The 55,378-nt window shown below is 72.0% G+C and carries 47 protein-coding genes and 3 pseudogenes; 27 read left to right on the forward strand and 23 right to left on the reverse strand.

Features of this window, described 5'->3' with window-relative positions:
- The 5 genes from ACO1BR_RS35870 to ACO1BR_RS35890 form a co-directional block, all read left to right on the forward strand.
- A partial coding sequence (locus tag ACO1BR_RS35870) for a divalent metal cation transporter (RefSeq protein WP_426799298.1) occupies positions 1-770 on the forward strand: 770 nt, incomplete at its 5' end.
- A gap of 80 nt (positions 771-850) precedes the next feature.
- The gene (locus ACO1BR_RS35875; protein WP_426799299.1) at positions 851-1,219 is read left to right on the forward strand and encodes a glyoxalase; all 369 of its coding nucleotides are present in this window, start codon (positions 851-853) and stop codon (positions 1,217-1,219) included.
- 124 nt (positions 1,220-1,343) lie between these two features.
- A complete protein-coding gene (locus ACO1BR_RS35880; protein WP_426799300.1) occupies positions 1,344-1,610 on the forward strand; it encodes a hypothetical protein in 267 nt (88 codons plus the stop codon).
- A 45-nt stretch (positions 1,611-1,655) separates the two neighbouring features.
- Positions 1,656-2,021, forward strand: a complete 366-nt coding sequence (locus ACO1BR_RS35885) for a VOC family protein (protein WP_426799301.1) — start codon at positions 1,656-1,658, stop codon at positions 2,019-2,021.
- Positions 2,022-2,201: 180 nt separating this feature from the next.
- Complete coding sequence (locus ACO1BR_RS35890) at positions 2,202-2,588, forward strand: hypothetical protein (protein ID WP_426799302.1); 387 nt, start codon at positions 2,202-2,204, stop codon at positions 2,586-2,588.
- Here the strand turns inward: ACO1BR_RS35890 and ACO1BR_RS35895 are convergent.
- The 3 genes from ACO1BR_RS35895 to ACO1BR_RS35905 all read right to left on the reverse strand — a co-directional run bounded on the left by ACO1BR_RS35895 (position 2,585) and on the right by ACO1BR_RS35905 (position 5,552).
- Positions 2,585-2,812, reverse strand: coding sequence for a hypothetical protein (locus ACO1BR_RS35895; RefSeq protein ID WP_426799303.1), 228 nt, complete (start codon positions 2,810-2,812; stop codon positions 2,585-2,587). The two genes, ACO1BR_RS35890 and ACO1BR_RS35895, sit on opposite strands and share 4 nt — an antisense overlap.
- 137 nt (positions 2,813-2,949) lie before the next feature.
- Positions 2,950-4,797 carry an ABC transporter ATP-binding protein/permease gene (locus ACO1BR_RS35900; protein WP_426799304.1) on the reverse strand — a complete coding sequence of 616 codons (1,848 nt, stop codon included), beginning with the start codon at positions 4,795-4,797 and terminating at the stop codon, positions 2,950-2,952.
- Between the two features lie 62 nt (positions 4,798-4,859).
- Positions 4,860-5,552, reverse strand: coding sequence for a DUF2993 domain-containing protein (locus ACO1BR_RS35905; RefSeq protein WP_426799305.1), 693 nt, complete (start codon positions 5,550-5,552; stop codon positions 4,860-4,862).
- A gap of 378 nt (positions 5,553-5,930) precedes the next feature.
- Here ACO1BR_RS35905 and ACO1BR_RS35910 point away from each other — a divergent pair.
- Positions 5,931-6,263: pseudogene (locus ACO1BR_RS35910) on the forward strand (SAM-dependent methyltransferase); the annotation flags it as partial.
- 414 nt (positions 6,264-6,677) lie between these two features.
- On the opposite strand, the gene ACO1BR_RS35915 reads toward ACO1BR_RS35910, so the two are convergent.
- On the reverse strand, positions 6,678-7,169 hold the full coding sequence (locus ACO1BR_RS35915) for a hypothetical protein (protein ID WP_426799306.1): 492 nt from the start codon (positions 7,167-7,169) through the stop codon (positions 6,678-6,680).
- Positions 7,170-9,130: 1,961 nt separating this feature from the next.
- Here ACO1BR_RS35915 and ACO1BR_RS35920 point away from each other — a divergent pair.
- From ACO1BR_RS35920 to rsgA, 5 genes are all read left to right on the forward strand, one after another.
- Positions 9,131-9,796, forward strand: a complete 666-nt coding sequence (locus tag ACO1BR_RS35920) for a cytochrome P450 (protein WP_426799307.1) — start codon at positions 9,131-9,133, stop codon at positions 9,794-9,796.
- Complete coding sequence (locus ACO1BR_RS35925; protein WP_426799308.1) at positions 9,793-10,644, forward strand: class I SAM-dependent methyltransferase; 852 nt, start codon at positions 9,793-9,795, stop codon at positions 10,642-10,644. The genes ACO1BR_RS35920 and ACO1BR_RS35925 overlap by 4 nt, the downstream gene beginning before the upstream one ends.
- Positions 10,645-10,855: 211 nt before the next feature.
- Complete coding sequence (locus ACO1BR_RS35930; RefSeq protein ID WP_426799309.1) at positions 10,856-11,176, forward strand: PadR family transcriptional regulator; 321 nt, start codon at positions 10,856-10,858, stop codon at positions 11,174-11,176.
- Entirely contained in the window at positions 11,173-12,033 is an 861-nt protein-coding gene (locus tag ACO1BR_RS35935) for a hypothetical protein (protein ID WP_426799310.1), read from the forward strand. The genes ACO1BR_RS35930 and ACO1BR_RS35935 overlap by 4 nt, the downstream gene beginning before the upstream one ends.
- 328 nt (positions 12,034-12,361) lie before the next feature.
- Positions 12,362-13,537, forward strand: a complete 1,176-nt coding sequence (gene rsgA, locus ACO1BR_RS35940; RefSeq protein ID WP_426799311.1) for a ribosome small subunit-dependent GTPase A — start codon at positions 12,362-12,364, stop codon at positions 13,535-13,537.
- Between the two features lie 111 nt (positions 13,538-13,648).
- Here rsgA and ACO1BR_RS35945 read toward each other — a convergent pair whose 3' ends face one another.
- Both ACO1BR_RS35945 and ACO1BR_RS35950 read right to left on the reverse strand, forming a co-directional pair.
- Positions 13,649-14,221 (reverse strand): hypothetical protein, encoded by a 573-nt coding sequence (locus ACO1BR_RS35945; protein ID WP_426799312.1) that lies wholly within the window; start codon positions 14,219-14,221, stop codon positions 13,649-13,651.
- Between the two features lie 171 nt (positions 14,222-14,392).
- The gene (locus ACO1BR_RS35950; protein WP_426799313.1) at positions 14,393-14,875 is read right to left on the reverse strand and encodes a DUF456 domain-containing protein; all 483 of its coding nucleotides are present in this window, start codon (positions 14,873-14,875) and stop codon (positions 14,393-14,395) included.
- A gap of 1,316 nt (positions 14,876-16,191) precedes the next feature.
- Here ACO1BR_RS35950 and ACO1BR_RS35955 point away from each other — a divergent pair.
- Together ACO1BR_RS35955 and ACO1BR_RS35960 are read left to right on the forward strand one after the other, a co-directional pair.
- A complete protein-coding gene (locus ACO1BR_RS35955) occupies positions 16,192-17,124 on the forward strand; it encodes a protein phosphatase 2C domain-containing protein (RefSeq protein ID WP_426799314.1) in 933 nt (310 codons plus the stop codon).
- Between the two features lie 58 nt (positions 17,125-17,182).
- Positions 17,183-18,925, forward strand: a complete 1,743-nt coding sequence (locus ACO1BR_RS35960) for a pyruvate dehydrogenase (protein ID WP_426799315.1) — start codon at positions 17,183-17,185, stop codon at positions 18,923-18,925.
- Positions 18,926-18,979: 54 nt separating this feature from the next.
- On the opposite strand, the gene ACO1BR_RS35965 is transcribed toward ACO1BR_RS35960, so the two are convergent.
- Positions 18,980-22,099, reverse strand: coding sequence for an alpha-mannosidase (locus ACO1BR_RS35965; protein ID WP_426799316.1), 3,120 nt, complete (start codon positions 22,097-22,099; stop codon positions 18,980-18,982).
- Positions 22,100-22,466: 367 nt separating this feature from the next.
- On the opposite strand from ACO1BR_RS35965, the gene ACO1BR_RS35970 reads away from it, so the two are divergent.
- The gene (locus ACO1BR_RS35970; RefSeq protein WP_426799317.1) at positions 22,467-22,853 is read left to right on the forward strand and encodes an ATP-binding protein; all 387 of its coding nucleotides are present in this window, start codon (positions 22,467-22,469) and stop codon (positions 22,851-22,853) included.
- Positions 22,854-22,893: 40 nt separating this feature from the next.
- Here ACO1BR_RS35970 and ACO1BR_RS35975 read toward each other — a convergent pair whose 3' ends face one another.
- Positions 22,894-24,024 (reverse strand): DUF2637 domain-containing protein, encoded by a 1,131-nt coding sequence (locus tag ACO1BR_RS35975; RefSeq protein ID WP_426799318.1) that lies wholly within the window; start codon positions 24,022-24,024, stop codon positions 22,894-22,896.
- A gap of 205 nt (positions 24,025-24,229) precedes the next feature.
- Positions 24,230-25,069: a (2Fe-2S)-binding protein gene (locus ACO1BR_RS35980; RefSeq protein ID WP_426799319.1), complete on the reverse strand. Its 840-nt coding sequence runs from the start codon at positions 25,067-25,069 to the stop codon at positions 24,230-24,232.
- Between the two features lie 131 nt (positions 25,070-25,200).
- Here ACO1BR_RS35980 and ACO1BR_RS35985 point away from each other — a divergent pair, with 131 nt between their 5' ends.
- Entirely contained in the window at positions 25,201-25,947 is a 747-nt protein-coding gene (locus ACO1BR_RS35985) for a GntR family transcriptional regulator (RefSeq protein WP_426799320.1), read from the forward strand.
- Between the two features lie 167 nt (positions 25,948-26,114).
- Here ACO1BR_RS35985 and ACO1BR_RS35990 read toward each other — a convergent pair whose 3' ends face one another.
- The 3 genes from ACO1BR_RS35990 to ACO1BR_RS36000 all read right to left on the reverse strand — a co-directional run bounded on the left by ACO1BR_RS35990 (position 26,115) and on the right by ACO1BR_RS36000 (position 30,332).
- Complete coding sequence (locus ACO1BR_RS35990) at positions 26,115-26,993, reverse strand: hypothetical protein (protein ID WP_426799321.1); 879 nt, start codon at positions 26,991-26,993, stop codon at positions 26,115-26,117.
- Positions 26,994-27,473: 480 nt separating this feature from the next.
- Positions 27,474-28,331 (reverse strand): hypothetical protein, encoded by an 858-nt coding sequence (locus tag ACO1BR_RS35995; protein WP_426799322.1) that lies wholly within the window; start codon positions 28,329-28,331, stop codon positions 27,474-27,476.
- Positions 28,332-28,664: 333 nt separating this feature from the next.
- Positions 28,665-30,332, reverse strand: coding sequence for a PucR family transcriptional regulator (locus ACO1BR_RS36000; protein ID WP_426799323.1), 1,668 nt, complete (start codon positions 30,330-30,332; stop codon positions 28,665-28,667).
- Between the two features lie 272 nt (positions 30,333-30,604).
- On the opposite strand from ACO1BR_RS36000, the gene ACO1BR_RS36005 reads away from it, so the two are divergent.
- The 6 genes from ACO1BR_RS36005 to ACO1BR_RS36030 all read left to right on the forward strand — a co-directional run bounded on the left by ACO1BR_RS36005 (position 30,605) and on the right by ACO1BR_RS36030 (position 38,133).
- The gene (locus ACO1BR_RS36005) at positions 30,605-31,492 is read left to right on the forward strand and encodes an FAD binding domain-containing protein (RefSeq protein WP_426799324.1); all 888 of its coding nucleotides are present in this window, start codon (positions 30,605-30,607) and stop codon (positions 31,490-31,492) included.
- Positions 31,483-32,082 (forward strand): (2Fe-2S)-binding protein, encoded by a 600-nt coding sequence (locus tag ACO1BR_RS36010; RefSeq protein ID WP_159507433.1) that lies wholly within the window; start codon positions 31,483-31,485, stop codon positions 32,080-32,082. Before ACO1BR_RS36005 ends, ACO1BR_RS36010 begins: the two co-directional genes overlap by 10 nt.
- A gap of 2 nt (positions 32,083-32,084) precedes the next feature.
- Complete coding sequence (locus tag ACO1BR_RS36015) at positions 32,085-34,472, forward strand: xanthine dehydrogenase family protein molybdopterin-binding subunit (protein ID WP_426799325.1); 2,388 nt, start codon at positions 32,085-32,087, stop codon at positions 34,470-34,472.
- Positions 34,473-34,727: 255 nt separating this feature from the next.
- A complete protein-coding gene (locus ACO1BR_RS36020) occupies positions 34,728-36,188 on the forward strand; it encodes an NCS2 family permease (RefSeq protein ID WP_426799326.1) in 1,461 nt (486 codons plus the stop codon).
- 34 nt (positions 36,189-36,222) lie between these two features.
- Positions 36,223-37,416 carry an XdhC family protein gene (locus tag ACO1BR_RS36025; RefSeq protein ID WP_426799327.1) on the forward strand — a complete coding sequence of 398 codons (1,194 nt, stop codon included), beginning with the start codon at positions 36,223-36,225 and terminating at the stop codon, positions 37,414-37,416.
- Positions 37,417-37,677: 261 nt separating this feature from the next.
- Positions 37,678-38,133, forward strand: coding sequence for a cation transporting ATPase C-terminal domain-containing protein (locus ACO1BR_RS36030; RefSeq protein ID WP_426799328.1), 456 nt, complete (start codon positions 37,678-37,680; stop codon positions 38,131-38,133).
- A gap of 66 nt (positions 38,134-38,199) precedes the next feature.
- On the opposite strand, the gene ACO1BR_RS36035 is transcribed toward ACO1BR_RS36030, so the two are convergent.
- The gene (locus tag ACO1BR_RS36035; RefSeq protein ID WP_426799329.1) at positions 38,200-39,450 is read right to left on the reverse strand and encodes an MFS transporter; all 1,251 of its coding nucleotides are present in this window, start codon (positions 39,448-39,450) and stop codon (positions 38,200-38,202) included.
- A gap of 91 nt (positions 39,451-39,541) precedes the next feature.
- On the opposite strand from ACO1BR_RS36035, the gene ACO1BR_RS36040 reads away from it, so the two are divergent.
- Positions 39,542-40,522, forward strand: a complete 981-nt coding sequence (locus tag ACO1BR_RS36040) for a transcriptional regulator (RefSeq protein WP_426799330.1) — start codon at positions 39,542-39,544, stop codon at positions 40,520-40,522.
- A 572-nt stretch (positions 40,523-41,094) separates the two neighbouring features.
- Here ACO1BR_RS36040 and ACO1BR_RS36045 read toward each other — a convergent pair.
- Positions 41,095-41,805 (reverse strand): GNAT family N-acetyltransferase, encoded by a 711-nt coding sequence (locus tag ACO1BR_RS36045; RefSeq protein WP_426799331.1) that lies wholly within the window; start codon positions 41,803-41,805, stop codon positions 41,095-41,097.
- On the opposite strand from ACO1BR_RS36045, the pseudogene ACO1BR_RS36050 reads away from it, so the two are divergent.
- From ACO1BR_RS36050 to ACO1BR_RS36070, 5 genes and pseudogenes are all read left to right on the forward strand, one after another.
- Positions 41,755-42,787, forward strand: a pseudogene (locus ACO1BR_RS36050) (LysR substrate-binding domain-containing protein). The gene ACO1BR_RS36045 and the pseudogene ACO1BR_RS36050 overlap by 51 nt on opposite strands.
- 45 nt (positions 42,788-42,832) lie before the next feature.
- Complete coding sequence (gene dmpI / locus ACO1BR_RS36055; RefSeq protein ID WP_426799332.1) at positions 42,833-43,108, forward strand: 4-oxalocrotonate tautomerase DmpI; 276 nt, start codon at positions 42,833-42,835, stop codon at positions 43,106-43,108.
- A gap of 263 nt (positions 43,109-43,371) precedes the next feature.
- Positions 43,372-44,913, forward strand: a complete 1,542-nt coding sequence (locus ACO1BR_RS36060) for an AMP-binding protein (RefSeq protein WP_426799333.1) — start codon at positions 43,372-43,374, stop codon at positions 44,911-44,913.
- A 375-nt stretch (positions 44,914-45,288) separates the two neighbouring features.
- Complete coding sequence (locus tag ACO1BR_RS36065; RefSeq protein ID WP_426799334.1) at positions 45,289-46,992, forward strand: AMP-binding protein; 1,704 nt, start codon at positions 45,289-45,291, stop codon at positions 46,990-46,992.
- A gap of 293 nt (positions 46,993-47,285) precedes the next feature.
- On the forward strand, positions 47,286-47,963 hold the full coding sequence (locus ACO1BR_RS36070) for a hypothetical protein (protein ID WP_426799335.1): 678 nt from the start codon (positions 47,286-47,288) through the stop codon (positions 47,961-47,963).
- 7 nt (positions 47,964-47,970) lie between these two features.
- Here the strand turns inward: ACO1BR_RS36070 and ACO1BR_RS36075 are convergent, their stop codons facing one another.
- The 9 genes and pseudogenes from ACO1BR_RS36075 to ACO1BR_RS36115 all read right to left on the reverse strand — a co-directional run.
- The gene (locus tag ACO1BR_RS36075) at positions 47,971-48,111 is read right to left on the reverse strand and encodes a hypothetical protein (RefSeq protein ID WP_426799336.1); all 141 of its coding nucleotides are present in this window, start codon (positions 48,109-48,111) and stop codon (positions 47,971-47,973) included.
- 185 nt (positions 48,112-48,296) lie between these two features.
- Entirely contained in the window at positions 48,297-48,674 is a 378-nt protein-coding gene (locus ACO1BR_RS36080; RefSeq protein WP_426799337.1) for an MmcQ/YjbR family DNA-binding protein, read from the reverse strand.
- A gap of 7 nt (positions 48,675-48,681) precedes the next feature.
- Positions 48,682-49,270 (reverse strand): annotated as a pseudogene (locus ACO1BR_RS36085) (GNAT family N-acetyltransferase).
- A 41-nt stretch (positions 49,271-49,311) separates the two neighbouring features.
- Complete coding sequence (locus tag ACO1BR_RS36090; RefSeq protein WP_426799338.1) at positions 49,312-49,890, reverse strand: NAD(P)H-dependent oxidoreductase; 579 nt, start codon at positions 49,888-49,890, stop codon at positions 49,312-49,314.
- 31 nt (positions 49,891-49,921) lie between these two features.
- The gene (locus ACO1BR_RS36095) at positions 49,922-50,518 is read right to left on the reverse strand and encodes a short chain dehydrogenase (RefSeq protein WP_426799339.1); all 597 of its coding nucleotides are present in this window, start codon (positions 50,516-50,518) and stop codon (positions 49,922-49,924) included.
- A 118-nt stretch (positions 50,519-50,636) separates the two neighbouring features.
- On the reverse strand, positions 50,637-51,383 hold the full coding sequence (locus ACO1BR_RS36100; RefSeq protein ID WP_426799340.1) for a hypothetical protein: 747 nt from the start codon (positions 51,381-51,383) through the stop codon (positions 50,637-50,639).
- A 516-nt stretch (positions 51,384-51,899) separates the two neighbouring features.
- Entirely contained in the window at positions 51,900-53,372 is a 1,473-nt protein-coding gene (locus ACO1BR_RS36105; RefSeq protein ID WP_426799341.1) for a catalase, read from the reverse strand.
- Positions 53,373-53,577: 205 nt separating this feature from the next.
- On the reverse strand, positions 53,578-54,813 hold the full coding sequence (locus ACO1BR_RS36110; protein ID WP_426799342.1) for a thiamine pyrophosphate-binding protein: 1,236 nt from the start codon (positions 54,811-54,813) through the stop codon (positions 53,578-53,580).
- An 8-nt stretch (positions 54,814-54,821) separates the two neighbouring features.
- On the reverse strand, positions 54,822-55,378 hold a 557-nt coding region (locus tag ACO1BR_RS36115; RefSeq protein WP_426799343.1), incomplete at its 5' end, for an NAD-binding protein.

Raw genomic sequence — 55,378 nt, forward strand, 5'->3', positions numbered from 1 at the left:
CCTTCGCGGGGACCAAGGGCTTCGGCAACTTCACCGACGCGGCAGGGGTCGCCGCGGGTCTTGAGGCCCACGCCGGCAAGTTCGCCGGAGTCCTCTTCGCCATCGCCCTGCTCGACGCCTCGATCATCGGCGCCTTCGCTGTCTCCCTGTCCACCGCCTACGCCATCGGCGACGTCTTCGGCATCAAGCACTCCCTGCACCGCGGCATCAAGGGCGCCAAGGGCTTCTACGCCATCTACGCCGGAGTGGTGGCCGTGGCCGCCGTGATCGTGCTGATCCCCGGCTCTCCGCTCGGCCTGCTCACCCAGGGGGTGCAGACCCTGGCCGGTGTCCTGCTGCCGTCGGCATCCGTCTTCCTGCTGCTGCTGTGCAACGACAAGGCCGTCCTGGGCCCCTGGGTGAACGGCCCGAAGACCAACGCCTTCACCACGGCGGTGGTCGGCGTCCTGGTCACCCTCTCCATCATCCTGACCGCCTCCGTCCTCTTCCCCGACATCAGCTCCCAGACGATCATCGACATCATGGCCGCCTGCGGCGTCCTGGGTGTGCTGGCCGCCGGGTACTCCTTCACCCGCCGCCGCACCGCGACCAACGAAGACCCCGTCGACCGCACCGGCCGTGACGCCTGGCGGATGCCACCACTGGACACCCTCACCAAGCCCGCCATATCCACCACCCGCAAAATCGGCATGGGCGCCCTGCGCACCTACCTGCTCATCGCGATGATCCTGGTCGTCATCAAGATCGTCCAGGTCGCACTCGGGCAGTGAACGCCGTGCGCCCGTGGCGAGTTGACACCGCCACGGGAGGGCACCGCAAGCCCCGATTCCCGCTCGAACGGAGGTTCACCATGCTCGCAGCCCTCGACCACGTCCAGCTGGCCGCTCCGGCCGGCTCCGAGGACGTCCTGCGCGGCTTCTACGTCACCGCCCTGCAGATGACGGAGGTTCCCAAGCCTGCCGGGCTGGCCCACAAGGGCGGCTGCTGGTTCGCCGCCGACGGCGGCCGGATGCAGATCCACGTCGGGATCGAGCACGACTTCCGCCCACCCCGCAAGGCCCACCCGGCGGTGCGCGTCACCGACCTCGACCGACTCGCCACCCGCCTGGAACAGTACGGCGCGCCGGTCATGTGGAACGTCAGCCTGCCGAGCCACCGCCGCTTCCACACCCAGGACCCGGTCGGCAACCGCCTGGAATTCCTCCAGCCACTGCCCTGAGCCAACCCGCCCGCCTTCCCACGGCTCCGGGCCGGCGCCGCCGTCGCCCCCTGTCCGGCGGCCCTTCCCAGGCACGGGAGGCGTCCGATGGCCTACACCACATCAGCCCACGGAGGTGATCCGCATGCCCGCACTCACCCACCACCGCACCCGTTACGCCGACGCACCCGCCCGGCCCTTCGGCCGACTGCTCACCGGCTTCACCCGGATCGTTCGGCGGTTGACCTACAGCCCGCTCGACCAGACCGTGCTGCACGCGGCCTTCACCCGCACACCAGCACCCCCGCCGGCCGGCATCTCCGCCCCCGCACGGCCGCACGCCCACTGGCACACCGTGACCGGCGACGACGTCTGCCGCCACCTTGAGGCCAGCTGGCACACCGGCGCCTGATACCTCAACTCCAGCTGTTCAGAGCTGATTTGGAAGTGACCCCCCATGTTTGTCACGCTCGACGACATACGGCTCACCGCCCCCGCCGGATGCGGGGCGATGCTGCGCACCTTCTACGCCGATCTACTCGGCATGCGGGAAGTCACCGGGCCGCCGGTGCTCGCGGTCCGCGGCGGCTGCTGGCTCACCGGCGAACACGGCAGCGCCCAACTGCATCTCGGCATCGAGACCCCCGGACCCGGCACCCGCACCCACCCCGCACTCCGTGTGCGGGACATCGACGCCCTCGCCGACCGCCTCAGAAGCCACCGCGCGCCCGTCGTCTGGGACGGCAAACACCCCGGACAGCGCCGCTTCTACAGCCTGGACCCGGCCGGCAACCGCCTGGAATTCCTCACCCCCACCGACTGACCAGCCCTCTATGGGCCCGCGGACCGGACAGCGCCAGACGCCGGTCCGCGGGGCTCGGCCCCGTCGCCCTCAGCCCTGGTTTCCGCCGCCGTCACGAACCCTGCCCGGCCGACACCGCCCCGAAGGCCGTAGCCGCCAACCGACCATATGCACCCGGCTGATCAGCTCAGGACGTGTCCCATGAAACTTCCGTTTCGCCCCTTCTTCCGACGCCCCGAAACCCCCACACCCATCCCTCCCGCACCAACCCGCTGCACACTCCAGGCCGTGTGCGATCCCTCGAGAGAGCGCATGGTGAGAGCTCTGTGCCTCGTCGCGTTCGCCAACACCGATGTCCGCCCGAAGCTCCACCACACCCTTGAACCGGACGGCAATGCCCACCTCACCATCCACGTGACACTCACCTCGGACGGCCCGTCAACCGCTGCCCTGGAAAGGCTGGTCGTCCAATTGACACGCATACCCCGGGTACGTCACCTGCGCTGGGCCATGCACACCGGGGAAACCGCTGACCCCAACCCACCGGCCTTCCTGCCCGGCAGAGACAGAGTCGGCACCTGCCGCTAGGAGGTGGTGGTCTCGTTCGGCGAGCGTCGGTGCCCCAGTCCCTGGCGGACGTCGGGGCGCAGAATGCGGTACCGAACCCACGACTTCATCGGCACCGCACTCCCCACGGTCTCCCGCAGCGCGAGACACCATCCGGCGACCTCCTCGTACCTGCCACCGCCGTTCTCGGCACCGCTGCCGTCTTCCGGCAGGCCGAACCACCCGCGGCGGGTGCAGCGCAGCAACACTCATCGGCTACCGCCGACTGATCAGTGAAACGACCTCTCCGAGGGCTCGTCCGCAGGTGAGTGGCGGGGAGCGTGTGGGGTGACGCTCCCCGCAGGCGCCTCGGCTGCGACGTGAACGACGGGAGTTCGATCCGTCAGCGCCGGCGCATGACCGCTGGTTCGTGGCGGCGCAGCAGCAGGGTGACGACGAGGACACCGACCACGGCGAGGCCGGCCAACACGCCCACGTCCCGACCCCATTGGGCCGAAGTGTGTGTCCACAGTGAGTCCGTGAGGCGCGGGTGCTTGGCGACCGCCGGTGGGCCGATGTGGGAGAGGTTGATGGTGGCGGCCTGTGCCGCGACGGCCCAGCGGGAGGGGGCCAGCCAGGACATCTGGGCCAGGCCCGGCTGGTTGAACAGCGGGAAGACGGCGCCGGTGGACATCACCTGGACGAGCGTGGCCGCGACGAGCAGCGGCATGGTCTTCTCGGCGGTGCGGACGAAGCCGGAGACGATCAGGCCGAGCATCATCGAAGTGAAGGCCAGCAGCACCACGGTGAGCACCAGCTCGGACTCGGACGACTTCAGCAGGAGGCCGTTGGCCGGCATTCGGCGTCCGGCCAGGCCGATTGCAGCCACGACGAGGCCCTGCACGGCGGTGATGACGCCGAGCACGGTGACCTTGGAGACCACGTACGCCGACCGGGACAGTCCGGTGGCGCGTTCTCGCTGGTAGATGACACGTTCGGAGACCAGTTCGCGTACGGAGTTCGCGGTGCCGGTCAGGCAGGCCCCTATCGCGAGGACCAGCAGGACGCACTGCGCATCGACGTTGTAGTTCGGCGGGTAGCCGGTCAGGTGACCCCCGGCCTGGGTTGCCCGCAGGAAGCCGTACTGGGCGGGGACGGCCATGCTCAGCATGCCCATGATGATCGGCAGGGCCACCAGCAGCCAAACGTGCCCGCGATCGGCGGCGAGTACCGAGCAGTTCCGCCGTATCAGTGTCACCAACTGCGAGGCCCAACGCTGCGGATTGTGCGGCACGTGGGAGTCGCCGTCCTTCCCGGCCGGCGAGGCGAGGAGAGTCCGGCCCGCCGAGCCGTGCCGGTCTGCCCGCGCGGCGCGATACTCTCCCGGCCAGTCGCGGTCGGGCTGTTGGTGGAAGTCGGAGAAGACGTCCGCCCAGTCTCGGCGCCCGAAGAAGTCCAGTGCCTCCTGCGGCGGACCGAAGTACGCCGTCCGGCCGCCCGGCGCCAGCACCAGCAGCTGGTCGCACAGTTCCAGGTTGGCCACGCTGTGGGTGGACACCATGACGGTGCGCCCGTCATCGGCCAAGTCCCTAAGCATTTGCATGACTTGGCGGTCCAGGCCGGGGTCGAGTCCGGATGTCGGCTCGTCGAGGAAGAGCAGCGAGGGCTTGGTGAGGAGTTCGAGAGCGACGGATACACGTTTGCGTTGGCCACCGGAGAGCGCGGAGATGCGGGTCTCGGCGCGGTGGGTCAGGCCCAGCTCGTCGAGTACCTCGCCGACTCGGCGGTCCCGTTCGGCCTGGTCGGTCTCGCGCGGGAAGCGCAGCCTGGCGGCGTAGCGAAGGGCGGTGCGCACGGTCAGCTGGGTGTGCAGGATGTCGTCCTGCGGCACCAGGCTGATGCGATGGCGAAGTTCGGGGAAGTCCTCGTACAGGTCCCGGCCTTGGCAGAGCACCTCGCCCTCGTTGGCAGGCTGATACCCCGTCAACGCGCGCAGCAGCGTCGACTTCCCCGCCCCTGACGGCCCGATCACCGCGACCAGCGAGTTGGCTTCCAGGGTGAGGCTGACGTCCTCCAGCAGGGTCTTGGTCTTCCCCTTGTGCCTGACCCAGGTCGTCAGCCCGGTCGCGGTGAGGGAAACTTCGCCGGGTGCGTGGGTTTCCTCCGGACAGTCACGGGGATGGCCTGTCCCTGGCTCGTCTGTGACCTGCCCCTCGGGCCTCGTCAGTTGGCAGCCGTTGACGTCGGTCATGTGTTTCTTCCTGGTTGGCTTGGAGCAGCTGCGTGCCGCGGGGTGGGACCTGGGCTTCCTGGTTACCCGGTCATGTGTATGTCCTTGCCGCTCAGCGACGCCCGCAGCCCGTCCGACGTGGCCCGCACGCCGCTCAGTCTGATGCCGGTGGGCAGACCGGAGAGCGGCCACTGCGGGGCGGCTGCCTGGCCGATCAGTTGCTGCGCGCCGTCGGGCAGCGTGATCCCCAGGGTGTTGCCCCTCCCGAGCGTGATGTTGGCCAAGGTGCTGATCTGCTGGCTGCCGAGCAGCGGGATCTGGATGCTGCCGGCCAGCTTGACCTGGTTGTTTCCGCCATAGGAGACGTCGACGCCGGAGGCGATACCGGACAGCTGGTGCGAGACGGTCTTGGTGACGGCGGCGTACGAGACCAGGGCGGTGCCGGTGGCCGAGTCGGCGACGGCGCCGTTGAAGCTGCTGTTGATGCGCACGTGGTGGAGTTCGGCGGTGAAGCGGTCGATGCTCAACGGGTCGGAGCCGTCCGTGCCCGGGTCGCCGGTGGGTGCTTTGAGGTTGTTCGCGCTGACCGTGACCTCGTCCAGGTCACCGCTGAGCGCCTGGGTGAGGAACGGGAAGTGTTTGATGGAGACGCTCGGCTTGGCCGCGAGTCCCAGCGCACTCTGGATCTCGTTCGCCACCCTTGACTGGGCATACGTCACTGCGACTTGGTCGGTGGCCACGAAGAGTCCCCCGAGTGCCACGACCAATATCAGCACTATTCGTATCCTTCGCCCGCGCATGCGCTCTCTCTCCCGGATTACGTGACGGCCCGATACAGCGAAATTTCGCGAACCCCCCACCTGCGCCCCGAGTTCCCCCAGCTGCGCCCAGGGGTGGGAGATTACCTCGTTCGGATGAGAGGTCCGTGACGGGCAGGCAAAGGTACTTTTGATGTGGGATGAGACGCAGCGTCAGCGTCGAAGGTTGCCCATCAGTTGCCCCAGGACTCCTAACGAAATGATCTCCAAGGCGGTTGGATCACTCCGAGACTGATGATCCGGGTTGCCTGGGGGCTCGGGCGAAGCCATGGGACGTAGACGCCGAGCTGAGGGCGGCGCACGCTGCGCCGAGGAGAAGGACCGCACCACCGCCGTGGCCGATTCGTCATCGAGCCAGGCGTGCCGCCGCTGCGGTTCCTGCCGCCCGGCCAGGTCGCGGTGCCGTTCGACGTCGCCGAGCCGCATCTCGGCTTCGCCACCATCGACCTGGTCGAGCAGATTCTCGTCTCGCACCACTTCACCCACGATGGCGACGACGGTCGCTACCGCCGCGGCAACTCCCGGCACCGGTACGCCTGGCCGGCAGAGCTCGACCCTATGGCACGGACCGCTGGGCTCGAACGGGAACGTCGCGTGGCGGACTGGGGCGGGGCGCCGTTCACCCAGGACTCCGCGAAGCGCATCTCCGTGTGGCACAAGCCGACCTGAGGTCAGCCACCGGGCCGTCAACGCAAACGCGCCTGCCCTGAAACTCCTCTCGGGAGTTCACGTATCGCCCGCAGATGAGTGAGCATCCGAGGGTGAGGAAGGCATCGTGGACGTCGTCGCGGATCTCCCATGGATCACAGGCGTCGGTACCAGTGCCGGCAGGCGAACGTGCCCTCCACGACCCAGCGTTGGGTGTCCAGGCAGAAGCCGTGCCCGGTGCTCCGACGGGCGATCAGCTGATTCACGCCGAGATCCCGGAGCGGGCGGGGGCCGCGTCGTCCCGCCGGAGACAGCAGACTTCCCTGTGGTGGGCTACCGGGCCAGGACCCTGGCCGCTGGCCGGACCTCCCCGAGAAGTCCAGCCAGCGGCCAAGCGTTACACATGCGGGTCGAGCGGCCTCCCGCAGCCTGACCCTATGAGGTCGTAAGGGTCTCGGTTCGGACTGTGTAGCGGAGACCGGGCCGCGGCGTCATTCCCTGCTGTTCCCTACCCTCCTTGCCTTCTCCACCCTCCGAACATCCGCACTTGTGTGCGTCGCTCCCCTTGTCTCCGTTGCCTTCCCTGCCCTCCGAGCCTCTGCCCTCCGAGCCTCCGCCCTTGTCTTCGTCGCCGCTCTTGCTTTCCTTGATGTCGGCGCTGTTGTCGCAGCCCATCGACGAGCCCATCTTGGTGCTCTGCGCACCCGGGGAGCCTTCGCCGCCGATCGCGTTGCCCGCCAGGCCGTTGAGGATCCCCACCTCACCGAGGACGTCGGCGTTGGTGTCGTGCGACCTGCACTGGCTTCCCTGCTTGATGTCGATGTCGGTGCCGCCCTTCTCGCCGTGGGCGTAGGCGGTGCCGGCGCCGAGGAAGCCGAAGCTGCCGAGGGCGACGGCCATGACGGTGGCTTTCTGAAGCTTGCGCATTTCTTCTCCGGTGGTCACACGGATGTAATCCGTGATATAGCGACTTCGTACAGTCACAAGAGGTTAATGCGAGATATGTCGCAGGTGTTCGGCGGCGCGCCGGATTCAGGGATGTCGCGAACGGGTGGCTCTACCGCGACAGGCGTAGGCCCTCCGCCCCAACGGCCCAACCTGGAGTTGGCGAAACCGCTGGCATGTGAGACGACCTCAAAGTGGTTGCACCCTTGATAGTTGAATGTCGCACTGCCCTCAACGAAGCCTCGTGCGCCTGCAAGCCTTGAAGCCTCCGATTCGTCAGGGGCTTTTTGCATGCTCGATCTGTAGGTGTACGCGTGCGTCTCGTCGAGATCCTGCCGGAGGGCCTGGTCTTCGCTCGCGGAGCCGCGCACCCCAAGCGCGCCAGGTGGGGACGACCGATTCGCGCTCGCTGAGCCAAGCCGCCCCATTTTTTTGCGCCAGCGCCTCTCCCTCAAGCCACAGCCCGGATCCTCGTCGGGGTCGCACTCCTCGAATGGGTCGAACTGCCTCCCCTCGCGTAATTTCAGCGACATTCACCAACCTCACGGCCTGGACTCCCGCTTCCGGGGCTGCGGTTGCGTCTCCATCTCGCTGCGCTCCCCCGTCGCAGCGAAGCTCTCGTGCGTTTTGGGAGCAGATGTCGGAGATGTTCGCCAGCTCGGGGCTGATGCGGCCGCGCGGTCCATCCATCGGCCGCGCCGCAGGTTCCGGGACGGGGCGCCGAGCGGCGTGGACCGGACGCCTCACACAGTCGCTTCAGCGGCGTATCCGCCTGATCCCGTGTATCCCCTGCGATGCCTCTGAGTATCGTGGCGCGACAGGCGTAGTAGAGGCGCTGCCCAGCTTCGGAAACCTCGAACTTTCCCTTTGCGTAAGGTTCGTACTCCGTGTGAAGGTGAGCGATCAAGGCGCATTTTCTTCCGTGGCCTTTGACTCCGTCTGATCGGCGAGGGTCTATGAAAACCTTCCCGCCTCTCCTCGCCCTACCTTTAGCCTTCGGCGACTCGCGCACTCGACGCTGATGCCATCGCTGTCGATGGCGACAGTGTCGGACTGCATGAACACGCCTTGGTTGAGTCCGGCAAGCGCGCCAAGAAGTGAGAATTCCAAATACCCCGGATGAAAAGTCCCGAAGATTGTGGCGAGGATCGCCTTCGGTTACTCAAGAGCCATGTACTCGGCTGACGGCTGAGCCATCTCGGGACACTCCGCCGTGTAGCGATCTCCGTGCACGGCCAGCATCGCCCAGTGCCACGCCTCGTCATGGAAGACAAGTCCGCGATGCGGCACATCGCTTGGCTCATAGGGGTAACGGCCCAAGGCTGCCGCCCAAGCCTCCGGCTGTGTCAGGCCGCCGTGTCGGCGCATGACCCATGCGTGGCGACGTCGCTCGGCCTGCAGATACTCGTAGTACTCCGCCTCACTACACGTCATGCGGCGACTCTAGGCGTTGCCCATCCGCACTCTCAGGGGAGAGAGCCGCGAGTTGTGCAGCGGTGGAGCACGCTTGGTTCATGTCCGCCGTGCGCTCCGACAGCCACCGGCGGCCGCCCCACGGACTGCTGGAGAACGTCGAGGTGCGCCCGCGTGGCTGAGCACCCGGTGCGGCGAGTGAAGGAGAACGGCCGCTGTGGGTAGGCGAATTGGCAGGCGCGAGGCGGAGCTGATGGTCATGCCGCGGGGGACGGGCGGCCAGTACCACTGGTCCTCCCCGCTCGCGCGGCGCGTCGACTGGTGTGAGGGGTGTGGGGCGCGCCGAGCCGCGCATCCGCACGCCTGACAGCGCCGCATGGCTACCCAGCGTGTCCCATCGTCACCTGTCGTAGTGTGCCTGCTGGTTGCTTCTGCAGTGCACGGCTCGCGCCGGTTACGGAGGACTTCATTGGCGGGCAGGGGTGTCGGGGATCCCGTGGTCTTCGACCTTCCGGACATGCCGTTCGCGAGTGCGGGCGCGGCGCCCCGTTGTGATGCCGCCGGCCTGGTGCGCGAGGTGTGCGAATGGCGACGACTTCCTGTCGGCCCTGTGCACCAGCGAGATCGAGGGCCGACTGCTCACCGACCGAGAGGTGCAGGGGACGTGCAGCCTCCTGCTGGCCGCCGGTGCCGACACCGCTGAGAAAGCCCTCGCCCTCTTCCTCACCAACCTCGTCGACCACCCCGACGCGCAAACCGCCGTGGCGGACACCCCCGACCTGCTCGACGCGGCCTGGGCCGAGTCGCTGCGCCGGGACCCGCCCACCCACATCATCGTCCGCCAGGCCCATGAGGCCGTCGACCTACCCAGCGGCACCGTGCCCGCCGGCGCCACCGTCGCCTGCGTGTTGGCGTCCGCCAACCGCGACCCCGAACGCTTCCCCGACCCCGACCGGTTCGACATCCACCGCCCCGAGCGGATCGACAGGGAATTCGCCGCCTCCGCCGACCACTTGGGCTTCGGCGCGGGCCGGCACTTCTGCCTCGGTGCCCACCTGGCCCGCCTTCTCGGCCAGACCGTCTCGGTCCTCCTCCACCACCTGCCACGGCTGCGCTGGGCGGACGGCTTCACACCCACCCCCCACGGGCTCATCAGCAGGACCACGCCCCACCTGAAGGTCACCGCCCAGCTATGACCCGGCACACCACTTCTCCCCGCCAACCGCGGCACCGGAACGGGGAGCCGCAGGGCTACGAGCAGGGTGTTTTCGCACACCGCACCGTGACCGAACTCGACCGGCTCCTCACCCTTCAAGCCGACTGGGACACCACGACCCGGCACATCATCCAGCGCCTGCACCCCGAACCCGGCTGGGACTGCCTGGAGTTGGGCGCCGGCGCAGGATCCATCGCCCGCTGGCTGGCCACGACCTGCCCGCGCGGACGCACCACGGCCACCGACATCGACACCGGCCACCTCACCGGCGACCTCCCCGACAACCTGCACGTCCTGCGTCATGACGTCATCCATGACGACTTCGCCCCGAGCAGCTTCCACCTCATCCACGCCCGGGCGCTGTTCGTCCACCTCCCCAGCCGCCAGCAGGTCCTGACCAAGGCCGCGCGCTGGCTCAAACCCGGCGGCTGGCTCGTTGTGGAAGACCCCGACGTCTTCCCTGCCCAGTCCTCACTGCACCCGCTCTTCCGCAAGGTCGCGCTCGCCGGGGCCGATCTCCTGAGCAGCACCCTGGGAACCGACCTGCGCTGGCCGAGGACCCAGCCCACCCCTCTCCTCCAGGCCGGTCTCACCCAGCCCGGACTGCACATCAGCGTCGGAACCGTCGGTGACCACAGTCCCTCCCACCGGCTGTGGCAAGCCACCTTCGACCAGATCCGCCCCGCACTCCTCCAACGGGACCTGCTCACCCCCGACGAGGCGACAGAACTCGACGCCCTCGTCACCCAACCCACCTTCCGCGACGCCTGCCTGGCAACGGTCTCCGCGTGGGGACAACGCGGTGCCCACCTCTCGGCCACCGTCTGAGACGGCGGAGAGGCAGTCTGCTGGTCTCAGTTCACCGCCGTACGGCCGTCACCACGACTCCATGTCCTGGTATCGACCACCGACGCACCGTCAGAACGACGTTCGAGGCGCCCAGGACGGGTTGCGGTCCCTTCTGCCGTACTTCAGGAACTACTGCGTAGGACGCTATATCGTTTAACGTAGCAGCCGAGGTGAGTGAAGGAGGTGCCCGATGCCGCGTCAACGTGACCGCGTCGGATGGGCGGAACCGGCGCTGCTGATCCTGGCCAGCCTGGCCGATGGACCCAAGCACGGCTACGCGATCATCAAGGACGTCGAGGAACAGACATCCATCAAGTTGGGACCGGGCACGCTGTATGCCGCCATCTCGCGGCTGGAGGACGGCGGACTGGTCGCGGCGTTGGACGGGGACGAGCGTCGCCGGCCCTACCGCCTCACCGCAGAAGGGCAGACCGTGCTCGACGAAAGACTCCGGGCGATGGCCCGCTTCGCCCATGTCGGGCTGACCAAGTTGGGGGTGGCAGGCGCATGACGAACATGGCCGCCAGGCTGGCCTTGCGTGCGTATCCTCCCTCGTTCCGGGAGCGCTACGGTCCTGAACTCGAAGCGCTGGTCGAGGACACCGGCACCGGCCCATGCGTCGTCGCGGACCTTCTCATCGGCGCGCTCCGGGCATGGCTTCGCCCGGTGATGCCCAACGAGTCCGCGGAACGGCGCCGTCGCCGCATGCAGGCAAGCGTTGCCACCACCTGGGTCAGTTGGTGTGCCGCACTCTGTGTCCTGCCGCTGCTGCGCATTGTCCTGACCGATCAGCTGCGGCCGGATTCGGCGGACTGGGTGCGGCCTCTGTTGGACGTTGCGCAGTACGCCACCGACAGCAGTGGACTGGTCCCGCTGGTTGGCGCCCTTTCGCTCCTCGCGGAAACCGCCAGAACCGGCAACTGGACCGCGTGGCGCCCGTTGCTGGCTCCTTTCGCACTCGTACCCGTGTTACTCGGCGGGGTGTGGGCCCTGATGCTTCGCTATCTGGTCGACGGGCCCTGGCTCTTCACCTTGGGGTGGCTCGGTCCGGCAGCGTTCCTGACCGCCGCGGCGGTGGCGCCCGCCGTCGTCGTCACCCGGTGCCGACCTTCTGCCAAGCTCTTGCGACTACTCTCCTTGCTCGGTGTCGCGATGGCGTTCGCCGTGACCACGACAGGCATCGCCGGTGTCGCGACCGTCACGGCGTTGGTCATGGACGCCGGTGACGTGCCCGACGGGCCCGTGCCGTCCGTTCTCGCCGTCGTTACCGTCATCGCCGCTGTGGCAGCCCTGGTCAGTTCCGTTCGCGGAGCGATATCCGCGCTCCACAAGGAACATCCGGTGGATCTTGCCGGCGATGTCGAGTGACGCGGACGCGCCTGCTCGACTCGTGTGCAAGGCGTACGCACTGACGCACGGGATGGACGGGCCGAAGGAGACGGCGTCGGAAAAATGGTTGGTGCCGCGGCGTGGGGCTGGTCTAACGTTGACGACGTTGTGGACGGCGCTTTGAGGGTGCCGTCAGCTGTTGAGGAAACGGGAGGTGAGTACTGATGACTGTCACTGCGAGGGGCGCGGCCCGCGTCCAGAAGATCATCAATTTCACCTCTGTGGTCTCCGGCTGATTCGACTTCCCTTTCTCATCTCGCGCGTTGCGCGCGTGGCCGGGACCGCTCTTTCCTGAAGGGTCATCCCGTTGTTCGACCTGACTGTGTCTTCTGCGCATCCGCTGTCCGGCTACGGCTGGGATGACGGGTTCGCGGAGAGCTTCACCCCCTTTGCCGGGCAGGGGTTCGTGCCCGGCCGTATCGTCCGCGTGGACCGTGGTCGCGTGGACGCGGTGGTGCCCGACGGCGACGGCATCCGGACCGTCCTGGCGGATACCGCGCTGGTGGCGACCGGTGACCCGATGCGGGTGCCGTGCACCGGTGACTGGGCTGTCATCGACTTCGAGAACGGTCGTGTGGGCGACCATGTCGACGGTGTGGTGCGGGCGTTGCTGCCCCGCCGCACGGCATTCGTGCGGTCCACGTCGTCGAAGCGTTCCGAGGGCCAGGTGCTGGCCACCAACATCGACACCATCGTCATCTGTGTGTCCCTCGCGGAGCAGTTGGACCTCGGGCGGATCGAGCGGTTCCTCGCGCTGGCGATGTCCGGCTCGACGGGTGGGGGACCGGTGCAGGGGTCCGCACTCTCAGGGGGGAGCGGGGCGCAGCCGCTGGTCGTGCTGACCAAGGCGGACCTGGCGGGGGACCCGGCCGGGGTCGGCCATCTCGTCGCGGACACGGAGGGCGCCGCGCCCGGAGTGCAGGTGCTGGCGGTCAGCGCGGCGACCGGGGACGGGATCGACGTGCTGGGCGCGGTGCTCGCCGGCGGCACGTCCGTACTGCTGGGGCGTTCCGGAGCCGGGAAGTCCACGCTGGCCAATGCGCTGGTCGGCGCCTACGTACAGGATGTGCAGGCGATCCGCGACCGGGACGGCAAGGGGCGGCACACCACGACGACCCGGGATCTGCTGGTACTGCCCGGCGGCGGGGTGCTCATCGATACGCCGGGGCTGCGCGGCGTCGGGATGTGGGACGCGGAGGGCGGACTGGCCCGGACGTTCGCGGAGGTGGAGGAACTGGCGGAGCGGTGCCGGTTCCCCGACTGCGCGCACGGGACGGAGCCCGGCTGCGCGGTCCAGGAGGCCGTCGACAGCGGTGAGTTGACGGAACGTCGGATGGAGAGCTACCGCAAGCTCCAGCGCGAGAACCAGTGGATCGTCGCCAAGACGGACGCCCGGCTGCGCGCCGAGCGCCGACGCGAGTGGAAGCAGAGGCAGGCGCTGGGGCGACACATGACGGAGCGGAAGAGGGGGAAGGGGAGGTAAGTCCGCGGCGGGGCCCGGGGTCCGGGGCTCGGGGTCCGGGGCCCGCCTGTCCGGTCCCTTTCGTGCCGGGTTCCGACCGTGCCTGGTCCCGTCCGTGCCCGGTCCCGTCCGTTACTCGTCCCGTCCGTTCCTCGTCCGGTCCGTGCCCGGTCGCGTTCCGCGCCTCGTGCGGGTGCGAACCCCGTGTCCGATTTCCGCCAGTGGGGGCGCGGGCGGGCCGCGCTGGGCGCGGATCCGCTGCTCGGCCCGCTGGTCGCCGAGCGCCCGGGGCTGCGTGCGCCGGGCGCCGTCGACCCGGAGGAGCTGGCCGTACGGACGGTGCTGGCCGGCCCGCCGGAGCGCGCCGCGGAATTGGTCCGGGCGTACGGCACGCCGCTGTGCGGGGTGGACGGCGGTGCGGGGCTGCTGGGGGAGCGGGCCGATGAGGCGGACGGCGGGCCGACCCATCTCTTCTCCGCGGCCGCGGATCTGACCGGTCCGGGGGTGCCGGAGCCGGTGCGCGCACTGTGTGCCGCGCTCGCCGACGGCGCCCTCCGGCTGGACGCGGGAGCGGACCGCCAGGCCGCCGCACACGCGCTGGCCGAACTGCCCGGCGTGGGGCCGCGCGCCGCGGCGTACATCTGGATGCGAGGGATGGGCGATCCGGGCGTGGGCGCCGAGGGGCGGTGCGGGCGCCGGGGGCATGGCGGCCGTGGGGCGCGTACGCCCTGCACCATCTGTGGCGGGCGGGGCTGCTGCCCGAGGGGGGCATGGGCGGCGGCGCGCCGGCGAACGCGGCGGGAGAGGCGGCCTGAGGGGCGGCGGGGAGCGCGGTGGGAGGGCGAGCGCGGCGGAGCCCGGCTGCCCGGTGGGTGGTCAGCCGGCGATCAGTGCCCCCACCCAGGCACCCATGACCACCAGGCAGGCGAACAGCTCGACCAGCACACTCAACCCCACGGCGCGCATCGCCGTACGGGTGGAGGCGCGGGCGTCGCCGTGGCTGCCGAGCCGGAGGCGTTCGAGGGCGTACAGCCCGCCGACGGAGCCGAGCAGGACGCCGACGACCGGAATCAGGAAGAAGCCCGCGATTCCGGCCACGCCCGCGAGGAACAGCGTGCGGTACGGCGCGCCCGCGTCGCGCAGACTCCTGCTGGGGAGCAGCCAGGTGAGTACCTGGTTGAGGAGCAGCACGGCGGTGGCGGCCATCAGCACCGCCCACGCCAGCGAGGCCCGCGCGGTCGTCGCCCACCACAGCAGAGCGGCCCACACGATGAGCGGCCCCGGAATGCCCGGAACCAGCACCCCGAACACCCCGAGCAGCATGACGAGCCCGACGGCGACCAACTGCCACCCACTCATACGACGGCCCCGGGGACAGCGGGGGCGGGCGCGGGGCGGGCCGCGGGTCGTGCGGGCGCAGGGCCGGCGCCGCCGGCGGCCGTACGCGCCCGGAGCGGCGCACGCCCGGCGGCGGCTCGCGCGCTGCGCCCTCTCACGGCCTTTCCGACGGCCCACATGGCCCAAGCCTGCCGGACCGGGGCGGGACGCGCTTCCCGGCACACGGGGGACGGGGGACGGCACGCCGGGCGCGTGCCGGTACCGACGGCGCCACCGGGACGCTCACGGATTGTCCGATTCGCTTCAACCGACCTTGTGGGCAGGCGACTTGGGTGTTTCCTCACCGCCCGTGCGGATGTGGTGGGGCCGCCCCGCAGGTTGCCTGTTTCGCGCCCTGTCTCAAGGACGTACATCCATGGACAATGCGGTCCATGAACCGGCAGGGGGCAGGGCGCGGCAGGGCGGACGACTGGTGGTGGCGCGAGTTGTACGGCGACGGCACTGCGCAGGGAGCTGACGGCGGCGAGGGCGGCGGCACCGTGCGGGACGCGGGCCCGTCCGACGCCCCGGACACGCTGGACGAACGGGTCGCCTCGGCGCTGCGCGCACTCGCGGGGCGGGAACGGGCCCGGCCCCCGGCTGCCCCACGGCCGGACGTGCCCGATGCGCCGGGCGTACCGGACGTGCCGGGTGTGCCCGGCGTACAGGACGTGCCGGGTGTGCCGGATCCGCGCGTGGTACCGCCGCCTCCGGTCGGCGCGGCGCCCCCGTCGTCTCCGTCGCCCGAGTCACCGATGTCGTCCCCCGCAGCGCCAAAGCCCGCCGATCCGCGGCGTGTTGCCCCTCAGCGGCCCGACGTCCAACGGTCCGATGCCCAACGGCCTGATGCTGCGCGGCCCGCTGCACGGCGGTTCGACCCCAAGCCCTTCGAACCCCGGCCGTGGGAGCCGACTCCCTGGGAGCCGAAGCCGTGGGAGCCGCCCACGCGACGGGGGGCGTCCCAGTCCCAGCCGCCGCCCCCGCCGTCGCCGCCCATCCCGCTCCGGGCCACCGGTCCGGGGCCGCGCCCCTCGCCGCTCGCACCCATAGGCCGCCCCGGCGCCCCCGCCTCGGACGGCATCCCCGCCACCCCCCGGCCGCCGTCCCCGCCGAACCCACCGTCCCCGTGGAACCCGCCGTCCCCGCCGAACCCACCGTCCCCACCGGAACCCGCGCCCCCCGCCCGCTCCTCGGAGCCTCCGGCGCCCGCCCGCTCCGCCGGACCGCGGACACCCGCGCCCGCCTCCGAGCCGCCTCTCGTACTCCCCGCCGCCGACCCGGACGCCCTCGACGCACTGGTGCCCGACACCGTGCTGGACGGCGCCGGGTACGGTTCCGTCACGCTCCGGGCCGTCTCCCAGCGCGGTGCCGCCGCCCGCGAGCGCGGTGAGCCGCGCCGCGACGCGCTGCTGACCGCCCGTTTCGGCACCGGCCGGGACGCGCTGCTGCTGGTGGCCGTCGCCACCGGCCTCCCGGCCGCCGGCCAGGACGCCCATCGCGCCGCCCGCGACGCCTGCGCCTGGATCGTCGGCGCGGCGGGCCGCAACGCCACCCGGTTGGCGGAAGACATCCGGGCCGACCGGCGCGACGCCCTCACGTCGGGACTCCAGCGCCTCACCGACCGCACCTACGGGCAGTTGCGCGGCCGGGCGGCGGAACGGGGCGTGCCGCCCGAGGAGTACACGGCCGCCCTGCGCTGCCTCCTGGTGCCCGCCGACCCCGGCTGCCGTACGCGGGTGTTCTTCGGCGTGGGCGCCGGCGGCATCTTCCGGCTGCGCAACGGCGCGTGGCGGGACCTGGAGCCCGCGGCGGCGGAAGCCGGCACCCGCGCCGCGCCGGCCACCGCCCCGGGCCCTTCCGGCGTCCCCGACACCGGTCGCGCCTCCCACCCGCCGTACGAGCCCGGCACCGCGAGCCGCCCGGAGCCGTTCCTCTTCCGCGCCACGCTCGCCCGCGCCGGAGACACCCTCCTGCTGTGCACCTCCGGCCTGGCGGACCCCTGGCGCGGCGCCCCCGGCTTCGCCGCCCAACTCGCCGGCCGGTGGTCCGATCCCCGGCCACCCGGGCTGACGGACTTCCTGACCGCCACCCAGGCACCCCTCGCGGGCCACACGAAGGACCGCACGGCGGTGGGTGTGTGGGAGTCCTGGGACGACGTGGCGCGGCGGGGCGGCGTGGCGCCCCCGCCGACCGCCCGTCCCAGAGGCGAACCCCGCCGGCCCATGGGTTGATGGAAGCGCGACCCGCACCCGTCGGACTGGCCCCAGCCGTCCCGAGGAGTTCCCCGACATGCCCAAGCAGACCGTGGCCGAGCAGTTCATCGACATCCTGGTGCGTGCGGGCGTACGGCGGCTCTACGGTGTCGTCGGGGACAGCCTGAACCCGGTCGTGGACGCCATCCGCCGGCACTCCGGCATCGACTGGATCCAGGTCCGGCACGAGGAGGCCGCCGCGTTCGCCGCCGGGGCGGAGGCGCAGCTCACCGGGAAGCTGGCGGCCTGCGCCGGGTCCTGCGGGCCGGGCAACCTGCATCTGATCAACGGGCTTTACGACGCGCACCGCTCCATGGCGCCGGTACTGGCCCTCGCCTCGCACATCCCGTCCAGCGAGATCGGCACCGGCTTCTTCCAGGAGACGCACCCGGACCGGTTGTTCGCCGAGTGCAGCCACTACAGCGAGCTGATCTCCAGCGGCAGGCAGATGCCGCGGGTGCTCCAGACCGCGATCCAGCACGCCATCGGGCGGAGCGGGGTCTCGGTCGTCTCGCTCCCCGGCGACATCGCCGCCGAACCGGCTCCGGAGCGTGCGATCGAGCACGCGCTGGTGACCAGCCGCCCCTCGGTCCGCCCCGGCGACGACGAGATCGACCGGCTCGCCAGGATGGTCGACCGGGCCGGCAGGGTCACGCTGTTCTGCGGCAGCGGCACCGCGGGCGCGCACGCCGAGGTGATGGAGTTCGCGGAGCGTGTGAAGTCCCCGGTCGGGCACGCGCTGCGGGGCAAGGAGTGGATCCAGTACGAGAACCCGTACGACGTCGGCATGAGCGGGCTGCTCGGCTACGGTGCCGCCTACGAGGCCACCCACGAGTGCGATCTGCTGATCCTGCTGGGCACGGACTTCCCGTACAACGCCTTCCTGCCCGACGACGTGCCGATCGTCCAGGTGGACGTCAGGCCGGAGCACCTCGGCCGGCGCTCCCAGCTCGATCTCGCCGTCTGGGGCGATGTCCGCGAGACGCTGCGCTGCCTGATCCCCAGGGTCCGGGAGAAGACCGACCGCGGGTTCCTCGACCGGATGCTGAAGAAGCACGCGGACGCGCTGGAAGGAGTGGTCAAGGCGTACACCCGCAAGGTGGACAAGCATGTGCCGATCCACCCCGAGTACGTCGCGTCGGTCCTGGACGAGGAGGCCGCGGACGACGCGGTCTTCACCGTCGACACGGGCATGTGCAACGTCTGGGCGGCCCGCTACCTCAGCCCCAACGGCCGTCGGCGGGTGATCGGTTCGTTCACCCACGGCTCGATGGCGAACGCGCTGCCGCAGGCGATCGGGGCCCAGTTCCCCGAACGCGGCCGTCAGGTCGTCTCGATGTCGGGCGACGGTGGATTCACCATGCTGATGGGCGACTTCCTCACCCTGGTGCAGTACGACCTGCCGGTGAAGGTCGTACTGTTCAACAACTCCTCCCTCGGCATGGTGGAGTTGGAGATGATGGTCTCCGGTCTGCCGTCGTACGGCACGACCAACCGCAACCCCGACTTCGCCGCCATCGCCCGCGCGGCCGGGGCGCACGGCGAGCGGGTGGAGAAGCCCGGGCAGCTGCGCGGCGCGCTGCGCGACGCGTTCCGGCACAGGGGTCCGGCGCTGGTCGATGTCGTCACCGACCCCAACGCGCTGTCCATCCCGCCGAAGATCAGCGCCGAGATGGTGTCCGGCTTCGCGCTCTCGGCGGGCAAGATGGTGCTGGCCGGGGGAGTGGGTCGGATGGTGCAGCTGGCCCGCTCCAATCTCCGCAACATCCCGCGAGTGTGAGGAAGTTGGGGCGTCGGGGAGTCGACGGAGCGGGTCGGGGGCGTCGCGGCGGGGTCAGGGGGAGGGGCGGTGGCGCCGCGGGCGCAGCCGCAGGGTCAGGATCTGGAACGGGCGCAGGCTGACGGTGATTTCCGAGGTCGGGCCCGCTTCCTCGTCGTGGAGTGGGCGTTCCAGCAGGTCGGTGACGGCGGCGCGGTCGAGTGGGAATCCGGGGGAGAGGGTGCCGGTCGCGCGACCGCCGTGGGATTCGTAGAGGCGGACGATGACATCGCCGCTGCGGTCGTCGGCGAGTTTGACCGACTCGACGGTGAGGGCGGGGTGGTCGACGCGGACGAGCGGTGCGACGGGGGGTGCGGTGGCGGTCCGCAGGGGCAGGTTGAGGGCCAGGCCCTCGGCGATCGCCTCGCCGACCGCGGCGCCGGGGAGCAGCGCGTAGCGGAACCGGTGGCCGCCCTGGTCGGTCTCCGGGTCGGGGCTGTGCGGGGCGCGCAGCAGGGTGAGCCGTACGGTCGTGCCGAGGCCCTGGTCGTGGGGGGTGCGGGTGACGTCGTGGCCGTAGGTCGAGTCGTTGAGGAGGGCCACGCCGTAGCTGGGCTCGGCGACGTGCAGCCAGCGGTGGGCGCAGATCTCGAAACGGGCGGCGTCCCAGCTGGTGTTGGTGTGGGTGGGGCGGTGCACATGCCCGAACTGGATCTCGGCGGTGGACCGTTCGGCGTGCACGTCCAGGGGGAAGGCGGCCTTGAGGACCTTCTCCGACTCGTGCCAGTCGATGTCGGTGGTGATGTCGAGCCGGCGCGCCCCGGCCCGCAGGGTGAGGTCCTGGGTGACGTGGGAGTCGCCGAAGGTCCGGGTCACCCGCACGGTAGCGGAGAGCGGGCCGACCGCGAGCAGTTCGACGGAGTCGGCGTCGGTGAGATCGGTGTGGCGGTTGCGGTAGTGCCGGTCGAGGTCCCAGGCGTCGTACTGGTTGGGGTGGTCGGGGTGCAGCTGGAGGAGGTTGCCGCGCGCCCCGGGCGCCAGCACCTCGCGCCCGGTGGCGAGATCGCGTACGGAGGCCAGCAGGCCGTCGGCGTCGATCTCCACCCGCAGTTGCCCGTTGTCGAGGGTGAAGTGGCGGGCGCCGGCGCGGGTGCGTACGGGGGAGGGCGCGCCGGCGGCGGGCGGCGGGAGGGGGGCGGAGCCCAGGGCGGGGACGTGGACGGCGACGGCCTCGGCGTCCGGGCCGTCGGGCGGCTCGATGATCTCGTACCGGTCGTACGGTGCGGCGTTGAAGACCGCCGGTCCGGCCGCCGCGGCGGCCGGACCCGCCGCCAGCGCCCCGAGCGCCTCCTCGATCAGGCCGGTCAGCTCCGCCTCCACCGCGGCGTAGGCGTCGCGCGCCTCGCGGTGGACCCAGGCGATCGACGAGCCCGGCAGGATGTCGTGGAACTGGTGCAGGAGCACGGTCTTCCAGAGGCGGTCCAGCGCCTCGTACGGGTAGTCGTACGCGGCCCCGCCGGGCTCTCCGGCGGAGTGGACCGCCGCCGTTGCGGCCCACAACTCCGCCTCCCGCAGCAGGTGTTCGCTCCGCCGGTTGCCCTGTTTGGTCTTCGCCTGCGAGGTGTAGGTGCCGCGGTGGAACTGGAGGTAGAGCTCGCCCGACCAGACCGGGGCCGCCGCGCCGTACTCCTCGTGGGCGGCCGTGAAGAAGCGCGCCGGCGGTTCGACCGTGACGCGCGGGGAGCCCTCCAGCGAGCGCAGCCGGCGGGCCCGTTCGAGCATCTCGCGGGTGGGGCCGCCACCGCCGTCGCCCCAGCCGAACGGGACGAGGGAGCGGGTGGCGCGCCCCTTGTCGGCGAAGTTGCGTTCCGCGTGGGCGAGTTCGCGGCCGTGCAGCTGGGAGTTGTAGGTGTCGACGGGCGGGAAGTGGGTGAAGATCCGGGTGCCGTCGATGCCCTCCCACCAGAAGGTGTGGTGCGGCATCTTGTCCGTCTGGTTCCAGGAGAGCTTCTGGGTGAGGAACCAGCGCGCCCCGGCCAGCCGCGCGAGCTGCGGGAAGGCCGCGGTGTAGCCGAAGGAGTCGGGCAGCCAGACCTCCTCGGTCTCGACGCCGAACTCGTCCAGGAAGAAGCGCTTTCCGTGGGTGAGCTGGCGGGCCAGTGCCTCGCCGCCGGGCATGTTGGCGTCGGACTCCACCCACATCGACCCCACCGGCACCCAGTTTCCCCTGCGCACCGCCTCCTTGATGCGGGCCCAGAGGTGCGGCTGATGCTCCTTCACCCAGGCGTACTGCTGCGCCTGGGAGCAGGCGAAGACCAACTCCGGGTATTCGACGGCGAGTTGCGTGACGTTGGCGAAGGTCCGGGAGGCTTTGCGGACCGTCTCGCGCAGCGGCCACAGCCAGGCGGAGTCGATATGGGCGTGCCCGGTGGCCGCGACGCGGTGCGCGCTGGCGTGCGCCGGGCTGCTCAGTACGCCGGCCAGCTCCGCCCGCCCGGCCTGTGCCGTACCGCCGACCTCGTGCAGATCGACCGCGTCCAGCATGTTCTCCAGGGCGCGCAGGATCTCGTGCCGGCGGGGCCGGTCGACGGGCAGCTCGTGCATCAGCTCGGACAGCACCTCGATGTCGAGGAGCAACTGCCAGACGGTCTCGTCGAGCACGGCGAGGTCGGCGGAGGCGAAGCGGTAGAGGGGACGGCGGGGTGCGGTGCGCACGTCGCCGAGGTCGGTGGGGCGGAAGTCCCGCAGCACGGCCGGGTTCGCGGCGGCCTCCAGGAGGAGCCGGACCTCCTCGCCGCCCTGTGCGGGCGCGGCGACGGGGACGTGCCGGTTGCGCGGGTGGATGCCCTTGAGCGGGACACCGCGGGCGTCGTGGACCAGCCCCTCCGCCTGGAAGCCCGGTCCGTCGCCGCCGAAGCCCGGGTCGACGACGGCCTCCACCCGGCGCCCCGCCCACTCCCGCGGCACCTCGCCCGCCATCCGGAACCAGCTCGTCGACCAGGGCGGCCCCCAGACGTCCCCGACCGCGAACGGCTCGTACGCGGCCCGCAGCGCCTCGTCCACGGGCAGGGGTTCTCCTGGAACGTGCCAGACCTCCAGCCGCAGCGGCCGGCGCGCCGCGTACTGCGCGGGCCTGATGAACTGCCCCAGCGCCCGCTCCAGGCGCCCCTCCACCAGCAGTCGGTCGTCGTGCACAGCGGCTCCTCACGCTCGTACGGCACGCGCCCCGGCGCCGGGCCCGCGGACCGGGCGCGCTCCGGGCGTACCGGAGGCATACCCACTCGCGGGCCGGTGGCGAGCGAGGGGCGTCCGTCCGTGCTGCCCGGGGCGCCTGGGTCGTACGGGGCGGCCCGGACGCGGCGGCGCTCGCGGTCGGCAAGCGGAAGCATGGCGCCGGGCCGGGTGGGAATGCTGACCGTGAGGCTGTTCGAGGCAGAGCGCCGAGGGTTCGTTGGGGGCGGGGGAGAGCATGCGTCAGCCTGTGCGGCGCGAGGATCGGGACAGACGACAGGACGCGGCGGGGAGGAACGGGGGCGGAGCGGTCGCGACCCGGGCGCCGGGGATGCTGGAACGGAAGGTGCGGCAGGCCGATCTGAAGGCCGTCGGCGAGGTGCGCAGGGAGCTGCGTCAGCTGCTGAGGCGGTGGGCGCTGCCGGACGGCAGGGAGGCGGCGGACGCGGACGTCGCCACGCTGCTGGTCAGTGAGCTGGTCACCAACGCCCTGGTGCACGCCGACGGCGGGGCGGTGGTGACGGCCCGGATCACCGACCGGTTACGGGTGGAGGTACGGGACTTCGCCGCGGGACGTCCGGAGCCGCGGGCGGCCACGGCTGACGGGACGTCAGGTCGTGGGCTGATGCTGGTGCGTTCCTTAGCGGACGCGTGGGGCATCCGGTCCGAGGGCATCGGCAAGTGCGTGTGGTTCGAGTTGGGCGGCGGACCGGCCTGACGCGGAGCCGGGGGTGACGGTCGGCGCGGTCCGCCACCCCTCACCCGAATTGCCGTTCGATCTCGGCGAGTTTCTCTTCCAACGAGTCCAGTCGCGGCAGCGCCTGGGTGTCGTCCTCGGCGGTGAGATCGACGGTCATCCGCCGTCCGGACACGGTATCGGTGGCGTCAGCGCCGGTGACGGCCTTGAGGGCCCGGCGGGAGCGCTTTGGCGGTTCTCCTGGCAGCAGTGTCATGGGGTCGTCGACTATGGCGGATTCCGGGCCGGCATGCGCGCCCGCCGTCTCCCGCCCGGTCTCCGCGACGGCCTTCCCGGTCACCTGCGCCGCGGTCTGCGGCCCCGCGGTCACCGCCAGCGGGCGCTGGCCGGCGCGGCCGATGCCCCAGGAGCGGTGCTGCCGGTTGAGCGCCTTGATGCGGGCCCGGTCGAGCTTGCCCTGCTCGCGCCTGCGGAGCCGGTTCAGCTCCTTCTCCCGTTTGTCCTCGCGGACTTCCTCGACCGCCTCGTCCAGCGTCCGTACGCCCTCCAGCAGCATCAGCGACCAGGCCGCGAAGGTCTCCCGCGGGGCCCGCAGCCAGCGCACGATCCGGATCTGCGGGAGCGGGCGGGGCACCAGGCCCTGCTCGCGCAGCGCCGCCCGGCGGGTCTGCTTCAGCGCCCGGTCGAAGAGGACCGCGGCGGAGAGCGACATCCCGGCGAAGAACTGCGGTGCGCCCGCGTGGTCCATGCCGCGCGGCGCGTGCACCCAGTTGAACCAGGCGGCGGCGCCCGCGAACGTCCACACCAGCATCCGGGAGCCGAGCGCCGCGTCGCCGTGGCTGGCCTCGCGCACCGCCAGTACGGAGCAGAACATCGCCGCGCCGTCGAGCCCGAACGGCACCAGGTACTCCCAGCCGCCGGTGAGGCCCAGGTTCTGCACGCCGAAGCCGACCAGTCCGTGGAAGGAGAGCGCCGCGGCCACCGCGGCGCAGCAGAACAGCAGCAGATAGGAGGCCGAGGCGAAGACGGCTTCCTTACGTCGTCGTCGTTCCTCGCTGCGCTCCCAGGAGTCTTCGCCGGCGCCTTCCCCGGCGCGTTTCCCGCGCAGCAGGACGACGGTGGTCGCCATGGCACCGGCCAGCAGCAGAACGGCTGGAATCAGCCAATTTAGCGATATATCGGTCATTTTCATTCCAGGTCCCTTGCTTCACGTTGCCGCGCGTGCGCGGATTCGCGCGCCATCCTGTCGGAAGTGGTCCCGCTCCCAGGGGGTTTCGGAACAAGAGAATGCCAAGGGGTGCCGGAGTGGGCAGTTGGACGCCGATGGCGTCGAACTCCCTTTCAGGTGGGGTGAGTTGCGTACGAATTCACACCACCTCTTCGAGTGGCGGGGTGGGTCAGGCGGTTGCCGTGAGGCGCTTGATGCGGTCGGCGTCGCCGGTGCGCGGACAGGTGACGCAGGTGTCCTCGGGGCGCAGCGTGTAGAACATGCAGCAGCTCGCCCGGTCCCGTGTCGGCAGCGCCTGGCCGTCCGGCCCGGTCAGCTCGCGGAACGCCGCGTTCCCCACGTACGGCGCGGTGCCGCCCGGCAGCAGCCGTTCCAGCTCGGCCACCGCACGCCGCTCCTCGCCCAGGAGATGGCCGACGTACCAGAGCCCCTCGACGATCTCGTCGGACGCCATCCCCCACAGCGCCCGCGGCCCGCGCCGCATCCGGGTGCGGAAACCGTCGAGCACGGGCCCCAGGTGCTCGGCCACCGCCGCCCGCACCTCGGCGCGCAGGGCCTCTTCGTCCGCCACCACGCGCGCGCCGGGCAGACCCGCCGCAGGATCGTCCGGAAGACACCCGAACGAGCCGACCCGTACCGCCATCCGGCCCATCGCCCGCTGGAAGCGGACGTCCTCAAGGGGCAGCCGCGGCACCCGGCGGTGCAGGAACCACGGGACGGTGATCAGCAGGCAGGCGGGCCAGGCGTAGCGGTGCAGCGCGAAGCTCGCGACGACGTCGGGGCGGGCGCGCTGCCTGTAATCCCGCAGGATCTGCGCGTCGTCCCAGGAGAGGAAGGAGTCCAGCGCCGCACCGCCCGCCGCCAGCCCGACCGCGCCCACCCATCCGTCGCCGTTCGGCGGTGCCGCGTCCCACAGGGACACCCGCAGTGCGGGGAACACCTCGGTGAGCCGGGCGTACGCGTCCTCGACGGGGTGGAGGGCGGGCACGGCGGCGACGGCAGAAGTCATGCGGGAGACCACCGAATCGCGAGCGTTGGCAGGTAAGGCTTACCTTATCCGAAATCCCTACCCACGCCCGCGGAGGTGTGAACCGGCGCCTCGGCCGCTTATGGTGCTGGCAACCGTCAGGAGGAACCGTCATGGAGCAGGGCACAGCGGAACAGCAGCCGCACACCGGGGCCCGGCTGCCCGCGCAGGCCGCCTCCGCCGTGCCGCACGGCGCCCGGCCGGCCGCGCCCGACCCGCACGTGCCGCGCCAGCAGCCGCAGCGCCACTCGGTCCGCGGCCAGATCCTGGCGGCGCTGCGCCAGGCCCTGACCGCGGGCGAGCTCGCCGCCGGCGAGGTCTACTCGGCGCCGGTGCTCGCCGAGCGGTACGGCGTCTCCGCGACCCCGGTGCGCGAGGCCATGCAGCAGCTCGCCGGGGAAGGGGCCGTCGAGATCGTCCCCAACCGTGGCTTCCGGGTCTGCGAGCGCAGCCCCCGCGACCTCGCGGAGCTCGCCGAGGTCCGCACCATGCTGGAGGTACCCGCGATCGTCCGGCTGGCCAGGGCGATCCCGCCGGAGCGGTGGGAGGAGCTGCGCCCGCTCGCGGAGGCCGGCGTCACCGCCGCCGCCCACGGCGACCGGGCCGGCTACGCCGACGCCGACCACGCCTTCCACCAGGCCCTGATCGCCCTCACCGGCAACCGCCGGCTCACCCAGGTCACCGGCGATCTGCTGCGCCGCACCCAGTGGCCGGCCGGCGGCACCCGGCGCCGTACGGCCGATCTGCTGGCCGACGCCTCCGAGCACACGGCCCTGCTCGACGCCCTGATCGCCCAGGAGCACGCGGTCGCCGAACGGATCGCCCGAGAGCACCTGTCGGCGGCGCGGCACCTGCACTGAGAAACGGGGGCGGGGGAGGGGGCGGGAGGGAAGGGCCGCCGGGGTCGGTGGGTAACCGTCCGCGCCGGGGGATGATCGCGGGGTCCCGGGACGCGGCGCGCGGCGGCTGTGCGGCCCCGGCCGCGGCGTACCGGGCGGCGTATCGCCGCCGGTCCGACGGCGCGGGCTCAGAGGGCGGGCAGCAACTCCACCAGCGGCAGCGCCGCGACATCGGCGGCGGGCCGGGAGACGTACAGGTCGGCGTGGTAGAAGCCGTCGGACTCCTTGCCGGTGACGGACAGCCCGCGCGCCGCCAGCGCGTCGAAGGCCGCCCGCCGCTCGTCGTCGCCGGTGAACCGCCGCTGGCGGAACGTACGGGTGGTGACCTTCTCCGTGACCAGGCCGGCGCGGTCCAGCACCGCGGAGATCGGCTGGTAGGACACCGCACGCAGCACGAACGCGGCGACCCAGGGCGGCGCGGTGAGGCAGTCGAAGAGCTGGGCGAAGGTGCGCGCGGTGATGTAGCCGACGCCGCCGGTGACGGTGATCAGTTCGGTGCCGTCGAGGGCGCTGCGCAGTGCGGGGCTGGGCGCGTCGCGCTCCAGGTTCTCCGGGAAGCCGCGGTCGATCAGGCCGACCGACCGGGCGTAGTCGACCGCGCGGTCCGCCGCGTCGATGCCGGTCACCCGGGCCGCGTCGGGGCGGCGGCGGGTGGCGAAGAACCTGCGGTCGTCGGAGGCGAGTTGGCTGCTCGACAGGGCCTGCCGGGCGGGGCCGGCGTAGTGCCGGTAGAGATCGTCGAGGGTGACGTCGTGGTTGAGCAGCGCGGCGTTGACCCCGTATGAGCAGCACAGGTCGACGACGCGCAGTGGCGGCCGGTCGCTGCGCCGCCGCTGCAGGGCTTCGGCGACGGCGCGGAACACCGCCTGGCCGTGGTGCGGAATCTGGTACTCCAGGGGTTGCAGTGTGGTGAAGTACCGGCGTGGATCAGGGCAGTTGTAGATCGCCTCGAAATCCGCCTTGCCCCAGTCGGTTCCAGCGGTGGTGGGGGTCACTCCTGGTGCCACGGTTCGGCCTCCTGCAAAGGCATCTGCCATAGGGAGCTGGTCCCGGACCAGCATTCAGGCCGCGCCGTCGCGTCACAGTGCGACTTGCGGCCATTCTCGGGGCCCCTGGGACGCGGAGCTACCGTCCGGTCCGCGGCCCGCGCACCGGCACCATCCATCGTGGCCCGGCCGATCCCTCGCCGCCACCGCACGCTTCCAGCCAATCGGAGTGACCGGCGGCATGGCCGATCGCGGGGGGTTGACGGGGGCGGGGCGGCCGCCTGTACGGCCGGGGCCGGGGGGTGGGCACCCGGGTGTACGGATCGGGGGGCGGTGCTGTGCACGCCCGGGGGTCAGGGAGGGGCGGGGGCGTACGTGCGCCCGGGGCCGGGGGTGGGATGGCGCCGTATGCGCCTGCCCCCGGCCTGGTGTCGCGCTGTACGAGTGCCCCCGGTCCGCGCTGTCGGGCCCGGACCGGGGGCCGATGTGCGGGCGGTGGGGCTACGAGTCCGTTGCGTCCGGGGGGAGTTGGTCGGCGAGCCAGGTGGGGAGGCCGCCCATGAGGCGGAAGAGGCGGGCGGCCTCGGTGCGGAGGCGGGCGGCCTCGTCGTCCGGGGCGGCGTCGGCCAGGGCGACCAGGGCCGGCGCGGTGCCGACGAGGAAGCCCAGTTCCTCGCGGATCCGCAGGGACTCGGCGAAGCCGTGCCGGGCCTCCGCCAACTCCCCGTCGCGCAGCGCGAGTCCGGCCAGATGGCGCCAGGTGAAGGACAGCAGCAGGATGTCGCCGTGGGCGGTGGCGCCGGCGTGCGCGCGGCGGTAGGCGGCGCGGGCCGCGTCGGGGCTGTCGGCGACGTGTTCGGCCATCAGCCCGCGCCGGAAGTCCAGCAGCGGCCGGCCGGCCGCCGTCGGGGCGAGCAGCGCGGCGGCCCTGCCCAGCGCCGAACGCGCTTCGTCGGCGCGGTCGCGGACGCCCAACACCGTTGCGGTGTAGGCGAGATGGCCGCGTTCGCAGGCCGCGTCGCCGCGTTCCTCGTCGTCGCCGGCCAGTGCCTCCGCGGCGCGCAGCGCGTCCTCGGCCTCGGCCCAGCCGGCGGCCGTGAACATGCAGCGCTCGACGAGGAGCGCGGCGCGGCGTAGCGCGGCGGGGGCGTGGTGGGCGGCGTGTGGTTCCAGGAGTACGGCCGCGTCGTGCCAGCAGCCGCGGGAGCGCAGCCGCCAAACGGCGCGGTCGAGGGGGTCTTCCCCCTCGACCGTTCTGGATGTTGCTGGTAGCACCGGTGCGGATGCGGGTCCTGGCACCTGGGCCGGTACCGGATCCGCGGACCTGAGGGAATCCGCTGAATCCGCGGATCCTGGCATGGCGGTATCCGCCACATTGCCCTCCCCGAGCGCGCCGTTGAGCGGGAAATTCGGATGCAGTGGGCGAATCTCAGCACGAATTCCGGCGCCGGGCCAGGGGGGTGGGTGAATGATTTCACAATCGGGTGAGGGGTCGCCGCGGCGGCTTCCGGGAGCCTGATCGGCCGTGGCCTGGCATGCGGCACCCCGCCGGTGCGGGATGACCCTTGATGTGATGCCGCCCGATCGTGGTACCTCGAATGGCGGATAGGGGCGGACGGGTACGGGACGTGCCCGGACGTTCGGTGTGCCGTTCGTGCGGGGCCGGGTCGGGCGGGGGTCCGCCCTCGCCCGTCAGCTCATCCGGAGGGCCAGGAAGAAGTCCAGCTTGTCCTCCAGGCGCGAGAGGTCGCGGCCGGTCAGCTGCTCGATGCGGCCCACGCGGTAGCGGAGCGTGTTGACGTGCAGGTGGAGGCGGGTGGCGCAGCGGGTCCAGGAGCCGTCGCAGTCGAGGAACGCCTCCAGGGTGGGGATCAGCTCGGCGCGGTGGCGGCGGTCGTAGTCGCGCAGCGGGTCCAGGAGGCGGGCGGTGAAGGCGCGCCGGACGTCGTCGGGGACGAAGGGCAGCAGCAGGACGTGGGAGGCGAGCTCCTCATGGCCGGCGGCGCAGACCCGGCCGGGGCGGGCGGCGGCGACCCGGCGGGCGTGCCGGGCCTCCTCCAGGGCGCCGCGCAGGCCCTCGGCGGAGTGCACGGAGGCGCTGACGCCGACGGTGAGGCGGCCGTCGCCGTCCAGGCCGCGGCTGAGCGGGGCCTGGACGACACCGAGCAGGGCGTCGGCGTGCAGGCCGTCCGCCGAGGTGCCGTCCTCGGAGTCGTCCGGGACGGCCGGCAGCGGGACCAGGGCCACCGCCTCGTCGCCGGTGTGGGCGACGGCGATCCGGTCGGAGGGCTCGGGGCCGAAGGTGCCGGGGTCGACCAGCACCTCCTCCAGGAGACTCTGGGCCACCGGGCCGCCGGGCACGTCGCCGCCCTCCCATTCGACCCGGGCGACCACGATCTGCCAGTGCGGGGCGGTGCCCAGCCCGGGGAGCAGCACGGGCGCCGCCACCCGGAGCCGGGCGGCGATCTCGGCGGGCGGCGCGCCGGTCTGGACCAGTTCCAGGACCTCCTGGGCGAGCCGGCGGCGGACGGTGCGGGCGGCGTCGCGGCGGTCGCGTTCGACGGCGATCAGCTGGGTGACGCCGTGCAGCAGGTCGAGACGCTCCTCGGGCCAGTCGCCGGCGTCCGCCTCGACGGCCAGCAGCCAGTCGCTGAGCAGCGTCTGGCGCAGGTCACGGCCCTCGTAGCGGATCGGGAAGAGGGAGTAGGTGGCGCCGGCGAGCGTGATCCGGTGGGGGCCGCGGCGGCCGGTACGGGCGGCGGCCAGATGCTCGCCGGCGAGCCGGGCGCCCAGCTCCGCGGGCAGCTCGGGCCCGGAGTCGGCGAGTGTCGAGCCGGCGATCTGGCGGCCGGTGGGGGAGAGCACCCAGGCCCGCAGGTCGAGGTCGGAGCCGAGCAGGTCCAGGACGACCTCGGGGCCGCCGCCGGCGGGGCCGGACGTCATCAGGCGCCGGTGCCGGTCCACGACGGCGGCCAGGTCGCCGGCCCGCTCGCTGGAGACCTGCCGGACGACGTGCTCGGTGATGGAGGCGAACGAGACGTCCTCGTCGACCGAGAAGAGCGGCAGGCGGTGCCGGAGGCAGGCTTGTACGAGGTCGTCGGGGATCGCCCCCAGCTCGGCCTCGCCGGCCGCGAGTCCGGCGACCCCGGCGGCGGCCAGGATGCGGACGAACCGCTCGGAGTCCTCCGGTTCGCGGCGCCAGGCCAGACCGGTGAGCACCAGCTCACCGCCGGAGAGATAACGGCTGGGATCCCGCAGGTCGGTGGTCATCACGCCACGGACGGTGCGGTCCAGCTCCTCCTCGCCCCCGAGGAGCCGGAGACCCAGAGAATGTGTGTCCAGGAGTGCGCGGAGCCGCATGACCTCGCCCGCCGTTCTTTGCTGTCTCGTGTTGCCGGTGGAATGCCGCGAGGTTTTGAATCCTCGTCTTTCGTTCGAATCTACAAGACGGGCACCGTGGCCAGCCAACCGCTTCATGGTTTCGGTGACTGCACCGGGTGGGTGCAGTGCGCGTTCACTAAGCCCAACCGCGTTAACAAGACATGAACGGCTCGATGGCGACGAGGACCCGGCGTCCTCACCATGAGCAGCGAACGACCCGATTTCGTAGAAATTCGTAGAAGAGGCCACCCATGGACTTCCTTCGCCCCGCCAGCTGGGAGGAGGCGCTCGCCGCCAAGGCAGCGCACCCTACCGCTGTGCCCATCGCGGGCGGCACGGACGTGATGGTCGAGATCAACTTCGACCACCGCCGCCCCGAGTACCTGCTCGACCTGAACCGTATCGGTGACCTGAGCGAGTGGGAGGTCGGCGAGAGGACCGTACGCCTGGGTGCCTCCGTTCCCTACACCAGGATCATGGAGAACCTGCGGGCCGAACTCCCGGGCCTGGCCCTGGCGTCGCACACCGTCGCCTCCCCGCAGATCCGCAACCGCGGCGGCGTCGGCGGCAACCTCGGCACCGCCTCGCCGGCCGGTGACGCGCACCCCGCGCTGCTCGCCTCCGGCTGCGAGGTCGAGGTCGAGTCGGTGCGCGGCCGCCGCATGATCCCGATCGACGAGTTCTACGTGGGCGTCAAGCGCAACGCGATGGCGCCCGACGAGCTGATCCGCTCGGTCCATCTGCCGAAGGCCGACGGGCCGCAGCAGTTCTCCAAGGTCGGCACCCGCAACGCCATGGTCATCGCGGTGTGCGCGTTCGGCATCGCGCTGCACCCCGAGACCCGCACGATCCGCACCGGCATCGGCTCCGCGGCGCCCACCCCCGTACGAGCCAAGGAAGCCGAGGAGTTCCTCGCCGCGGCGCTGGACGAGGGCGGCTTCTGGGAGTCGGGCAACCCCATCCCGCCGTCCGTCGCCAAGCAGTTCGCCCAGCTGGCATCCGGCGCCTGCAACCCGATCGACGATGTGCGCGGCAGCGCCAAGTACCGCCGGCACGCCGTGGGGATCATGGCGCGCCGCACCCTCGGCTGGACCTGGGAGTCCTACCGCGGACAGGAGAGGAGCGCACAGTGCGCGTGAACTTCACGGTCAACGGCCGCAAGCAGGAGGCCGACGACGTCTGGGAAGGCGAGAGCCTGCTGTACGTCCTCCGCGAGCGGATGGGCCTGCCGGGCTCCAAGAACGCCTGCGAGCAGGGTGAGTGCGGCTCGTGCACGGTCCGCCTGGACGGTGTGCCGGTGTGCTCCTGCCTGGTCGCGGCCGGCCAGGTCGAGGGCCGCGAGGTGGTGACCGTCGAGGGCCTGGCCGACTACGCCAAGCAGCGCGCCGAGCACGGCGGCTGCGCCTCCGGCGCCTGCGGCACCAGCCTGGACGCCGCCCAGCGGTGGCAGTCCAAGCCGGCCGACTCGCAGACCGGGGAGAACACCGAACTCTCCCCCATCCAGCAGGCGTTCATCGACGCCGGCGCGGTCCAGTGCGGCTTCTGCACCCCGGGCCTGCTGGTCGCCGCCGACGAGCTGCTGGAGCGCAACGACTCCCCGTCGGACGCCGACATCCGCGAGGCGCTGTCGGGCAACCTGTGCCGCTGCACGGGCTACGAGAAGATCCTCGACGCGGTCCGGCTGGCAGCCGCCCGCGGTGAGAACCGGACCGCCGGACAGGGGGCCTGACCATGGCTGGTGCCACCCGTACACCCACCAACCTCACCCAGGGCGGCAAGACCGACGCCGGCATCGGCGCCTCCACGCTCCGCCCGGACGGCACCCTCAAGGTGACCGGTGAGTTCGCGTACTCCTCGGACATGTGGCACGAGGACATGCTGTGGGGCTTCACGCTCCGCTCCACCGAGGCGCACGCCGAGATCGTCTCCATCGACACCTCCGAGGCGCTGGCGACCTCCGGTGTCTACGCCGTCCTCACCTACGACGACCTGCCCACCGACGTGAAGAACTACGGCCTGGAGATCCAGGACACGCCGGTTCTCGCGCACGGCAAGGTACGGCACCACGGCGAGCCGGTCGCGCTGGTCGCCGCCGACCACCCGGAGACCGCGCGCCGCGCCGCCGCCAAGATCAGGATCGAGTACCGGCAGCTGCCGCTGGTCACCGACGAGGCGTCGGCGACCGCCGAGGGCGCGCCGCTGGTCCACGAGGGCCGCGACGACCACCACATCGGCCACGTACCGCACCCCAACATCGTCCACCGGCAGCCGATCATCCGCGGCGACGCCGCCGAGGCCGCGAAGAAGGCCGACGTCATCGTCTCCGGCGAGTACGTCTTCGGCATGCAGGACCAGGCGTTCCTCGGCCCGGAGTCCGGCCTCGCGGTGCCCGGTGAGGACGGCGGTGTCGACCTCTACGTCGCCACCCAGTGGCTGCACTCCGACCTCCGCCAGATCGCCCCGGTCCTCGGCCTGCCCGAGGAGAAGGTGCGGATGACGCTCTCCGGCGTCGGCGGCGCGTTCGGCGGTCGCGAGGACCTGTCGATGCAGATCCACGCCTGCCTCCTGGCACTGCGCACCGGCAAGCCCGTCAAGATCGTCTACAACCGGTTCGAGTCCTTCTTCGGGCACGTCCACCGGCACCCGGCGAAGCTCTGGTACGAGCACGGCGCCACCAAGGACGGCAAGCTCACCCACCTGAAGTGCCGGATCGTCCTGGACGGCGGCGCCTACGCCTCCGCCTCCCCGGCGGTCGTCGGCAACGCCTCGTCGCTCGCGGTCGGCCCGTACGTCGTCGACGACGTCGAGATCGAGGCGATCGCGCTCTACTCCAACAACCCGCCGTGCGGCGCGATGCGCGGCTTCGGCGCGGTCCAGGCGTGCTTCGCCTACGAGGCGCAGATGGACAAGCTCGCCGCGAAGCTCGGCATGGACCCGGTCGAGTTCCGGCAGCTCAACGCCATGGAGCAGGGCACCATCATGCCGACCGGGCAGCCGGTCGACTCGCCGGCCCCGGTCGCCGAACTCCTCCGGCGCATCAAGGCGATGCCGCTTCCCCCGGAGCAGCAGTGGCTGGCGGCCGGCGAGGGCGCCGACGTCCGGGCGCTGCCCGGCGGCCTGTCCAACACCACGCACGGCGAGGGCGTCGTCCGCGGTGTCGGCTACGCCGTCGGCATCAAGAACGTCGGCTTCTCCGAGGGCTTCGACGACTACTCCACCGCCCGGGTCCGCATGGAGGTGCTGGCCGGTGAGCCGGTCGCCACCGTGCACACCGCGATGGCGGAGGTCGGCCAGGGCGGCGTCACCGTCCACGCACAGATCGCCCGCACCGAACTCGGCGTCGAGCAGGTCACCATCCACCCCGCCGACACCCAGGTCGGCTCCGCCGGCTCCACCTCCGCCTCCCGGCAGACGTACATGACCGGCGGCGCGGTGAAGAACACCTGCGAGGCGGTGCGCGAGAAGGTCCTGCAACTGGGCCGCGCCAAGTTCGGCACCTACCACCCCGCGTGGGCCACCGCCGAACTGCTGCTGGAGGGCGGCAAGGTCGTCACCGACGGCGGTGAGGTGCTGGCCGACATCGTCGACGTCCTGGAGGGCGAGGCGATCGACCTGGAGCTGGAGTTCCGGCACCGGCCCACCGAGGCGTTCGACCTGGTCACCGGCCAGGGCAACGGTCACGTCCAGTACTCCTTCGCGGCCCACCGCGCGGTCGTGGAGGTGGACACCGAGCTCGGCCTGGTCAAGGTCATCGAGCTGGCGGTGGCACAGGACGTCGGCAAGGCGCTCAACCCGCTGTCCGTCGTCGGCCAGATCCAGGGTGGTACCACCCAGGGCCTGGGCGTGGCGGTCATGGAGGAGATCATCGTCGACCCCAAGACCGCGAAGGTGCGCAACCCCTCCTTCACGGACTACCTCATCCCCACGATTCTCGACACGCCGTCCATCCCGGTCGACGTGCTCGAACTCGCCGACGAGCACGCCCCCTACGGGCTGCGCGGCATCGGCGAGGCTCCCACCCTGTCGTCAACCCCGGCCGTCCTCGCGGCGATCCGGAACGCGACCGGGCTGGAGCTCAACAAGACGCCGGTACGCCCCGAGCACCTCACCGGCACCTAACCGCATCACGCCTGGGGCCACCCTCCCCAGGTCCCCACGCCTCCGGGCGGTGCGTTTCAGGGGTGTCCCTGTCCGTCCTCCTCAGCGCACCGTCCGGAGATCTCCCCGCACCACGCAGTAGCTGACCTGCTCCAGCAAGGGGCCGGCAGCACCCCGTTCGTCTCGGGCCGTCCCCCGGGTCGTGCAGCCGAATATCCATCCCAAATCTCGTGTCACCGATGCGAGTGCCCCTGTGAACCTTGGGAGTAAGGCACCATGACCCAGCAGTCCACTGAGCCGTTGACCACGGCGGAAGACGCGGGCGAGGGCTCGCGTCAGCCCGCCGGCCGGTCCTGGCTCGACCGGTACTTCCACATCTCCGACAGAGGGTCGTCCCTCGCGCGGGAAACGCGCGGCGGCATCACCACCTTCATGGCGATGTGTTACATCCTGCTTCTCAACCCGGTCATTCTGGGCTCGGTCCAGGACGTCCACAAGAACACCCTCCCGCACGCCGGCCTGGTCACCGCCACCGCGCTCGGCGCCGCGATATGCACCCTGCTGATGGGCTTCATCGGCAAGGTCCCGCTGGCACTCGCGGCGGGCCTGAACGTCTCCGCGGCCCTGACCACCCAGGTCGTCCCCAACATGACCTGGCCGCAGGCCATGGGCATGTGCGTGATGTACGGCGTCGTCATCTGCCTGCTGGTCGTCACCGGCCTGCGGGAGATGGTGATGAACGCCATCCCGCTCGCCCTCAAGCACGCGATCACCATGGGCATCGGCATGTTCGTCGCCCTGATCGGCCTGGTGAAGGCAGGGTTCGTCGGCAAGGGCATCGGCACCCCGGTCACCCTCGGCACCACCGGAAACCTCTCCGGCTGGCCCGTCCTGTTCTTCTGCCTCACCCTGCTGCTGATCTTCATGCTGCAGGCCCGCAAGGTCCCCGGCGCCATCCTCATCGGCATCGTCGTCGGCTCGGTGTTCTCCATCGCCGCCACCAAGCTCGGCGGCCTGACCGCCAAGGACTGGGGCGGTACGCCTCCGGCGCTGAACGGCAGCGCGGTGTCGATGCCGGACTTCGGGCTCTTCGGCCATGTGCAGTTCGGCGGCTGGGGTTCCATCGGCGCCCTCAGCGTCGGCATGATCGTCTTCACCCTGGTGCTGGCCGGCTTCTTCGACGCCATGGCCACCATCATCGGCGTCGGCACGGAGGCCAAGCTGGCCGACGACAAGGGCCGGATGCCGGGCCTGTCCAAGGCGCTGTTCGTGGACGGCGCCGGCGGTGCCATCGGCGGTCTCACCGGCAGCTCCGGCCAGACCGTGTTCATCGAGTCGGCCAGCGGCGTCGGCGAGGGTGCCCGTACGGGGCTCTCGTCCGTCGTCACCGGTCTGCTCTTCGCGGCCTGCCTGTTCTTCACCCCGGTCACCCAGCTCGTGCCGGCCCAGGTGGCCGCCGCCGCTCTCGTCGTCATCGGCTCGATGATGATGAGCGTCGCCGGCCATGTGGACTGGAAGGACCGCGCGGTGTCCGTGCCGGTCTTCCTGACCGTCGCCCTGATGCCGTTCACTTACCAGATCACCACCGGTGTCGGTGCCGGCGTCATCGCCTACACCGCCATCAAGGCGGCCCAGGGCAAGTGGCGTGAGATCGGCGGTTTCATGTGGGTGCTGACCGGCATCTTCCTCGTCTACTTCTCGCTCCATCCGATCGAGCAGTGGCTGGGCATCAAGTAACGCCCGCCTGCTCCCCATCCGTTAGGAGACCGACATGCTGGACATCGCCGAAGAGTTGAACCGGTGGGTCGAGCAGGGACGCGCCTTCGCCGTGGCCACCGTGGTGGCCACCAACGGCAGCGCGCCCCGCCAGCCCGGAGCCGCCCTCGCCGTCGACAGCGACGGCACGGCGATCGGGTCGGTCTCCGGCGGGTGCGTGGAGGGAGCGGTCTACGAGCTGTGCCAGGAGGCACTTCGGACCGGCGAACCGGTCCTGGAGCGCTTCGGCTACAGCGATGAGGACGCCTTCGCCGTGGGCCTGACCTGCGGCGGCATCATCGACATCCTCATCACTCCGGTACAGGCGAGCGCCCCCGGAACCGCTGCGGACAGCGGCTCCGGGGGGCACGGGGTGGACAGCACCGCCACCACGCTCGCCGCCGCGCTGGCCGCCGCCGCATCAGGGGACGCGGCGGCGGTCGCGCGGGTCGTCGAGGGCCCGGCCGAACTGGTCGGCAACGCCCTCCTCGTCCGTCCCGACGGCAGCCACACCGGCACCCTCGGCGGACACCCCGCCCTCGACCGCACCGCGGCCGAGGAGGCCCGCGCCCTGCTGGACGCCGGGCGCACCACGACCCTGGAGATCGGGGTGGAGGGTTCGCGGTGCGGGACGCCGGTCGTCCTCCTCGTCGAATCCTCCGTCCCCGCGCCCCGGATGATCGTCTTCGGCGCCATCGACTTCGCGTCCGCGCTGGTCCGGGTCGGCAAGTTCCTCAACTACCACGTCACCGTCTGCGACGCCCGCCCCGTCTTCGCGACCCGGACCCGCTTCCCGGACGCGGACGAGATCGTCGTCGACTGGCCGCACCGCTACCTCGACTCCCAACACCTCGACTCCCGCGCCGTGCTGTGCGTCCTCACCCACGACGCCAAGTTCGACGTCCCGCTGCTGGAACGGGCGCTCAAGCTCCCGGTCGCCTACGTCGGCGCCATGGGCTCGCGCCGCACCCACCTCGACCGCCAGCAGCGGCTGCGCGACGTCGGCCTCACCGAGATCGAGCTCAACCGGCTCCGCTCGCCGATAGGGCTGGACCTCGGCGCGCGGACGCCCGAGGAGACCGCACTGTCCATCGCCGCCGAGATCGTCGCCAACCGCCGCGGCGGCACCGGCGCTCCGCTGACCGGTGCGCACACCCCCATCCACCACGACACGGCCCGGCCGGTGGGGCGGATCGGGTCGGTGGCCTGAGGACCTGGGCGGCCCGGAGTCCGGCGGGACTCGGGGCCGGCGCAATCCGCGGGACCGGCGCACCTGACGCCACCGGCTCCGCGGCCGGGCCTGTGGGCCGTTACGGCACGGGCGCGATATCCCTTCGGGGGGCGCGCCCGTGCCGTCGCCTTTTCGTCGGGGGCGCTCGGTACCGGTGCGAAATCGACCGCGAAAGCCACCGTGAGCTTCAGGAGGAGCGGAAGTCAAGACATCTCCCAACCGGCCACGCCCTGGGACCGGATGGACAGGGACTACCTCCGCACCCCGCGCACCTGGGACGCCCGGGGCATCGGCCGCTTCATGCTGGTCCTCGGCCCGACCAGCTCGGTCTTCGACATCACCACGTTCCTGCTGATGTGGCATGTCTTCGGGGCCGACAGCGAGCTGCACCAGGCGCTGTTCCAGTCCGGCTGGTTCGTCGAGGGCCTGCTCACCCAGACCCTGGTCGTCCACATGCTCCGCACCCGCCGGATCCCGTTCCTCCAGTCCCGTGCCACCTTCCCCGTCCTGCTGATGACCGTGCTGGTCATGGCGGTCGGCCTGTGGCTGCCGTTCTCGCCGCTGGCCGGTGTGCTCGGCACGCAGGCACTGCCGATGAGCTACTTCCCGTGGCTGGCCGGGACGTTGGCGGCGTACTGCCTGCTGACGCAGGGGGTGAAGAGCTGGTACATCCGGCGGTTCGGCGAGTGGCTGTGACGCCCTGACCGCAGCGCCCCGACCGCACCGCCTGGCCGCATCGCGGCCGCCCCGCGGCTCCCGCCCTCACGCGCCGGGGGCCGCGGGCGCGCCGTCCGCCTCGCCGCCCCGTGCCCGGCCGTGCGGCAGCCGGCGCACCGCACCGGAGGCCAGCGGCAGCACCGCCGCCACCGCGGAGACCGCCCCGGCCACCGCGGCCACCCGGAAGCCGCCGTACGTGCGGGCGAGTGGCGCCACGCACAACTGCCCGACGGGGATGGCGACATACGACAGCAGATCGTTGTACGACGCGACCCGGGACAGCGCGTGCCGGGGGACGTGCTCCTGGAGCGAGGTGTCCCAGGCGACACCCGTCACCGCGACCCCGAGCCCGGATACGAACGCACCGGCCACCAGCCAGGAGGGGCCCAGCCGCGCCCCCAGCACCAGCAGCGGCAGCGCGCCCAGCGCACTCGTCAGCTGCCCCAGCCCCAGCAGCCGCCGGACCGCGAGCCGGTACAGCACCGCCCCCGCCACCAGCAGCCCGGCGCCCCGCACGCTCAGCACCACACCCCAGGCCGCCGCACCGCCGGTCTGCCGTGTCAGCGCGGGCCCCAGGATCTGCCAGGTCCCGGTCTGCACCAGGTTGACGACGAAGAACGACAGCGTCCCCAGCCACACCCACCGGATACGCCGGAACTCCCGCCACCCGTCCCGCACATCGGCCGCCACGGAGGACCGGGGCCGGCCCGGCGCCCCGCCGCCGGGGGACACCCGGGCCAGGCACCCGGCCGCCACCAGATACGTCAGCGCGTCGAAGGCGATCGCCGGCCCGCCGCCGACCACCACCACGCACCCGCCCGACAGCCCCGGCCCGAGCACCTTGGCCGCGTTCCGCACCGACCCCAGCAGCGCGTTGGCCGACCGCAGCCGCGCCGCGCCGACGAGTTCCGGTACGACACCGCGCAGCGCCGGTGCGGTGAACGCGGCCAGCACACCGTTCAGGACCTCCAGCCCGGCCACCGGCAGCAGCGCGTAGTGCCCGGTCAGCAGCAGCCCGGCGACCGCCCCCTGGGTGAGCGCCGCCCCCAGATTGGCGGCCACCAGCACCGTACGGCGCCCGCACCGGTCCGCCGTCGCGCCGCCCACCAGCAGGAACGCCAGCAGCGGCACCATACGGGCGGCGAGCACCACGCCGAGATCGCCGGCGCTGCCGGACGAGGCGTCCAGCACCGCGAACGTCAGGGCGACCGGGGCCATCGCACTGCCCAGCAACGAGACCGTCTGCCCGGCCAGGAACCAGCGGAAGTCCGCAACGGAGAGAAGGGAGGAAGGCACCCGACGGAGTCTGTGGGCCCCGCACCGGATCACTATGCTTTCGGCACCAGGCGAAAGAACGCCGACACCGTGCCCCGAGGGGGAGGCCGCGATGACCACGCTCCGGCTGAGCCCGCTCGCCCTCTCCCGCTCCCGCTTCGCGCTCTCCCCCCTCGCCGAGACGGTGGGCACGGCGATCGCCCTCGCCCGGCCCCACCCCGACCCCTGGTTCGCGTCCTGGCGCGCCCACCACCTCCCCGACTTCACCGCCGCCCTCGACGCCGACCCCTTCGCCAGGGGCCTGATCGGGCTGATCAGCTCCACCAAGTGGCTGCCCGGCTTCGTCGCGGTCCCGCCGCCGGACGGTATGCGCACCGCCCTCACCCGCGAACTCGCCGCCCTGCGCGCCGTATCGGACGACGCCTTCCGCGCCGAGCTGGCGCCTTCGCTCACCCACAGCTGGCGCCACCACGACCTGGACTGGCTCACCGGACGCGACTGGGGCCCCCGCACCGCCGCCCTCCTCGACGCCCTCTGGACCGCCCACATCGCCCCCGACTGGCCCCGCCGCCGCGCCCTCCTCGAACGCGATGTCGCCTACCGGGCCGGGCTCCTGGCCGCCTACGGCTGGCCCCGCGCCCTGGAGCAGATGAGCCGGCACAGCACCTGGGTCGGCGCCGACGCCATCCGCTTCAGCAACCGCCCCGGCGCCGAGCGCGTCATCGGCGACGACGGCATGCTCTTCGTCCCGGTCAGCCTGTCCACCGGCACCTGGCTCTGCCAGGGCCCGCCGAGCCACTACGCCCAGGTCTATCCGGCCCGCGGCGCGGCCACCGCGCTCACCCCCGGCCGCTCCCGCCACGCCCTGGCACGCCTCGTCGGCACCGGCCGCGCCGCCCTTCTCCACGAACTCGCCCACCCCGCCACGAGCACCGAATTCGCCGCCCGGCTCGGCCAGTCCCTCGGCACCATCGGCGGCCATCTGTCCGTGCTGCGCGACGCCGGCATGGTCGTGGGGACGCGGGTGGGGCGACGGGTGGTCTACCGGCGCACCGAGGACGGGGACCGGCTGGCGGGGGAGCGGGACGCCTGACGGCCGGCGGGCGGCCCGCAACCCGGTGAGGCGGCCCGCGCCCCCGGCGGCGTCCGCCGCGGGCAGGTCGCAGATAACGGGAGGAGCCGCCCGATGAGGCGGGTTGGCGTCCTCTCCTACGGCGGTGAGCTGCCGGCCGGCATGGCGCCGCGCACCGGCTCGCGCTCGCCGTGCCCGGTATGCAACTCCCCCGCGCGGCACCGGACTTCGTCTCCGCGGCGCCGCCCACCGCCGATGCGGGGCGCTCACGCCACCCTCCCCGCGAACGCGGGGCGCTGCCGATGCACGGCCGGGGTAGGCGGGTCCTGGTCCGGGGTCGGGGTCGGCGGGTCCGGGGCCGGGTCCGGGGTCGGCGGCGCGGACGGCCCGCACGTGCCGCCCGGACGCCCTCCGTCGACCGGCCCGATGTCTCCCTGGACGTAGGGGAGTTGGCGTCCCGCTCCCTCGACGGCAGCCCGTTGCGGCGGCTGGTCCGGGCCGGGCTGGCCACCGAGCACACACCGGGCGCGGTCCGCCGGCCGGACGCCGCGTCGGAGACGGAGCGGCTGCCGTTCACGGGAGCGGGGAGAGAACTACCGAGCCCCGGCCCGCTCCGGTCGCAGCGCCGCCATCACCAGCACGTCGTGCCACGCACCGTCCCAGTGCAGGGCCTCGCGCATCCGGCCCTCCAGCACGAAGCCGCAGCGCTCGTAGGCGCGCCGGGCGCGGTCGTTGTACGCGAAGACCTCCAACTGGACGCGGTGCAGGCCGACCCGCTCGAAGGCGTGGCCGAGCAGCAGCCGGATCGCCTCGGAGCCGATGCCGCGGTCGGTGGCGGAGGGGGCCAGGGCGATCCGGAAGCCGGCGTGGGCGTTCGCCGGGTCGATCCGGCTGAGCGCGAGATCGCCCAGGTAGCCGCCGGTCTCCCGGTCCTCGATGGCGAGGTCCAGCCGGTCCGTGCGGGCGCCGCACTCGGCGATCCAGGCGCGCAGCCCCGCAAGGCTCCAGTCCTGGTGGGTGCCGGTCAGCCGGCGGGTCTCCGGGTCCTGGAACGTGGCGTGGAAGGCGGTCGCGTGCCGCTCCGACAGCGGGACCAGCCGGATCCGGTCACCGGTCAGCACCGGCTTCTCGGCGAGTGCCGTCGTATCGATCATCCGGGCATGATGGCCGGGCCGCGGCCGGCCGGGCAAGGGAATTGACCGGCGGCCGGCGCGGTTGGTCCGGTGGGCCCGAGAGGGCGGGGAGGGGTGGGTGTGGAGCTGCGGCAGGTGCGGTACTTCGTCATGGTCGCGCAGGAGCTGCATTTCGGGCGGGCCGCGGAACGGCTGCACATCGTGCAGTCGGCGGTGAGCCAGCAGGTCCGGCGGCTCGAACGGGAGCTGCGGACCGAGCTGTTCGACCGGTCGGCGCGCCAGGTGCGGCTCACCGCCGCCGGCGAGCGGTTCCTCCCGGAGGCGCGGGCGCTGCTCGCCGCCGAGGAGCGCGCCCGCGCCGTCGTCGCCGAACTGGCCGCGGCCCGCGCCACCACGCTCCGCCTGGGGACGAGTACGGGCCTGGGCGCCCATCTCGACCGGGTGCTCGACGCCCTCGCCGGCAGCGCGCCGGAGATCGGTGTGGAGCTGGTCGCGGGACGGACCCGGGAGCGGCTCGACCAGGTCGCCGCGGGCGAGCTGGACGCGGCGTTCCTCCGCGGCGAGGCGGCCGACGCCGGCCGGGACGGGCTGCGTTACGTGCCGCTCTGGCAGGACCCGCTGGTCGCCGTCGTCCCGGCCCGGCATCCGCTGGCCGCCTCGCCGGGCACCATCGCGCTCGCCGACCTGGCGGACGTACCGCTGGTGCTGACCGACCGCCGGAACAACCGAGCGCTGGTCGACCTGGTCGTCACCGCCTGCCACGCCGCCGNCGGGCACCATCGCGCTCGCCGACCTGGCGGACGTACCGCTGGTGCTGACCGACCGCCGGAACAACCGAGCGCTGGTCGACCTGGTCGTCACCGCCTGCCACGCCGCCGGCTTCGCACCGGTACCGGGCCCCAGGTACGGCTCGCTGGACGACACCCTGACCGCGATCGGCGCCCGCGGGTCCGCCGAGGCGATGTGGACGGTCGTCTACGAGGCCCACGCCCGCCGGCTGAGCACGCCGCGGGTGGCGTATCTCCCGTTCCGCAACCCGGGGATGGAGCTGACCACGTATCTCGCGGTCCGCCGCGCCGACCCGCCCGCCGGGCTCGAAGCGCTGCTGCGGGCCTGCGCGACCCGCACCGCCGCCGACGATCTCGATTCGTGATCGCTGCGTGCGCGATCAGCTTCTTGGTCACCGTACCCGTTCGCGATGGACTGGGGTCACCCCGGCGAGCCACCCGGAACCCGGGGCGGTCGGAGATCCCAACGGCCGCCGCTCGCCACCGAGTCGAGGAGTACGGACATGCCCGTCGTCACCGTTCAGCAGGGTCCCCGCAGCGTCGAGCTGAAGCGGGAGCTGGTCAGGCAGATCACCGACGCGTTCGTGGACGCGTACCGGATTCCCGCCGAGACCGTGCAGGTCTGGATCCAGGAGTTCCCGGCCGACAGCTGGGGCGCGGCCGGGAAGCTCACCGCGGACAAGTAGCCCGCAGGCGGTCGCCGCGCGGGGGGACGGGCCGACGCCCCCGTCCCCCAACGGCCGCGACGGCGCCGCCGCCACGTCGACGGAAACTCTCTCCCCCCGACTCGCACCGCGCGCCGACACCTCCGCTTCCCCTTCCCCCCATCAGGGGGTGGTGGGACCGCGCCACTGATTACACGATGGCAGCAGGCGCTGCGGCGATGATGAGGACAGCGCGGACGGCCGCTCGGCCGTGACACGAGTTTGTTCGGGATACAGGAGAGAACATGCGGACACCGATGACGATCGCGGACTTCCTCGACCGGGCCGAGCTGGGGTTCCGGGACAGCCCGGGCGTGGTCGACGAGCCGCATCAACCCGCCCCGCCGGTGCCCGAGTCGACCTACGGGCGGTTCGCCGAACGCGTCCGCGCCTGGCAGGCGGGGCTGGACGCGCTCGGGGTCGGCGAGGGAGAGCGGGTGGCCGTCGCGAGCCACAACTCCGCACGCATGCTGGAGCTGCTGTTCGCGGTGCCGATGAGCGGCCGCATCTGTGTCCCCGTCAACTTCCGCCTCAAGCCCGACGAGGTCGACTACGTCGTCCGGCAGAGCGGTTCCGCCGTCCTCCTCGTCGACCCGGAACTGGACGATGCGCTGTCCGGCGTCAAGGCGCGCCACCGCTTCGTCCTCGGTGAGCAGACCGACACCGACGTGATGCGGTTCGGCGTCGAGCCGCGCCCCTGGTCGGACCCGGACGAGGACGCCACCGCGACCATCAACTACACCTCGGGCACCACCGCCCGCCCCAAGGGCGTCCAGCTGACCCACCGCAACATCTGGGTCAACGGCATGACCTTCGGTCTGCACACCCGGGTGTGGGAGGGTGATGTGTACCTGCACACGCTGCCGATGTTCCACTGCAACGGCTGGGGAATGCCGTACGTGGCGGCCGGCCTCGGCGTGAAGCAGGTGGCACTGCGAAAGGTCGACGGCGCCGAGATCCTCCGGCGGGTCGACGAGCACGGCGTCACGCTGATGTGCGGCGCGCCCGCGGTGTGGAACATGGTCCTGGACGCGGCGGCGCACTGGGAGGGCGAGATCCCGGGACGGGACCGGGTACGGCTGATCTGCGCGGGCGCCCCGCCGCCGACCAGGACCATCCGGCGCGTGGAGGAGGAACTGGGCTGGGAGTTCACCCAGCTCTACGGCCTGACCGAGACCTCGCCGCTGCTCACCTTCAACCGCACCCGGCCGGCCGACGCGGACCTGCCCGCCGAGGAGCGCGCCCGCAGGCTCTCCCGGGCGGGCCTGCCCGCCCTCGGCGTCAAGCTGAAGGTCTCCGACTCCGGCGAGGTGCTGGCCCGCTCGAACACGGTGCTGGACGGCTACTGGGAGAAGCCCGAGGAGACGGCGGAGGCGCTGGCCGACGGCTGGTTCCACACCGGCGACGGCGGCATCCTCGACCCCGACGACGGCCATCTGACGATCTCCGACCGGAAGAAGGACGTCATCATCACCGGCGGTGAGAACGTCTCGTCGATCGAGGTGGAGGACGTGATCTTCAGCCACCCGGCGGTCGCCGAGGTCGCCGTCATCGGCGTACCGCACGAGAAGTGGGGCGAGACGATCAAGGCCCTCGTCGTCCTCGCCGAGGGCGCCACGGCCCAGGAGTCCGACATCATCGCCCACTGCAAACAGCGCATGGCCGGCTACAAGGCCCCGACGTCCGTGGAGTTCCGCGACTCCATCCCCCGCACGGCCACCGGGAAGATCCAGAAGTTCAAGCTCCGCCGGCCGTACTGGTCGGGGCTTGCGCGAGAGGTCAACTAGGGCCTGTCCGATGGGTCGTGCCCGTAAGCGTCCCGGTCCCTCAACAGGGGTCGGGACGCGGCCCGTTGAGCGGTGGAGCGTTGCCTGAGGTTGTGGGTAGGCGGTCGGCGGGCGGTGTGCCGCCCCGGGCGAACCGGCCTCCGCGGTGCGAAAGGGCGGGCGAGTCAGGGGCCTTTCGGGCATCTGGGACGCCATGCTGTACCCGGCGCGTAGTGGATGTTCCTGGAGTGACGCGTCCTCTCCAGTGGGCAGCCTTGCGGGTGTAGTGCAGCAACGGCTGACGTCGGGCTTCTGGGAGTGGTGGATGACCGCATGGGTGGATGTGTCGGACGGGGTGCCCCGGGAGGGCGGAGCGTACCGGAAGGAGAACCAGCGATGAGCAGCCAGCCGCAGACCGAGCTGTCGTACGCGAGCGGGGCGGCGGACCGTCCGCTGCTCGGCCGGACCATCGGGGCCGATCTGGCCCGGACCATCGCCCGCTTCGGGGACCGCGAGGCGCTGGTCGAGGTGGCCGGGGGCCGCCGCTGGACGTACGCGGAACTGGGTCGGGCGGTCGACGAGGTGGCGCTCGGGCTGCTCGCCAAGGGGGTGGGCAAGGGCGACCGGGTGGGCATCTGGGCGCCCAACTGCGCCGAGTGGGTCCTCGTCCAGTACGCCACCGCGCGGCTCGGCGCGATCCTCGTGAACGTCAACCCGGCCTACCGCGTACACGAGTTGGCGTATGTGCTCCAGCAGGCCGGGGTCAGCGTGCTGGTCTCCGCCGTCGCGCACAAGGCGAGCGACTACCGGCGGATGATCGAGCAGGTGCGGGCCGAGTGCCCGACGCTGCGCGATGTGGTGTACATCGGCGACCCGACCTGGGGCGGGCTGCTGGCCGCCGGAGCGGCCGTACCGCACACCCGGCTCGCCGAGTGCGAGAAGGCGCTGACCGCCGACGACCCGGTCAACATCCAGTACACCTCCGGCACCACCGGCTTCCCCAAGGGCGCCACCCTCTCGCACCACAACATCCTCAACAACGGCTACTGGGTCGCCGAGACCATCGCGTACACCGAGCACGACCGGGTGTGCCTGCCGGTGCCCTTCTACCACTGCTTCGGCATGGTGATGGGCAACCTCGGCATCACCTCGCACGGCGGCTGCATCGTCATCCCGGCGCCCGCCTTCGACGCCGCCGCCACCCTCCGGGCCGTCCAGGACGAGCGCTGCACCGCGCTCTACGGCGTCCCCACCATGTTCATCGCCGAGCTGAACCTGCCGGACTTCGCCGACTACGACCTCTCCTCCCTCCGCACCGGCATCATGGCCGGCTCGCCGTGTCCGGAGGAGGTGATGAAGCGGGTGCTCACCGAGATGCACATGCCGGAGGTGTCCATCTGCTACGGGATGACCGAGACCTCGCCGGTCTCCACCCAGACCCGGCGGGGCGACGACCTGGAGCACCGCACCGCGACCGTCGGGCGGGTGCTGCCGCACATCGAGGTCAAGGTCGTCGACCCGGCGAGCGGGGTGACCGTGGCGCGCGGCACCCCGGGCGAACTGTGCACCCGCGGCTACAGCGTGATGCTCGGCTACTGGGAGGAGCCACAGCGCACCGCCGAGGTCATCGACCCGGCCCGGTGGATGCACACCGGCGATCTCGCGGTGATGAACGACGACGGTTACGTCCGGATCGTCGGCCGCATCAAGGACATGATCATCAGGGGCGGTGAGAACGTCTACCCGCGGGAGATCGAGGAGTTCCTCTACTCGCACCCCAAGATCGCCGACGTCCAGATCATCGGCGTCCCGGACGAGAAGTACGGCGAGGAGATCGCCGCCTGCGTCATCCTCCGCAACCCCGAAGACCCGCTCACCCGCGACGAGTTGGCCCGCTACTGCCGCTCCCGGCTCGCGCACTTCAAGGTGCCGCGCTATCTGGAGATCGTCGACGCCTTCCCCATGACGGTCAGCGGCAAGGTCCGCAAGATCGAACTCCGGGAGCAGCTGGCCCGGCGGCTGGGGGAGGCGCAGCGGCCGCCGGAGGCGGAACGGGCCCCGCGCCGGGCGGGCAGGCTGGGCCGGGCGGGGAAGGCGTGACCGGCTGACCGGGTGGGCCGGCGCGGCCCTTCGGGGGTCGCGTCGGCTGCGGCGTACGGGTGCTCCGGATCGGTAACGAGGGCCTCCCGGCGGGGTGTTCAGGGGAATGTTCTCCGGCCGGGCCGCGGCGCGCCGGCGGGGGTGCCGTCGGCGCCGGGCGGTGCGGTCGATAGGGTCCTGACCTGGCTCGTTCGGCCGCATCCGGCCGGGGGCCGGGCCGCGAAACAGGCCAAACACCAGGCCGACAACCAGGCCGGAAATCCTGCCAGGAATCCGGTCAAGAGGGGAATTCCATGACCCGTATTGCTCGTTGGGCGACCACTGCCGCCGCCGTGGCCGCCGCTCTGGGGAGCTTCGCCGCCCCCGCCTACGCCGATGTCATCCAGCCCGGCAGCCCGGACGGCCCCACCCGCGAGGTGCTCACCGCCGGCTGTGCGAGCGGTGTCGACGAGGCGACCGTGGCGCCGACGGTGGTGGACGCCGACAGCGCCGCCGCCTTCTACCGCTGCGATCCCGTCACCCACCGCGTGGCGACCGAGGAGGGGCGTGTGACCTGCGCCCCCGGCGGACTCTTCGACTGGTCGCGGGGGCTGTGCGAACCGGCCGCCGCCGTACCGGAGATGGCCACCCGGCTGACCGCCGGCAAGGCCACCCTGTCGACGAAGCCGCTCAAGGTCATCGGGCTGCACGCCACCCTGGCGCGGGCCCGGAACGCCGGTCCGCAGGACGCCGTCTGGAACGCGACCATCACCTTCAAGGACACCACCGGCAAGGTGCTGTGCGTGGCCAGGACGGACGCCGCCGGGCGGGCGTCCTGCACCGCGGACAAGCCGCGCTCCGGTGCCGCCGTGCTCAGGGGCGGCTACACCGCCGAGTACGCCGGCAACGGTGCCGTCGACGGCCGCTACGCCACCCTGGCCCCGGCCACCGCCCAGGGCGGCATCCGCGCCGAACTGCCGCCGCAGGGCTGATGACCCGTCAGCGCGCGGTGGCGCCGCTGAGCCGGAGGTAGTCCCACGGGTCGTGTGCCTTGAGGGCCGTCACCGGTTCCCCGGCCGCTGCGCGTGTCGCGATGTCCCGCAGCCGCTCCTGGTGGGCGATCCGCAGCTTCTCGTCCACCTGGGCGTCCAGCTGGACCGGATCCAGCAGGGGATGCGGCTGCGGGGCATCCGCGGCGATCTCCCGGTGGTGGAAGTACGCGTCTCCCGCGTGCAGCTCTCCTGCGTGCAGCAGCCATCCGCCAGGGCGACGGTGGCGACGGGGCAGAGGTCAAGCGATGGGCGGGACAGCGGAGTTGGCGACGGTCAGCGGCGTTCGCCCGGCCAGTCGAGCAGCAGCCGCTGGGCACGGGGGAGCGAGGCGACGACCAGGTCGTAGGAGTCCTCGACCATGTCCCGGACGAGCCGGTCGGAGAGGTCGCCGGTCAGCGAAACGGTGTTCCAGTGGCGCTTGTTGAGGTGGTAGCCGGGCACCACCTCCGTGTGTGCCGCCCGCAGCCGCTCGGCAAGCTCCGGGTCGCACTTGAGGCTGACGGTCAGCGGCCGCGCGTCCAGCGTCGTCAGCGCGAAGATCTTGCCGCCGACCTTGAACGTCGAGACCTCCGGGTGCCGGGGGAACGGGAACTCCTCCGTCGCGCCGTTGAAGTCGAGGCAGAAGGAGCGGAGGGCTTTCGCGTCGATCATGCGGTCATTATGTCCGCGGCCCCGACCCGGCCTCCCGCCGCATGCAGACCCGCGGCCAGCGGTCCAGGCCCAGTTCCGCTTCGTGGGCGCGGAGGGCCCGCAGACCGGGGGTGAGCTCGCTGTCGGCCAGCGCCCGGAAGCCGAGCCGGGTGTAGTACGGCGCGTTCCACGGCACTTCGGCGAAGGTGGTCAGGGTCAGGGCGGGCCGTCCGCCGTCTTTCCCCCTTGCCTCAAGGGCAGGGGAGGTACCCCCATGGCCCGGTCGATCAGGGCCCGGCCGATGCCCCGCCGGGCCCGGTCCGGGTGGACCGAGACCTGCTCGACATGGGTGCAGCCGTCGACCGGGTCCCAGAGGAGATACCCGACCGGCCGCGCGCCGGGGCGGTCCGTGTCGTACGCGGCGAGCGCCCGGCCGGCGCGCTGATACTCCGTCAGCAGTGCCAGCGGCGGCGGTTCGTCGTCCGCGATCCGTGCCATGCCCAGATCGCGATGGGGGTACCTCCCATGCCCTTGAGGCATGGGGGAAGTTGGCCGGCGGCGCGTTCGACGGCGCGGAGCGCGGGCAGGTCGGCCGGGGCCGGGACACGGATGATCACGAGGTCAGTGTCGCCGGTCCCGGCCGCCCGATCCAGTGGATTCAGCCGGCGGGGACCGCCTCGCCCTCCTCCGGCGCCCCGTCCCCGGCCGGCTCGTCGGTCTTCTCCAGCAGCAGCCGGCGGTAGCGGTCGGCCTCGTCCGCCAGTTGCTCGTCGGTCAGCACCCGGGTGCCGTGCACGATGAAGGGATCCGCGTACCGCATCCCGGTCAGATGCGCGGTGGCGTCGAACGGCAGCAGCAGATCGCGGATCGGGAAGCGGTTGTAGCCGTCGGGGCGGTAGGCGGCCGCGGGGCCGCCGGTCGTGGTCGCGATCTGGAGCACCTTGCCGTGCAGCGAGGTGCCCTGCGAGCCGTAGGCGAAGCCGTACTCCAGGACGTCGTCGAGCCAGGCTTTGAGCAGCGGCGGGACCGAGTACCAGTAGAACGGGAACTGGAGCACGACCCTGTCGTGGGCGAGCAGCAGCTGCTGCTCCCGGGCCACGTTGATCCGCAGGTCCGGGCAGGCCGCGTAGAGGTCGTGCACATGGACGTCGGGGGTGGTGCGCGCGGCCTCGGCCAGTGCCGCGTTGGTGCGCGAGGCGCCGAGGTCGGGGTGGGCCAGGACGACCAGGGTGGTCATGACGGGGCAACTCCGTTGCTGGTACGTGGGTTTACGCGGGGGCTATGGGGTGGGCGGCGGTGTCCGGTGCGGCGGACAGGGCGTCGGCGTACCGGCGGGCCACCTCTGCCGCCGGGGTGCCGCCGGCCGGGTCCAGGCCCAGCCCGGCGAGGGTCTCGCAGACCCAGCCGGGGCGGACCACGGACAGCCGCAGACCGCGCGGCATCTCGATGGCCGCCGCCGCCACAAAGGCGTCGAGCCCGGCGTTGACCAGGGCGCCGAACGCCCCGCCCGGCGTGGGCTCGGTGAAGACGCCGCTGGTGAGGACGATGCTGCCGCCGTCCCGGACGTGCCGGATGGCCCGCCGGGTGAGCTGGACCTGGCCGAGCAGCTTGCCGTCCAGTCCGGTGGTGAAGTCGTCGTCCGACGGCGCGTCGAGCGGGGTGAGCCGGCCGCTCGCCGCACAGCAGACGACCGCGTCGACGTCGCGTACGGAAGCGAAGAGCGCGTCCACGGAGGCCGGGTCGGTCAGGTCCACCCGGACCGGGCCGCGGCGGGCGGCGCGGACGACGTCGTGGCCGCGGTCCGCCAACTCTCGGGCGACGGCACCGCCGATGGTGCCGGTCGCCCCGATCACGATGATCTTCATGGGGAGCATTCTGCCGTCCGCCCGGCACACCCGCGGCACGGAACGGACAACGGACCCCGGATCCCGGGGAGTTCCCGCGGTCCGGAAGCCCGGTACCGCCGCCCCGGCCTCCCGCCCCTCAGCGCCGCCGCGCCCCGTACGTGATCAGCTCGTCGGCGGCGTCGTTGACCGGCTGCGGGGTGCCGGTGAGGTCCATGACGAACAGCGGGATGTGCAGGTCGTCGGCGCGCGAGCGGGCGTCGCGGGCATAGCCGGCGAGCGAGAAGAAGACCGCGATCGCCGCGTCGGTGAGGCCGTTGAGCCAGACGCACTCGATCTCGCGCAGTCCGGTGGAGCGGGTCGTCGGGTCGACCTGGGCGACCACACCGGTGCCCTTGAGATCCACTCCGGAGGCGGTCCGCTCCTGGGTCCGGGCGATATCGGCGAACCCCAACCACTTCAGGTACTGGGCGGCGGCGGTGACGCAGTCGCGGGCCGTGCGGATGGTCACCGGGCGGAACACGGGCCGCTGCGGCGCCGGCGGCGGACCCGCCTCGGCACGCGTACGGGGCGCGGGCCGGTCGGGCCCGCCGGGGGACGGGAAGTTGGGCGGGGGAGGGGTGGGCGCGGGAGTGATCGGGACCCGGACGACGGTGCCGCACACACAGCCGGCCTCCGGCGCCGGCCACTCGTCCTGCCGACCGCAGACCTCGCAGCGCACCTCGACCCAGGACGCCTGCCAGGTGCGGTGCAGTATCTCGACCGGTACCCCGCCTCTGAGCACCGGCATGGTCAGCGGGGCACCGCAGGCGCACGGGAAGGTGGGCGGGGTGAAGGCGTTCTCGCGGCGGCACGCGGGGCACCGCACCGGCACGCTGTCGGCCATGGTCGGCTCCTGGCAGGTCGGGCGCGCAGTCAGACGGCTCTGCTGCTCTGCTCCATCGTCCCTCCAAAACCTTTTGCCGGGGGCCGAATTGCCTGGAGAGGTGCGTCGGTATCGCCTGGAGAGGGGTATCGGCGGGTGCGGCGCGCGGAGCGGGCGCGGAGTTCCCCACGGCCCCGGACGCACACAGGGCCCGGAATCCGTGACCGTACGGAATTCCGGGCCCTGTGCGGTGGTTCCCGCCCGACAGTGCGAGAGATGGGCGCGACGGGACAATTCCCCCAGCCACTGCTGGGAGGTACCCCCACACCGCCGGACGGAGTCGGCGCAGAGGGGTGCGGAAGGTGACAGCAGGCGGGCTCCGCGGCGGGGAGACGGCTCACCCTCCTTGTCGGGTGAGCCTGCCACCGCACTGGAATCTCCCCGGGACGCCGCGGAGCTCCGCACTACTTCCCCGTACCGGCTGACCACCCCTCAACGGGCCAGCCGGTACGGTTGCGCAAGGGGTCTGACCTCCCGTCAGTCCTCGCGCAGCTCACGGACGCGCGCCTCGACGCGCTTGCCGTAGTCCTGGTCGGCGGCGTGGAAGTGGGCGAGGTTCTTCTCGATCACGTCGTCGCGGCCGACCTGGGAGAGACCGCCGGCGATGTTGTCCACCAGGCGCTTCTTCTCGTCCTCGGACATCAGGCGGTAGAGCTCACCGGCCTGGAAGAAGTCGTCGTCCTTGGAGTGGGCCGGGGCCTCGTGGGTGCCGACGTAGCCGGAGACGGCCAGCGGCGCGGAGAGCGGCTGGTCGGTCTGGGCCGGGCCGTCGTACGAGTTCGGCTCGTAGTTCTTCGCGTGGCGGTCGTAGGCGTTGGACGCCATGAAGCCGTCCCGGCCGTAGTTGTTGGCCTGGGTGCCCTTGGGGGCGTTGACCGGCAGCTGGGTGTGGTTGACGCCCAGGCGGTAGCGGTGCGCGTCCGCGTAGGCGAAGAGCCGGCCCTGGAGCATCTTGTCCGGGGACGGGCCGATGCCGGGCACGAAGTTGTTCGGCGAGAAGGCGGCCTGCTCGACCTCGGCGAAGACGTTGTCCGGGTTGCGGTCCAGGACCAGGCGGCCCACCCGCTGGAGCGGGTAGTCGCTGTGCGGCCACACCTTGGTCAGGTCGAACGGGTTGAAGCGGTAGTTGGCCGCCTCGGCCGCCGGCATGATCTGCACGTAGAGCGTCCAGGACGGGTACACGCCCCGCTCGATGGACTGGAGCAGGTCGGTCTGGTGGCTGTTGGGGTCCTTGCCCGCCAGCTCGGCGCCCTGCTCGGCGCTCAGGCAGCGGATGCCCTGGTTCGTCTTGAAGTGGTACTTGACGAAGAAGGCTTCGCCCTGGGCGTTGGTCCACTGGTAGGTGTGCGAACCGTAGCCGTTCATGTGGCGGTAGGACGCCGGGATGCCGCGGTCGCCCATGAGCCAGGTGATCTGGTGGGTGGCCTCGGGGGCGTGCGCCCAGAAGTCCCAGACGTTGTCCGGCTCCTGCTTGCCGGTGAACGGGTCGCGCTTCTGGGAGTGGATGAAGTCGGGGAACTTGATCGGGTCCTTGATGAAGAACACCGGGGTGTTGTTGCCGACGAGGTCGTAGTTGCCCTCTTCGGTGTAGAACTTCAGGGCGAAGCCGCGCGGGTCGCGGGCCGCGTCCGGGCCGCCGAGGCTGTCCGCGACGGTCGAGAAGCGGAGGAACGTCTCGGTCCGCTTGCCGACGGTCCCGAGGAAGTCGGCGCGGGTGAAGGCGGTGACGTCGTCGGTCACCTCGAAGTAGCCGTATGCGCCGGAGCCGCGGGCGTGCACGACGCGCTCCGGGATGCGCTCGCGGTTGAAGCGCGCGAGCTTCTCCAGGAGGTGCTGGTCCTGGAGAATGATCGGGCCGCCGACGCCTGCGGTGGCGGAGTTCTGGTTGTCGGCGATGGGGGCGCCAGCCTCCGTGGTGAGAGTGCGCGCCGTCCGCGTGGGCTTCGACATGGTGACCTTCCGTACGAGAGCGCGGAAGTTGGCTTCCGCATGTCGGAGCGTAAGAACAGCTCCGACCAAACGTCAACAGTTTGTTGAAATAATCCTGGGTTACGAGGGCTGGGTATTCCGGGCGGCGGCCACGCCTGGGCGCGACAGGACAGGTGTCAGCGCAGCCACCGCCCGGAAGCTGGTGTTCACGGGCCCGGAGGGGCCTCTAGGTCCCGTGGGCGAACTCATGGACCGGATCGGCCGCGGGGTCGCCGCGGGCGCCCGCCGCATGCCCGGCCCGGACCTCGACGAGGACCGGCCGCCGCGTGGAGACGGCTTCCTTGCGGGCCCACTGGACCGCCGAGCGGAGTTCCGCCGGATCGAGGACGTCGCGGCCGGTGCAGCCGTACGCCTCGACGAGCTTGAGGTGATCCGTGAAGGGATCGGGTTCTTCGGAGCCGCCGAGCATGATCACGACGAACGGCACTTCGTACCGGGCCGCCGCCGCCAACTCCTGGGCCAGGAACGGGAACCCGCGGCCGTCGACGACCGCCACGACCTCGGCATCCCGCTCGCCCCGGTGGTCCAGCGCCGTCCGCACCCCGATCGCGGCCGGCACCTCCCACCCCGGCGGACCGCTGCGCCGGGGAACCCGGTGGCGGCGCGGATCGGCGGCGGCGCCGGGGAACGTCTCCGGCAGCCCGCTGACGACATAGGTGTCCGCAGAGGTGTCCGCCGGCGACCGCGCGCCGAAGATCTCGGCGAGCTCCGCCAGCGCCCAGCCGGCCGGGACTGGGACGGCACCGGAATCAGTACCGTCCGGCGGTGCGACCGGCGCCGGCCCGCCACCGGACTCCGGCCACCGGCCACCGGTCGCCGCGGCCGGACCGCCGCCCCCGATCCCGCCCGCCGGTGCCGGGCCGCAGATGATCTCGGCCGCGGCCAGATCGGCCGGCACATCGATCAGCACCGGTCCGGGACGGCCCTCCCGCGCGATCCGGAACGCCTCACGGAAAGCGCCCGGGATCCGCGCGGGGTCCTCGATCCGCTCGGCACGCTTGGTGACCGCTCCGGCCAGCCGGACCAGATCCGGCGGCCGGTACGCCTCGTGCCGCGGCGGGCCGCCCGCACGGCGCGGACCGGTCGTCTCCCGCCCGGTGATGCAGACCAGCGGGACCGCGTCCTGCAGTGCCGCGTGCAGTCCGGTGATCAGCCGGGCCGCCCCCGGACCCGCCGCCACCACGGCGACGCCGGCCTTCCCGGTCGTACGGGCCCAGCCGTCAGCCATGTGCACGGCGCCCTCTTCGTGGCGCACGGACAGCTGCCCGATCCCGCCGACCCGCTCCATCGCCGCGTACAGCGGGAGCAGGGCGGCACCGGGGCAGCCGAAGGCGATGCCGACGCCCTCGTCCTTCATGATCTGAACGGCCGCCTGTACGGCGGGAATGCGCTGCGCCCCCATGGTGGGAATCAGCCCTGGGTGGGGTGTCCGGAGAGGCGTTCGACGCCGCGGAGGAGGGCGGAGTGGTCGAGGCCGCCGTCGCCTTGTGCGCGCAGGGAGGCGACGAGGCTTGCGACGACGGTGCCGACGGGGAGGGCGGCGCCGACGTTGCGGGCGGCGTCGGTGACGATGCCCATGTCCTTGTGGTGGAGGTCGATGCGGAAGCCGGGCTTGAAGTCGCGGCGCAGGAAGTTGTCCTTCTTGCGGGTGAGGACGGTGGAGCCGGCGAGTCCTGCGTTCAGGACGTCGAGGGCGGCGTTGAGGTCGACGCCGGACTTCTCCAGGAAGACGACGGCTTCGGCGCAGGCTTGGATGTTGACGGCGACGATGAGCTGGTTGGCGGCCTTGACGGTCTGGCCGGAGCCGTGGGGGCCGCACAGGACGATGGTCTTGCCGAGGGCTTCGAGGATGGGCTTGGCGGTGTCGAAGTCGGTCTGTTCGCCGCCGACCATGATGGACAGGACGGCTTCGATGGCGCCGGCCTCGCCGCCGGAGACGGGGGCGTCGATGACGCGGATGCCCTTGG

It is taken from the genome of Streptomyces sp. YGL11-2, assembly GCF_050054615.1.
Classification (GTDB): Bacteria; Actinomycetota; Actinomycetes; order Streptomycetales; family Streptomycetaceae; genus Streptomyces.

Bases quoted from the DNA above. Each gene is read 5' to 3' on its own strand.
- ACO1BR_RS35875 (WP_426799299.1), top strand. From the start codon at position 851: ATGCTCGCAGCCCTCGACCACGTCCAGCTGGCCGCTCCGGCCGGCTCC.
- ACO1BR_RS35880 (WP_426799300.1), top strand. From the start codon at position 1,344: ATGCCCGCACTCACCCACCACCGCACCCGTTACGCCGACGCACCCGCC.
- ACO1BR_RS35885 (WP_426799301.1), top strand. From the start codon at position 1,656: ATGTTTGTCACGCTCGACGACATACGGCTCACCGCCCCCGCCGGATGC.
- ACO1BR_RS35890 (WP_426799302.1), top strand. From the start codon at position 2,202: ATGAAACTTCCGTTTCGCCCCTTCTTCCGACGCCCCGAAACCCCCACA.
- ACO1BR_RS35900 (WP_426799304.1), bottom strand. From the start codon at position 4,797: ATGACCGACGTCAACGGCTGCCAACTGACGAGGCCCGAGGGGCAGGTC.
- ACO1BR_RS35915 (WP_426799306.1), bottom strand. From the start codon at position 7,169: ATGCGCAAGCTTCAGAAAGCCACCGTCATGGCCGTCGCCCTCGGCAGC.
- ACO1BR_RS35925 (WP_426799308.1), top strand. From the start codon at position 9,793: ATGACCCGGCACACCACTTCTCCCCGCCAACCGCGGCACCGGAACGGG.
- ACO1BR_RS35930 (WP_426799309.1), top strand. From the start codon at position 10,856: ATGCCGCGTCAACGTGACCGCGTCGGATGGGCGGAACCGGCGCTGCTG.
- ACO1BR_RS35935 (WP_426799310.1), top strand. From the start codon at position 11,173: ATGACGAACATGGCCGCCAGGCTGGCCTTGCGTGCGTATCCTCCCTCG.
- ACO1BR_RS35945 (WP_426799312.1), bottom strand. From the start codon at position 14,221: ATGCCCCCGGCGCCCGCACCGCCCCTCGGCGCCCACGCCCGGATCGCC.
- ACO1BR_RS35950 (WP_426799313.1), bottom strand. From the start codon at position 14,875: ATGAGTGGGTGGCAGTTGGTCGCCGTCGGGCTCGTCATGCTGCTCGGG.
- ACO1BR_RS35960 (WP_426799315.1), top strand. From the start codon at position 17,183: ATGCCCAAGCAGACCGTGGCCGAGCAGTTCATCGACATCCTGGTGCGT.
- ACO1BR_RS35970 (WP_426799317.1), top strand. From the start codon at position 22,467: ATGCTGGAACGGAAGGTGCGGCAGGCCGATCTGAAGGCCGTCGGCGAG.
- ACO1BR_RS35975 (WP_426799318.1), bottom strand. From the start codon at position 24,024: ATGAAAATGACCGATATATCGCTAAATTGGCTGATTCCAGCCGTTCTG.
- ACO1BR_RS35980 (WP_426799319.1), bottom strand. From the start codon at position 25,069: ATGACTTCTGCCGTCGCCGCCGTGCCCGCCCTCCACCCCGTCGAGGAC.
- ACO1BR_RS35985 (WP_426799320.1), top strand. From the start codon at position 25,201: ATGGAGCAGGGCACAGCGGAACAGCAGCCGCACACCGGGGCCCGGCTG.
- ACO1BR_RS35995 (WP_426799322.1), bottom strand. From the start codon at position 28,331: ATGCCAGGATCCGCGGATTCAGCGGATTCCCTCAGGTCCGCGGATCCG.
- ACO1BR_RS36000 (WP_426799323.1), bottom strand. From the start codon at position 30,332: ATGCGGCTCCGCGCACTCCTGGACACACATTCTCTGGGTCTCCGGCTC.
- ACO1BR_RS36005 (WP_426799324.1), top strand. From the start codon at position 30,605: ATGGACTTCCTTCGCCCCGCCAGCTGGGAGGAGGCGCTCGCCGCCAAG.
- ACO1BR_RS36015 (WP_426799325.1), top strand. From the start codon at position 32,085: ATGGCTGGTGCCACCCGTACACCCACCAACCTCACCCAGGGCGGCAAG.
- ACO1BR_RS36020 (WP_426799326.1), top strand. From the start codon at position 34,728: ATGACCCAGCAGTCCACTGAGCCGTTGACCACGGCGGAAGACGCGGGC.
- ACO1BR_RS36025 (WP_426799327.1), top strand. From the start codon at position 36,223: ATGCTGGACATCGCCGAAGAGTTGAACCGGTGGGTCGAGCAGGGACGC.
- ACO1BR_RS36030 (WP_426799328.1), top strand. From the start codon at position 37,678: ATGGACAGGGACTACCTCCGCACCCCGCGCACCTGGGACGCCCGGGGC.
- ACO1BR_RS36040 (WP_426799330.1), top strand. From the start codon at position 39,542: ATGACCACGCTCCGGCTGAGCCCGCTCGCCCTCTCCCGCTCCCGCTTC.
- ACO1BR_RS36045 (WP_426799331.1), bottom strand. From the start codon at position 41,805: ATGCAGCTCCTGCGCGACCATGACGAAGTACCGCACCTGCCGCAGCTC.
- dmpI (WP_426799332.1), top strand. From the start codon at position 42,833: ATGGACTGGGGTCACCCCGGCGAGCCACCCGGAACCCGGGGCGGTCGG.
- ACO1BR_RS36060 (WP_426799333.1), top strand. From the start codon at position 43,372: ATGCGGACACCGATGACGATCGCGGACTTCCTCGACCGGGCCGAGCTG.
- ACO1BR_RS36065 (WP_426799334.1), top strand. From the start codon at position 45,289: ATGAGCAGCCAGCCGCAGACCGAGCTGTCGTACGCGAGCGGGGCGGCG.
- ACO1BR_RS36070 (WP_426799335.1), top strand. From the start codon at position 47,286: ATGACCCGTATTGCTCGTTGGGCGACCACTGCCGCCGCCGTGGCCGCC.
- ACO1BR_RS36080 (WP_426799337.1), bottom strand. From the start codon at position 48,674: ATGATCGACGCGAAAGCCCTCCGCTCCTTCTGCCTCGACTTCAACGGC.
- ACO1BR_RS36090 (WP_426799338.1), bottom strand. From the start codon at position 49,890: ATGACCACCCTGGTCGTCCTGGCCCACCCCGACCTCGGCGCCTCGCGC.
- ACO1BR_RS36095 (WP_426799339.1), bottom strand. From the start codon at position 50,518: ATGAAGATCATCGTGATCGGGGCGACCGGCACCATCGGCGGTGCCGTC.
- ACO1BR_RS36100 (WP_426799340.1), bottom strand. From the start codon at position 51,383: ATGGCCGACAGCGTGCCGGTGCGGTGCCCCGCGTGCCGCCGCGAGAAC.
- ACO1BR_RS36105 (WP_426799341.1), bottom strand. From the start codon at position 53,372: ATGTCGAAGCCCACGCGGACGGCGCGCACTCTCACCACGGAGGCTGGC.
- ACO1BR_RS36110 (WP_426799342.1), bottom strand. From the start codon at position 54,813: ATGGGGGCGCAGCGCATTCCCGCCGTACAGGCGGCCGTTCAGATCATG.